General features: G+C 45.1%; 44 protein-coding genes (1 of these 44 running past the window's edge). 3 read left to right on the top strand and 41 right to left on the bottom strand.

Annotated features, from left to right (window positions below):
- Both GRP75_RS02055 and GRP75_RS02050 read right to left on the bottom strand, forming a co-directional pair.
- A protein-coding gene (locus GRP75_RS02055; RefSeq protein ID WP_013312293.1) for a sensor histidine kinase crosses the window boundary here: on the bottom strand, positions 1 to 1,151 show its 5' portion. It extends 10 nt beyond the left edge of the window; the window shows 1,151 of its 1,161 coding nt (coding positions 1-1,151); its start codon is at positions 1,149 to 1,151; its stop codon lies beyond the left edge, outside the window.
- A gap of 47 nt (positions 1,152 to 1,198) precedes the next feature.
- Entirely contained in the window at positions 1,199 to 3,916 is a 2,718-nt protein-coding gene (locus tag GRP75_RS02050) for a stalk domain-containing protein (RefSeq protein ID WP_160788484.1), read from the bottom strand.
- Positions 3,917 to 4,182: 266 nt separating this feature from the next.
- On the opposite strand from GRP75_RS02050, the gene GRP75_RS02045 reads away from it, so the two are divergent.
- From GRP75_RS02045 to GRP75_RS02035, 3 genes are read left to right on the top strand one after another with little or no spacing between them, the layout of a single operon-like run.
- Entirely contained in the window at positions 4,183 to 5,592 is a 1,410-nt protein-coding gene (locus GRP75_RS02045; protein ID WP_160788483.1) for an efflux RND transporter periplasmic adaptor subunit, read from the top strand.
- Positions 5,589 to 8,705: an efflux RND transporter permease subunit gene (locus GRP75_RS02040; RefSeq protein ID WP_160788482.1), complete on the top strand. Its 3,117-nt coding sequence runs from the start codon at positions 5,589 to 5,591 to the stop codon at positions 8,703 to 8,705. Before GRP75_RS02045 ends, GRP75_RS02040 begins: the two co-directional genes overlap by 4 nt.
- Positions 8,706 to 8,761: 56 nt before the next feature.
- On the top strand, positions 8,762 to 9,664 hold the full coding sequence (locus GRP75_RS02035) for a TetR/AcrR family transcriptional regulator (RefSeq protein ID WP_160788481.1): 903 nt from the start codon (positions 8,762 to 8,764) through the stop codon (positions 9,662 to 9,664).
- 129 nt (positions 9,665 to 9,793) lie between these two features.
- Here GRP75_RS02035 and metK read toward each other — a convergent pair whose 3' ends face one another.
- The 39 genes from metK to GRP75_RS01840 form a co-directional block, all read right to left on the bottom strand.
- Positions 9,794 to 10,996 carry a methionine adenosyltransferase gene (metK, locus tag GRP75_RS02030; protein ID WP_023990685.1) on the bottom strand — a complete coding sequence of 401 codons (1,203 nt, stop codon included), beginning with the start codon at positions 10,994 to 10,996 and terminating at the stop codon, positions 9,794 to 9,796.
- Between the two features lie 333 nt (positions 10,997 to 11,329).
- On the bottom strand, positions 11,330 to 11,620 hold the full coding sequence (locus GRP75_RS02025; protein WP_013312299.1) for an alpha/beta-type small acid-soluble spore protein: 291 nt from the start codon (positions 11,618 to 11,620) through the stop codon (positions 11,330 to 11,332).
- A 141-nt stretch (positions 11,621 to 11,761) separates the two neighbouring features.
- The gene (locus tag GRP75_RS02020; protein ID WP_160788480.1) at positions 11,762 to 12,340 is read right to left on the bottom strand and encodes a hypothetical protein; all 579 of its coding nucleotides are present in this window, start codon (positions 12,338 to 12,340) and stop codon (positions 11,762 to 11,764) included.
- Between the two features lie 45 nt (positions 12,341 to 12,385).
- Positions 12,386 to 13,921: a stalk domain-containing protein gene (locus GRP75_RS02015; RefSeq protein ID WP_160788479.1), complete on the bottom strand. Its 1,536-nt coding sequence runs from the start codon at positions 13,919 to 13,921 to the stop codon at positions 12,386 to 12,388.
- A 99-nt stretch (positions 13,922 to 14,020) separates the two neighbouring features.
- A complete protein-coding gene (locus GRP75_RS02010; protein WP_160788478.1) occupies positions 14,021 to 16,390 on the bottom strand; it encodes a copper amine oxidase N-terminal domain-containing protein in 2,370 nt (789 codons plus the stop codon).
- A 542-nt stretch (positions 16,391 to 16,932) separates the two neighbouring features.
- The gene (locus GRP75_RS02005; RefSeq protein WP_160788477.1) at positions 16,933 to 18,279 is read right to left on the bottom strand and encodes an efflux RND transporter periplasmic adaptor subunit; all 1,347 of its coding nucleotides are present in this window, start codon (positions 18,277 to 18,279) and stop codon (positions 16,933 to 16,935) included.
- 19 nt (positions 18,280 to 18,298) lie between these two features.
- Positions 18,299 to 21,436: an efflux RND transporter permease subunit gene (locus GRP75_RS02000; protein ID WP_160788476.1), complete on the bottom strand. Its 3,138-nt coding sequence runs from the start codon at positions 21,434 to 21,436 to the stop codon at positions 18,299 to 18,301.
- 352 nt (positions 21,437 to 21,788) lie between these two features.
- Positions 21,789 to 25,808 (bottom strand): S-layer homology domain-containing protein, encoded by a 4,020-nt coding sequence (locus GRP75_RS01995; protein ID WP_160788475.1) that lies wholly within the window; start codon positions 25,806 to 25,808, stop codon positions 21,789 to 21,791.
- Positions 25,809 to 25,998: 190 nt separating this feature from the next.
- On the bottom strand, positions 25,999 to 27,129 hold the full coding sequence (locus GRP75_RS01990; protein ID WP_028542169.1) for a glycosyltransferase family 4 protein: 1,131 nt from the start codon (positions 27,127 to 27,129) through the stop codon (positions 25,999 to 26,001).
- Positions 27,130 to 27,266: 137 nt separating this feature from the next.
- Complete coding sequence (locus GRP75_RS01985) at positions 27,267 to 28,028, bottom strand: WecB/TagA/CpsF family glycosyltransferase (protein ID WP_160788474.1); 762 nt, start codon at positions 28,026 to 28,028, stop codon at positions 27,267 to 27,269.
- 8 nt (positions 28,029 to 28,036) lie between these two features.
- Positions 28,037 to 29,173, bottom strand: coding sequence for a polysaccharide pyruvyl transferase CsaB (csaB, locus tag GRP75_RS01980; protein WP_160788473.1), 1,137 nt, complete (start codon positions 29,171 to 29,173; stop codon positions 28,037 to 28,039).
- Positions 29,149 to 31,164, bottom strand: a complete 2,016-nt coding sequence (locus tag GRP75_RS01975; RefSeq protein WP_160788472.1) for a DUF5693 family protein — start codon at positions 31,162 to 31,164, stop codon at positions 29,149 to 29,151. The genes csaB and GRP75_RS01975 overlap by 25 nt, the downstream gene beginning before the upstream one ends.
- 259 nt (positions 31,165 to 31,423) lie before the next feature.
- The gene (locus GRP75_RS01970; protein ID WP_160788471.1) at positions 31,424 to 33,142 is read right to left on the bottom strand and encodes a phospho-sugar mutase; all 1,719 of its coding nucleotides are present in this window, start codon (positions 33,140 to 33,142) and stop codon (positions 31,424 to 31,426) included.
- Between the two features lie 98 nt (positions 33,143 to 33,240).
- Positions 33,241 to 33,687 (bottom strand): 3-hydroxyacyl-ACP dehydratase FabZ, encoded by a 447-nt coding sequence (gene fabZ, locus GRP75_RS01965; RefSeq protein WP_013312312.1) that lies wholly within the window; start codon positions 33,685 to 33,687, stop codon positions 33,241 to 33,243.
- Between the two features lie 898 nt (positions 33,688 to 34,585).
- A complete protein-coding gene (locus GRP75_RS01960; protein WP_061831651.1) occupies positions 34,586 to 34,798 on the bottom strand; it encodes a DNA-directed RNA polymerase subunit beta in 213 nt (70 codons plus the stop codon).
- A 10-nt stretch (positions 34,799 to 34,808) separates the two neighbouring features.
- A complete protein-coding gene (locus tag GRP75_RS01955; protein WP_028542172.1) occupies positions 34,809 to 35,636 on the bottom strand; it encodes a flagellar hook-basal body protein in 828 nt (275 codons plus the stop codon).
- A gap of 13 nt (positions 35,637 to 35,649) precedes the next feature.
- Positions 35,650 to 36,534 (bottom strand): flagellar hook-basal body protein, encoded by an 885-nt coding sequence (locus tag GRP75_RS01950; RefSeq protein ID WP_160788470.1) that lies wholly within the window; start codon positions 36,532 to 36,534, stop codon positions 35,650 to 35,652.
- 121 nt (positions 36,535 to 36,655) lie between these two features.
- Positions 36,656 to 37,654 (bottom strand): rod shape-determining protein, encoded by a 999-nt coding sequence (gene mreB, locus GRP75_RS01945; protein WP_013312317.1) that lies wholly within the window; start codon positions 37,652 to 37,654, stop codon positions 36,656 to 36,658.
- A 171-nt stretch (positions 37,655 to 37,825) separates the two neighbouring features.
- Complete coding sequence (gene spoIIID, locus GRP75_RS01940; protein ID WP_007432737.1) at positions 37,826 to 38,113, bottom strand: sporulation transcriptional regulator SpoIIID; 288 nt, start codon at positions 38,111 to 38,113, stop codon at positions 37,826 to 37,828.
- A 201-nt stretch (positions 38,114 to 38,314) separates the two neighbouring features.
- Positions 38,315 to 39,055: a M23 family metallopeptidase gene (locus GRP75_RS01935; protein WP_075154856.1), complete on the bottom strand. Its 741-nt coding sequence runs from the start codon at positions 39,053 to 39,055 to the stop codon at positions 38,315 to 38,317.
- Positions 39,056 to 39,125: 70 nt separating this feature from the next.
- A complete protein-coding gene (gene spoIID / locus GRP75_RS01930) occupies positions 39,126 to 40,565 on the bottom strand; it encodes a stage II sporulation protein D (RefSeq protein WP_160788469.1) in 1,440 nt (479 codons plus the stop codon).
- A gap of 227 nt (positions 40,566 to 40,792) precedes the next feature.
- Positions 40,793 to 42,148: a UDP-N-acetylglucosamine 1-carboxyvinyltransferase gene (gene murA / locus GRP75_RS01925; RefSeq protein ID WP_028542175.1), complete on the bottom strand. Its 1,356-nt coding sequence runs from the start codon at positions 42,146 to 42,148 to the stop codon at positions 40,793 to 40,795.
- Positions 42,149 to 42,471: 323 nt separating this feature from the next.
- Positions 42,472 to 42,723 (bottom strand): DUF1146 family protein, encoded by a 252-nt coding sequence (locus GRP75_RS01920; protein ID WP_013312321.1) that lies wholly within the window; start codon positions 42,721 to 42,723, stop codon positions 42,472 to 42,474.
- 346 nt (positions 42,724 to 43,069) lie between these two features.
- Positions 43,070 to 43,483 carry a F0F1 ATP synthase subunit epsilon gene (locus tag GRP75_RS01915; protein WP_013312322.1) on the bottom strand — a complete coding sequence of 138 codons (414 nt, stop codon included), beginning with the start codon at positions 43,481 to 43,483 and terminating at the stop codon, positions 43,070 to 43,072.
- Positions 43,484 to 43,552: 69 nt separating this feature from the next.
- The gene (gene atpD, locus GRP75_RS01910) at positions 43,553 to 44,953 is read right to left on the bottom strand and encodes a F0F1 ATP synthase subunit beta (protein ID WP_013312323.1); all 1,401 of its coding nucleotides are present in this window, start codon (positions 44,951 to 44,953) and stop codon (positions 43,553 to 43,555) included.
- A 120-nt stretch (positions 44,954 to 45,073) separates the two neighbouring features.
- Positions 45,074 to 45,940 (bottom strand): ATP synthase F1 subunit gamma, encoded by an 867-nt coding sequence (gene atpG / locus GRP75_RS01905; protein WP_023990707.1) that lies wholly within the window; start codon positions 45,938 to 45,940, stop codon positions 45,074 to 45,076.
- A 214-nt stretch (positions 45,941 to 46,154) separates the two neighbouring features.
- Positions 46,155 to 47,669 (bottom strand): F0F1 ATP synthase subunit alpha, encoded by a 1,515-nt coding sequence (gene atpA, locus GRP75_RS01900; RefSeq protein WP_013312325.1) that lies wholly within the window; start codon positions 47,667 to 47,669, stop codon positions 46,155 to 46,157.
- Positions 47,670 to 47,688: 19 nt separating this feature from the next.
- Positions 47,689 to 48,234 carry a F0F1 ATP synthase subunit delta gene (locus tag GRP75_RS01895; protein ID WP_013312326.1) on the bottom strand — a complete coding sequence of 182 codons (546 nt, stop codon included), beginning with the start codon at positions 48,232 to 48,234 and terminating at the stop codon, positions 47,689 to 47,691.
- On the bottom strand, positions 48,231 to 48,719 hold the full coding sequence (gene atpF / locus GRP75_RS01890; RefSeq protein WP_023990709.1) for a F0F1 ATP synthase subunit B: 489 nt from the start codon (positions 48,717 to 48,719) through the stop codon (positions 48,231 to 48,233). Before atpF ends, GRP75_RS01895 begins: the two co-directional genes overlap by 4 nt.
- A 109-nt stretch (positions 48,720 to 48,828) precedes the next feature.
- Positions 48,829 to 49,053 (bottom strand): F0F1 ATP synthase subunit C, encoded by a 225-nt coding sequence (gene atpE, locus GRP75_RS01885; protein WP_007432750.1) that lies wholly within the window; start codon positions 49,051 to 49,053, stop codon positions 48,829 to 48,831.
- A gap of 104 nt (positions 49,054 to 49,157) precedes the next feature.
- Positions 49,158 to 49,982, bottom strand: a complete 825-nt coding sequence (atpB, locus tag GRP75_RS01880; protein WP_013312328.1) for a F0F1 ATP synthase subunit A — start codon at positions 49,980 to 49,982, stop codon at positions 49,158 to 49,160.
- Positions 49,983 to 50,011: 29 nt separating this feature from the next.
- Positions 50,012 to 50,392, bottom strand: coding sequence for an ATP synthase subunit I (locus GRP75_RS01875; protein WP_013312329.1), 381 nt, complete (start codon positions 50,390 to 50,392; stop codon positions 50,012 to 50,014).
- On the bottom strand, positions 50,385 to 50,639 hold the full coding sequence (locus GRP75_RS01870) for an AtpZ/AtpI family protein (protein ID WP_023990711.1): 255 nt from the start codon (positions 50,637 to 50,639) through the stop codon (positions 50,385 to 50,387). Before GRP75_RS01870 ends, GRP75_RS01875 begins: the two co-directional genes overlap by 8 nt.
- Before the next feature lie 171 nt (positions 50,640 to 50,810).
- Positions 50,811 to 51,980 (bottom strand): non-hydrolyzing UDP-N-acetylglucosamine 2-epimerase, encoded by a 1,170-nt coding sequence (gene wecB / locus GRP75_RS01865; protein ID WP_160788468.1) that lies wholly within the window; start codon positions 51,978 to 51,980, stop codon positions 50,811 to 50,813.
- A 110-nt stretch (positions 51,981 to 52,090) separates the two neighbouring features.
- On the bottom strand, positions 52,091 to 52,720 hold the full coding sequence (upp, locus tag GRP75_RS01860) for a uracil phosphoribosyltransferase (protein ID WP_013312332.1): 630 nt from the start codon (positions 52,718 to 52,720) through the stop codon (positions 52,091 to 52,093).
- Positions 52,721 to 53,076: 356 nt separating this feature from the next.
- Positions 53,077 to 54,342: an ABC transporter substrate-binding protein gene (locus GRP75_RS01855; protein ID WP_160788467.1), complete on the bottom strand. Its 1,266-nt coding sequence runs from the start codon at positions 54,340 to 54,342 to the stop codon at positions 53,077 to 53,079.
- Positions 54,343 to 54,357: 15 nt separating this feature from the next.
- Positions 54,358 to 55,194: a carbohydrate ABC transporter permease gene (locus GRP75_RS01850; RefSeq protein WP_160788466.1), complete on the bottom strand. Its 837-nt coding sequence runs from the start codon at positions 55,192 to 55,194 to the stop codon at positions 54,358 to 54,360.
- Positions 55,194 to 56,102, bottom strand: a complete 909-nt coding sequence (locus GRP75_RS01845) for a carbohydrate ABC transporter permease (RefSeq protein ID WP_371915917.1) — start codon at positions 56,100 to 56,102, stop codon at positions 55,194 to 55,196. The genes GRP75_RS01850 and GRP75_RS01845 overlap by 1 nt, the downstream gene beginning before the upstream one ends.
- A 147-nt stretch (positions 56,103 to 56,249) precedes the next feature.
- Positions 56,250 to 57,500, bottom strand: coding sequence for a serine hydroxymethyltransferase (locus GRP75_RS01840; RefSeq protein WP_076264498.1), 1,251 nt, complete (start codon positions 57,498 to 57,500; stop codon positions 56,250 to 56,252).
- Between the last annotated feature and the right edge of the window lie 171 nt (positions 57,501 to 57,671).

The raw sequence follows: 57,671 nt of genomic DNA, 5'->3' as shown, positions 1-57,671 counted from the left end.
CCCTTTTCCACGTTGGTTGGGATATGAATCACTATCTTGGTGCCTTGATTCTCAGCTGATTCGATCTCCATTCTCCCCTCGAGCAGTTCAACCCTTTCCCGCATACCAATCAGACCAAAATGCCCATGATCTTTGCTTTTTTGCTGGAAAAGCTCTGGCTTAAAGCCCAAACCATTATCCTGCACCACGATTTTTACAAGCTGCGCCTGATAGGTAATCTCAACAAGCACATAGGTAGGATAAGCATGCTTGGCAGCGTTGGTCAAAGCTTCCTGGATTAGACGGTAAATGGCTGCTTCCATCGCGGAAGAGAGACGGTGTTCCTTGCCCCTTGTTTCAAAAAGCGATCTAATTTTCGTTTTTTCTTCAAAATCCTGCACATATTTCCGGAGCGTCGGAATAAGTCCCAGGTCATCCAGGGCCATAGGACGCAAATTGAAAATGACCTTTCGCATTTCCTCAAGACTGGAGCGAACCTGTTTCTTCAAGTCTACTATTTCGTCCTGAACCATCTTAAATTCCTGCTTGGCGATCATTCTTTCCACAATTTCCGTCCTAAGCACTAGATGTGCAAGGAGCTGCGCAGGTCCATCGTGAATTTCACGGGATATACGTTTGCGCTCCTCTTCCTGAGCCAAAATAATTTTCAGACCAATAAACTGCCGATTTTTGGCCGATTCGATGATCCGCGTCACTTGTCCCAATTCGCCCGACAAATATTCCAGCACGACCCCCATCTGCGAACCGATAGTTTCAGCGCGCTCGACAGAAGCCTCGACACTTTTGGCCCGCTTTTGAAGATCATCTCTTCTGGCTTTGAGATACATTTCCTTCTCGCGGAAAATCATCACATCGAGTTGAAGCTGTGTCGCCTTCTCATAAGCCTGCTTGATATCCTCTTCCGAATAGCGAACGAAGTCACGGCTGACCTCAGTCAACCGAATGCGGGACCGCCGATAGTTCATTTCCAGCTGGTCCACCTTTTCGATCGTTTCTGCTGTTTCCTTCAAGACGCTCTGGAGCTCCTGATTTAACGTGACCAGCTCGGTCCGGGCCGTGTCCAATATTTCGAACATCTGATATTTGCTGTTCTCCATCACCTGGATGGCATTTTTAATGACTCGGTCTATGATATCGGCTTGAAAGTCCACAAATGTTCTACTCCAATCCTAGCATTTCAAGTATATATCATACCATATCATGACTGGAGGGTGATGGTCTTCGTTTCTTGTTCCCATTTTACAGTCATTCCTAACTGCTCAGACACGAGTCTTAATGGGACTAAAGTCCTGCCTCCTAGCACTATGGGTGCAACATCAGTGCTTTGACGTTTCCCGTTCAGAACAACTTCTTTTTTCCCTACGGTCAAATCCATCAGCACACCGCCACGCATAATGGTGATCCGCTGATCGCCCGCATTCCATTTGGCTTGTCCGCCAAATGCGTCCAGTACATACTTGATCGGAACATACGTTGAACCATCGCGAGTCATCGGAGCGGCATCAATCGTGGTCGGCGTTCCGTTCACCGTCATTGATTTTTGCCCGATCGTCATTTGAGCTGTTCCTTTTTTGAGTCCTTCTGTACCGACCGTTCCCGGTGTATTAAAAGAAATATTATCAAAAGCAACATTGCCTGTTTTAGCGCGCTCGTCCTGACCCTCTGCCACATTGACCACATAAAGACGCTTCAGCTTCGCCGGATACGAAATATTCAAACCGCTCATATCTGCGTTAATGGTTTTCCAGCCGTTCCAGTCGATCACTTTAGCGAGATCAATATATGCTGTTTTGCCTTGAGCATCCTCTAGCTCTGCGCGCAGCCAGTTCAGACTCTTATCCCCTCTGACATCAATCGAGATGGAAGTAGCCGCCTGTTCAAGCGTTTTCCCGGATGTGCCGTTCAATTGAGCGTAAGCATACATTTTACCACTGCCGTTCGTCATATCGTAGTTCAGCTCTAGCACTTTGGAATTGGCATGGTCGCCATCTCCTTGTACAACAGCCGCTGTGCCAGTAACACCTTCCACATTCGAAGTAAAATCAACCGGATACGAAACATTTTCGAAGTTCTCCCAGTTGTTTGTACTTGCTCCGCCAGCAGACAGGAAGACGACAGCGCTGAAACCATCATAGCGACCGATGGCATAGCCCGTTTTCACGCCTGCATCCACCGTATTTACTGTAAGCTGATTGTCCTTGACACTGCCCTTAAAGCCGATGAACTCCCATTTGAGCGCATCTGACGTAATGCTGACACTCTGTCCATCTTTTGTCTTTGCCGTTACCGGTACAGCGATTTTAGCTCCAGCGGTAAGCGAGCCAGTTCCAGTGCCTGCGGTAAGTGATGAAATTTCATCTGCTCCAAGCACCGTGACCTTTGTTGTAGCGCTGGCTGAGCCACTAGATGCCGTTAAAGTAGCAGTTCCCGGTTTGGCTCCCTTTACAACGCCGCCGCTCACTGACACAACAGCCGGATTGCTGGATTTCCACGTCACTTGTACTTTCGAGGTATCGAATGGATTGTAGTAGTTGTCATAACCTTTGAAGGAATAGCTTCCGGTCTGACCAATCAGCAACGTTTTATTGCCCTTGATGGTGAAGCCTTTGAGCGTTCCTTTAGGAGCATTGGTATATACCCCCACTCCATTTACAATACTACGTTGCTCTGTACCATATTCTGTATTGAACGTAAGCCCCGCTGTCGTATCTCCCAAATCACGTGTCACCATGGTGGTAGAGCCGCCCCCGTCAAGGTTCATCCCCTTCCAGACGCCAATATCTTTCATCAGCGTTTGCAGCTCGCTCAGAGATACACCAACGCTGTTCCCATTCTTCTCAACAGCAATGACATAAGCGTAACGCTTGTCACGAGAATATCCCAGAGCTGTACGCGCACGCGTTCCGCCTATGCTTGTTGTGCTTCGGGAGAAAGAGGTTTTCTGACCGTCATTTACTAATATGGTATGTCCACCAATCATCATTTGAAGGTTAGAAGGATCTACTTCACTCCCTGTCGATTTAACACGAAGGTGATAGCTCGTTTCTACGGTTTGTCCCACGGTCAGATGCGCTTTGGCATAATCAGCGGCTTTACCATGAGTACGTAAAATATAGCCATCCTGCGGAACGGTCATATTCAACGTAGCATTGTCGGAGACTTGTGTAACCACACCATTTTGTACCAAGATCTCGGTGGGCGTTGTCGAACTGTTTTTGGGGCGCTCAATTGCTTTCCAAGCAGATGTATAAATATACATAGCATTAGAGTGGCTATAGCCGCCCCCACTCGTCTCAGGCGAATACGAAGCCTTGTTCATCCCTGCCAAAGAGAAGGACGACCCATCTCCAGCTTTTACTGTACCTTCAAAAGTAAACTGCTCCACCATGGGAGAACCATCCTTGGTTACAGCAAAGGCATACATACCCGTTAAATCAGACGGAGTAGACATCAACACACCCTTGGATACTTGTCCACCGATCGGCGCTCCCTCGCTGGAGGTATTAAAATAATCCCCGTTTACACCAGCAACCGCCCCGGTCTCTTTTGCCATGCCACCTGTGCTCTGACGGGTCGTAAACTGTCCATTCTTCCCCGTCATGACATCCAGCTTAACGTACGGATTTTGCAAGTCCACTCGAATGATATCAGCCAGCGCTGTTCCTTTGGAACCTTTAAAACGATATTTCAATAATGTTGCACCCGAAGTAATGATCTCTTCGCCCAATTTTACAGTTGAACCAGAGGCTGCACTTGCGATTGGAGCAGACATCCAACCATTCAAGGGGATTAGAGCCCCAGTTCCAGCAACCGGACCGACCCATAATACCCCTGCCAGTGTTAACACGGCCCATCTTTTAGCGATTCCTCTGCCATTAACTTTCACTTCACTCTGTTTCTTATTACTTAAAAACATTTGGATAATAGCTCCCATCTTCAATGTATTCAAACGGTTTTGTTCCGCGCGTGTACTCTATCAATAAACAAAAAAATCCTCTTATGTTAATAGACTTATTATATAGGCAAAAGTTACGAAAATCCCGTCAACTAATTCATAAAATCTAAAACGATGAATTGACGAATGCAATATCGGCGCACTATAATACATTTGAACTTATTAGTTCAAATAATACTGATTAGTTCACAACTCCAATTATGACCCTATCGGAAGGATTGATAATCATGAATAAACAACGGGCCATCATCATATTCACTTTATCCCTGAGCATCGCACTCACCGGATGTTCTACAGAAAAAAAAGATGCCGCTCTAGGTTCATCAGCACAGCCAACCGTTGTGCGCACTGCAATCGTCAAATCCACACCCCTTCATACCGTCTATAACTTGTCAGGCACTCTTCAGGCTTATGAGGAGAACACACTGGCTTTCCAAAATGGAGGCACTGTAGCCAGTGCATATCTCACTGTCGGTACTGCTGTACAGAAGGGCGCCGTTATTGCTAGTCTGGATGACGCTGACTACAAACTTCAGGTGGCACAGGCGACAGCCTCCATCTTGGAAGCACAGGCTGGTATTGATAACGCACAGGCTAATTTACAGGCTGCTACCTCCGCGATTCAATCCGCCGATGCAGGCATTACAGGAGCTCGCGCGAATGTTAACAAGGTCAATAAAGGCGCACGTGCTCAAGAGAAACAACAAGCGCAAGCTACTGTAGATAAGGCGCAAAGCGCCTATATCAAGGCCAAGACAGATAGCGAGCGTACACAAAAGCTGTTTGAGGCGGGCGCAGCCACCGCGTCAGATAACGAGAATGCTCGCCTGAATGCTACCGCAGCCCTGAAAGACCTGGAACAAGCCAAGGAATCCCTGTCCCTTTTGCTGGAAGGGGCCACAGCCGAAGATCATCAATCCGCCCAAGCTTCCTTTCAAGATGCGCTTGCAGGTAAAAGCAAAGCCCTTGCGGCCAGTGAACAGGCTGCGGCTTCCCAAAAACAAGCCCATGCCAACTACGAAAAAGCCCTTATCGCCAAGGGTCAGGCAGAGCTAGCACTATCACGCACCCGTTTAACCTCTCCCGTGAACGGCGTAATCTTAGACAAAATCGTGAATACAGGTGATTTGGTCGCGTCAGGGCAAGCCGTCTATCGCATAGGCTCCATCGACCGTCTCAAAGTACTGCTTCCTGTACCAGACAGTGAAATTAAGGATTGGAAAAAGGGTCAACAAGTAGAATTGGCGCTCTATGAAGAAACTCGTCAAGGTACGGTGTCTAACGTCTATCCTTCAACCAGCACCGATACAGGAAGGGTTAACGTAGAAATTGTTATAAACAATCCACAGCGAGACTGGTTACCCGGTCAGGTCATTAAAGCTGCTCAACAGGTGACCGACAAGAATGGGATTCTCGTTCCTGCCGAAGCAGTCATTAACACGGGAAGCAAGTCTTTTATTTTCAAAGACATTCAAGGAAAAGCTGTTAAAACCCCTGTGGAGCTTGGTAATCAGGTTGTAGATAATCAGTTGCAAATCGTATCGGGACTTCGTGAAGGCGAACGTATTATCGTTAAAGGGGCAGAAAACCTGTTTGATGGAAATGCGATTCAGTCGGAGGAAGGCGGACGCCCATGATTGAGTACATCGTAAAAAAACGAAAAATTACATTGCTGTTTTTTGTCATGCTGATTTTGGTCGGAATCTTCGGCTTTTTCCAGTTACCACAGCAGGAAATGCCGGATGTCACCATACAGAATGCTATGGTAACAACAGTCTACCCCGGTGCTTCACCACAAAAAGTAGAACAAACCGTAACTAAAGAGCTGGAGAAACGCATTAAGGAAGTGGAAGGTGTTAAAACGATTAGTTCGACTTCTGGTAACGGATTCTCCTCAATTTTAATCGAATCCAAAAACGGAGTTGATCCTCAAACGGTTTGGGATGATATGCGTAAAAAAGTGCAAGATGCACAAGCTGATCTTCCTCAAGGCGCTGAAGTGCCTGTTGTAAATGACAAACTAACCAGCTCTTTTATTGGCTCCTATGCCCTAACAGCTGACTCTTCCGCACCACTGTATAAACTAAATGATTTAACAACAACTTGGAAAGATCAGCTTAATACCATTTCTGGCGTATCTAGCGTCAAATTCAATGGTCTCCCTGATCAAGAAGTACGTGTCCATATTGACAATCAGAAGCTTCAGCAATATCAGCTGTCATGGGGACAAGTAGCTCAAGCGATCCAGTCTCAAATTGATCGAGTTCCTACCGGTAATATTGAATACAACGGACGTACCTATCAACTCATTGTTCGCGAGTCCGAAAAAGCTGATGAATTGAATCAGGTCCTTTTGACACGCACCAAAGAAGGTAATCCTGTATATTTGAGAGATGTCGGCACAACGGAGCTGGCACATCCTAATACAGAATACTTTGCCTATGTAGAGGGTAAACCGGCCATTACGCTAAGTATTGGAGCAGAAACAGGCACAGACATCCCTTCTATGAGTGAAAAGGTCAATACCAAGCTCAAAGAGCTGGAGAAAACACTCCCCGCAGATGTTCACTTTCAAACTCTTTTTGCACAAAAGGATCAGGTAAGCCATATCTTTGACGACTTAAAGCGTGAAACGATTCTTGCGATTGCGGCCGTTATTCTCGTTTGTATGTTGGGGCTGAATTTGCTCACCTCTGCATTTGTTGCACTGGCCATTCCTATTTCGGTTTCGATTGCCATTATCTTTTTGCCTATGTTCGGCATCACTCTAAATCAGATTTCCGTTGTCGGTCTGATCATCGTACTCGGCATACTCGTGGATGATGCCGTAGTTGTAAATGATAATATTGAGCGTAGACTTACGGAATTAGGAGAATCACCCTCAGTCGCAGCTGTAAAAGGTACCAAAGAGGTCATGCTTTCTATTTTGGTTGCAACTCTGGCCACCATCTCAGCTTTCGCGCCATTGTTGTTTCTTCCTGGAAATGTAGGTGCCTTTATTAAACCCATTCCTGCTATTGTCTCCCTGACCATGCTTGCCTCTATGATTATGTCGCTCACCATCATCCCTATTTTTCGAGAATGGTATGAGAAGCGCAGACAGGCTCGTCACCCTCAGGGTAAGTCTAAACCAGCAGGCTTGCTCGGCCAGCAGATTCATTCTTTAAATAAGCTCTATTCACAAAAACTGATGCCTAAGGTCATTCAGCGTCCCTTGCTGACAGCCATGGTCGGACTCATGCTTGGAACAGCCGCCTATGGATTAGTTCCCTTTACCTCAGTTGAACTTTTTCCTGAGTCGGAAGATCCTCATGTTGCACTAAATGTAAAAATGCCTGTAGGCACTTCAATTGCGGAAACCGACCAGGTCGTTAAAGACCTTGCAGGCTGGGTGAAAAAGCAACCTGAAACTTCCAAGGTCGTCTACAGCGCTGGAGGAACTGCCCCACAACTGTTCAGTGACATTAATAGTATGGGTGGAAATATTAGTTATAACGAAACGGTGGGGCAGATTGCTGTCGTCGGCAAAGAAAACGTATTCGATCTCAATACGACAGTTGATGCTTGGGAACAACATGTTAAGAAATCCTACCCTGGAGTTACAGTTACGATGTTTGTTCCTCGTCTCGGGATTCCAGTGGGTAAGCCCGTTTCTATTCGTATCTCAGGTCAGGATCTGAATGAACTGCAAACCCTTGCCCAGAAGGCAAAGGAGCAGATCGCGACAGTAGAAGGCACAACAGGTATCGTGGATGATATAGGAATTGAACGATATGCATTGGAGCTTGAGGTCAACAAACAAGCGATGGATCAGTACCTGGTAAGCTACACAGATTTGACTCGCACCCTGCTTCTATTAAAAGAAGGAGCTCAAGTCAGCCAATTTGATACTGGAAACAGTCTGGTTGATATTAAAATGTATTTGAATCACAGTGACGAGGAGCCAAGTAAGCTTTTCCAACAATTAAGTGTAGTTAATACAGCTGGTAAGCAAATACCATTAAACCAGCTCGTCCAGATTAAGCCTTCATTTGCTATTCAGCAAATCAAGCATTACAATATGGAGCGGACGATTACGGTGGAAGCCGACTTGAACGGACGAACTGCAAGCGAAGCGATGGTTGACGTTGAAAGTAAGCTGGCGCAAATGAAGTTCCCAGAAGGCTACAAATGGGAGGTTGGTGGAGAAACCTCTGACCAATCGACCATATTCAAGGACTTAGGACAGCTAGCGATCGTTGTAGTCTTGCTCATTTTACTCTTGATTACCATGCAATTTTATTCCCTCTCCATTCCTATTATTATTATGACGACCGTGTATCTGGCAGCAGCCGGCGGGATTATTGGTATCTTCTTGACCGGTATGCCTATCGGTTTTATGAGCATCATGGGAATTATTGCTCTCGCGGGCATTGTTGTGCGGAATGGGATTGTGTTAATTGAATTTATCGAGGATGCACGCCATGAAGGAATGGAATTAAAGGAAGCCGTAATACAGGCAGCCGCCGCTCGCTTCAGACCGATTTTATTGACATCTTTGGCAGCTATTGTAGGTATGATTCCGTTAGCACTATTGGGAAGCCTGCTCTTTAAGCCACTGGCTTTTACCGTCATTTTCGGTTTGTTATTCTCGACCTTGTTAACCTTGTTTGTCGTGCCGTCCTTGTATATGATCATGGCCAAGTACAAGATGCGCCGTCAACTCAAAAGACAGCAGCACACAGTTATCACACGTGACCAACCTTTGTGAGGTATGAAGTGAATTCTTATGCTGCCGAGTTGGTCGGTCCCTAGGGGGAAGTATGTATGGAAAGTAAAAAAAATGATATTTTACAGGCGGCCATTCGGCTGTTCTCCAGAAAAGGCTATTATTCAACATCTGTTGAAGAAATCGCCAAAGAAAGTGGGATGGCGAAGGCATCCTTCTATAAATATTTTCAAGGAAAAGAAGAACTCCCTCTAGAAATGTGTATCATTCTGGAAAATAACATTGAACAAGACATCCGGGCTCTCTACAGTAAACCTGATCTTTCTAAGCACGATAAACTACATGGTTTTATTGTACTTTACTTGAAAAATCTCGTTGAAAACAAAGTGTATCTCATGATGGATCTTCCTGAGCCTTCCATGCTTATTTTTCAGAATGAACATCTCAATTACGCGTTCGAGAATCATGAATACAAATTGTACAAATGGGTTCGCGACTGTCTGATTGATATTTTTGGACCGAGCATTGAAGATCATGCATGGGATATGACCTTTGTACTTAAAAGCATTGTGTTTGAATATATTCGCTTCTTTGCCGATCGGATGAATGATGAAACGATTGAACATCTAACGCAGTTTATCATCTTCTTATCCAGTTCCTTGGCAACCAGCCTGAACAATGCTGATTCAGCTCCACATTTGTTCTGGAGCAAGCAAGGCTGGTTGCCTGAAAGTGCTCTAAGTAATCCCTTTGACCAAGGCCGTCAAATTAACAGCCTTCTCCACTCCTTGGAAGACAGTATACTGCTGTCTTCGTGGAGTTCAGAGGAGAAACAGGAGTGTCAGCAAATCTACGCTCATTTAAAGGAAGAGGCTCTGAAATCGAACCCTCAGAAAGGTCTCCTGAAAGCCCTTTTTGCGTATTTGGAGCAGTACAAGGAACTGCAAAAGGTTTGTCGTTTACTTAAAAATTTATTGGACCATGCACCGGTATCCGAGTAGTCACTCAGCATTCGGTACATCCGAGCAAATTCATACTTAACAGTGAAACACATCAAAAAAAGACTGTTCATGCAAAGCATGAAACAGTCTTTTTGGGTTATTACTTTTATTTTGATAACATACGAGGAGTTACAGCCCCGCTTGTTCTTTTAGAATTTCAGCTTTATCTACGCTCTCCCATGGTACATCCAAATCTGTACGGCCAAAGTGACCGTAGGCAGCAGTTTGCTTATAAATTGGACGACGCAGATCCAACATGCGAATAATGCCTGTTGGGCGCAGATCAAAGTTATTTCGGATCAATTCAACCAGCTTCTCATCACTCACTTTACCCGTACCGTATGTATCGACGTTAATCGAAACAGGCGTAGCTACACCGATGGCATAAGCAAGCTGAATTTCCACTTTGTCTGCCAATCCTGCTGCTACGAGGTTTTTCGCTACATAACGAGCAGCGTAAGCAGCGGAACGGTCCACTTTGGTCGGATCTTTACCGGAGAATGCTCCCCCGCCATGACGTGCATAACCACCATACGTATCCACAATAATTTTACGGCCTGTCAGACCTGCATCTCCTTGAGGGCCACCGATAACAAAGCGTCCTGTCGGATTAATGTAATACTTGGTTTGCTCATCCAATAATTCGGCAGGGACAATTGGCAAAATAACCTTTTCTTTGATGTCTGCTTGAATTTGCTCCAAAGTAGTATCCTCTGCATGCTGCGTAGAAACCACAATAGCATCAATACGAACAGGTTTACCATTTTCATACTCTACCGTTACCTGGGTTTTACCGTCTGGACGAAGGTAATTCAGTGTTCCATCCTTACGTACTTCAGACAAGCGTCGTGCAATACGGTGAGACATAGCGATAGGCAAAGGCATCAACTCAGGTGTCTCGTTCGTAGCAAAACCAAACATCAAGCCTTGATCCCCAGCCCCAATGTTTTCCGTTTCTTTATCTACTTCAGCAGGATCACGGCTTTCCAAGGCAGCATTAACCCCTTGAGCAATGTCCGGCGACTGTTCATTCAAAGAAGTCAATACAGCGCAAGTATTATAGTCGAAACCGTATTTCGCACGTGTATAGCCAATTTCCTTAATCGTATTACGTACAATGGATGGAATATCCACGTATTCCGATTTGGAGCTGATTTCACCAATGACAAGAACGAGACCAGTAGCTACCGATACTTCACATGCTACCCGTGCATTAGGGTCATTAGCCAGAAAGGCGTCCAATACAGCATCGGATATCTGATCACAGATTTTATCCGGATGGCCTTCTGTTACAGACTCGGACGTGAACAAATGACGGCCTTTTACAGACATGAATTTCAACCTCCCACAATTAAAATACATGAGGATTTATAAAAAAATCCTGACATGGCAATGGTATTATTCAGATACCTTCAAGCCAACAAATGGCGGGAGATATCTTGTTACACCTGATTAATAAAAAATGAACCTTTTCCGGTAGGAAAAGGTTGCGTACAAGCCTCAAATGCCATGATATCCTATTTAAAACAAGGTGTCAATTCATACAGCCCAATTACAACTTTCGAAATTGAGGTAAGTTTACATGCAAACCATTTTCGATTCACATGTAAATAACCCCAGTTTATACGCTACTATATAATCAAAAACTGTAAAAATTATTGCAATTTACAATGTACCATATTCAGATAAGCTACGTTCAGCAGATTGTATCAATCGCTTAGTAATTTCACCACCAACTGAACCGTTCTGTCTTGAAGTTAAATCACGCCATGCTACATTTTCGCTCCCCGCAAACTCCCCCAATTCTGCAGCAAATTCACTGTCAGCCTTAGGTTGTATATGTGTATATTGGGGATTATAAACAGGCAGCCCAAATTCAGCCGCGATCTCATACTTCAAATCATCTAACCTGGCACGGCTTTCAGGAATTAATCGTCTTTGACCTCTTGATGCCATCGTATACACCCTCCACTAAAAGTATTGTCTTTCATGGGGGTAGTGTGCAGCGATTAGGTTCAACTTAGCCAAGAACAATTTGCTATCCCAAGCAGTATTTAAGAAAAAGAGCCACCGAAAGCAACTTATATACAAAACAGTTTACTGAACAGTATAACCGCCTCGTACCATAACGACCAGACCAAACTTCTGACCTTCTTTTACTTGAATACCTCTTCCTTCTCTAGGAAACGATAATAAATGATTTTTCTCGACAGCCTGATTATGAACAATTTCCGTTCCAGAAGTAATATCAATAGCACCACTGGCATCCATACTATACACAACGGCATAACCATTACGTAAAATAAACTCTGACCCTGCTTTGGCAATCAGTTTTTTACCAGGATTTACATCAACTACCTTTAAAGCCTCTGTCTGCTCAGGTGTGGAAGTTTTTCCTGCACCAGAAGCTCCTGACGCTGTTGTGTTAGAAGTAGCGTTTGTTGTTGGAGTAGTCGAACTAGTCGTTTTACTACTCGTATTACTTGCTGGTGTTCCACCTTTAATTGCCTGAGCAATTTTTTGGTCAACATAGCTTTTGGTTACGACTGGATCATCAGCTGTACCAGGTTGTCCAGAACTGGAGGCACCATTAACTGAATTGTTCATTAAGGAACCAGCAACAATTCCCCCTCCAAGTAAAACAGCAGCCAACGATACTTTATAGCGTGATTTCATGAAGTCCTCCTACAGCAGGTTATAGCAAGTATAGTTAAGTTTTAATTATTGTGCGCTAGCTCCAGAAGAACCCTGCATAGCCCAAGGCTTATCAAAAGCCAACTTCAAAGTATCAATATTTGTAACTATATCTTCGGCCTGTTGCTCAGCAGTAGTGACTTTCAAATTAGCTTCATAAACCTGAAGCTCTGTAGCCAGCCCAACATCAAATTGCTTCTTAGCCATATCAGCCGCACTTCTAGCACTCACCAAGCCAGCTTGAATCTGTGAATATTGGCTTTCCAATGCTTTGATGTTGTTGTAGATTGTTCTTACTGCTTCTTCGAGTTGTCTCTTTGTACCCTCTGTTGCATACTGAGCTTTCTCAACATTAAGCTGTTCGGCTTCGTAAGGTGTGTTACCTGGCGTACTAAAATTGTAGAGCTTCAAGCTCAATTCAGCCAAATCCACTTTTTGCTCACTCAGCCAAATAGCCGTGCTGCTGGTAAGTACTTGGCTTACTTTAGTTTCCACATTATCTTTAAACTCAGAATATACAGGTTTATCCTTTAATTCATAACGTTGCTCTGGTTTGTAACCAATCACTTGGTTCAAAGATACATATGCACTATCTAGATCTTTTTTTGCCTTCTCTAAAGCAGCTTGATTTTGAGTCAACTGATTAGTTGCCTGCGTAACCTCATAATCACTCGACATTTGGTTATCTCTTTTAATTTGTGCAACTTTCAGCTTTCGCTCAGCATCTTCAATATTCAATGCAGCCAGTTTAACGGCATTCTGCTTTTGAAGAAGCTTATTGTAAAGATCCTTCACATTGTACTCAATGCCTTCTTTGGTCATATCCAAGTTCTTTTTAGCAGCCTCATAATTAAGGTTCGTTTGGGCATAACCTTTGAAAGCCTTATCTTGACCTTCATCACCTGCTTCTGCTGGAACAAAGTCAATATTCTTGCCTGCTTCTTTCATGATTTTGCCTGCTTGATCGATATTCGTTGCTGCTGTTTTAACTGTAGTGCTATCAGCTATAGCCAGTTTAACGGCATCATCATAGGCCAACGAATCATTATAGTAGGTATCATAGGTAACATTTGTCACAGGAGCTGTGAGAGGCTTACTGGACAAGCTATTGGCTTCGCCAGTTGTACTTCCATCTGCTTGGTTTGAAATAGTAATTGTACGTGTACTTTGATCCCAATTTACTTTGGCGCCTAATGATTGGCTCACAAAACGTAATGGAACGAGTACTTGACCCTTTTGAATTTGAGTTGCTGCATCGAGCTGTACAGGATTACTATTTTTATAAGCAAGTTTAGAACCAACATTTAAAGTTAACGTATCGTTATTTTTAGATGCTGTCACTTTTTTAGCTTTGCTGTCCCAATCGACTTTCGCACCCAAGCTTTCAAAAACACCACGCAGAGGCACCAAGGTTGTATTTTGACTAACAACTGGGGACTGGGTATATTGCTGAGTTACACCGTTAATAATAACCTTTATATCATCTGGTTGAGCTCCTGCAAGACTGGCGAACGCAGAAGAAAGAACCAATGTGGACAGTACTGCCACTCCAAAACGTTTCATAATTTCTCTCCTTTGTCAATAAGACTAATAAAAGAAAAGGGCTCCAAAAGGAACCCTCTTCTAATCTAATTCAGTTAACTCAAAAGAGTTGCTCTTAAATTAGTTGTTGTTTTCAACAGTTACTGTTTTAGCAGTTGCATCATAGTTGATGGATGCATCCAGCGCTCTGCTCACCCAGAAGATAGGCAGTACAGTACGGTTTTTGTTAGTTACAGCTTTAACGTCCATACGAATCACAGAACCGTTAACAGTCAACAGGTTAGTGTTCAGTTTGATTTGAGCAACGCGGTCACCTTTAATCAGGGTAACTGTGGAAGTTGCTTTGTCAAACAGGATGTTTTGTGGGGATACACCCAAAGCTTCAGCTGCATAACGTACTGGCAAGTAAGTGCGTCCGTTTTCAGCATAAGCAGCTACATCAGAAGTTTTACTTTCGCCGTTCACAGTGTAGGAAGTGCTTCCCAGTGTGAAGACAGCTTTAGTTTTAGTAGCACCTGGAGCTGGAGTTCCAACAGTTGCGATTGCTACTTCAGCAGCTGCAGTGTTGTTGTCTTTCCAGTTTTGAGTGTTGTCAGTTGCGCCTTTGTAAGCAGTGTAAGAAACTGCGCTACCTTTCAGCTTAGCAACGATGTCGCCTTGAGCTACAGTACGGTCAACAGTCAGCTTTGGAGCCGAGATTGTGATTGTACTTGGAGTAGCACTTTCGCTATCGATGTAGAAGCTCAGACGGCCTTTGTTGCTTTCGCCGTAAGTATCAGTAGATACGCTCTTCACTTTAACGTCACCAGCTGTAACTTTTACTTCTGGAGTAGAAGCAAAACGTACGCCTGTTGGCAATTCCAAGATTACTTCACGGCTACCGTCTTTCTTAACGAAAGCTTCTTTAGCAGCTTCAGTGATTGTGATATCGCCAACTTGTTGGTCGCCCAGACCGATTGTCAGGGTTGGTTTGGAAGCAGCAGCCAGAGTAACTGCTTGTTTCACAGTTGCAACCTTAACAGTACCGCTCAGACCTTGGCTACCAGCAACTTCAACGTTCAGATCACCAGTGAAACCTGGTTGCGTTGCAACTTCAACGTTTTTCAGTTTCAAAGTACCAGCGTCAGTTGTGCTGTTAGGATTGTTGAAAGTCAGTTTCAAAGTACGTTTGTCAGAGTCAGTGTAAGATACCTCTGCTCCACCCAATCCATTACTGTTCTCCATAGAACCGGAGAAACTGCTTCCTGGGTTGTTGCTGTCAAAAGTAGACTGCCAACGAGCACCTTCAGGCAGGCGCAATGTTACAGTACGTCCTTTTACAAAAGATTTAGCGACAGTTTCTTTAATTGTAACATCACCAATTTTTTGCTCATCATGACCAGCAAGAATTGTTGTTGGAGTAGCTACGGAAACGCCACCACCGATTTGACCATAGCTACCAACTACGAGGGAGCTAACGTCAGTTGTTGCATTACCAGAGATGCTAACTGTAACGTCGCCTTCTTTAGCACTAGTTTCATCATCAACATAGAACCCTACAGGCAATTGGAAAGATGTTTGCTCAGAACTAACTTTATCCAAAGACAAAGTCAAAGTATCGCCATCAGTAGAATATTTTACATTTTCCGGTTTGATAGCAGTTCCAATCAGGATAGTAGCTTTATCTTTAGGAGCAGAATCCCATTTGAAGCCGCTAGGCAATTTCAACTTAATGTTGTTATTACCCAAAGAACCAGCTGTTTCTTCTTTAACTTTCAAAGTTGCAGTAAAGTTATCTTCACTGGAAACAGTATCATTTGCGGACAAGGACACTTGACCGGAAGATACTACGTTTGCAATTGTTACTTCACCGCTTGTCACACCACTTGCGGAAGCAGCATCAATAGAAACTTTTACAGGCCCATTGCTAGGTCCAGTAACATTGATACTCGCAAAGTTCATGAAGACTTCTGCACTGTCTAAAGAGTTATCAAAATTAAAAGTTACTTTAGCAGAGTTGGAAGTCAATTGTTCAACCTTCAAAGGTTGGTCAGGGAAACCAGCAGCGTCTTTGTTGTCACCAGCGTCAACATAAATACCCAAACCATAAGTAGCTTCACTAGCGGAAGTTGTAGCACCAACTGCGCCTTTCAGAGCTGCGCCATTAGCATCCGTAGAAGAGAAGGAAAAACCTTTAGGCAATGTAATAGTGAAAGTAGCGCCTTTAGCAACAGAAGCTTGGCTAACACTCATTTTAGCCTTACCCAAAGTAGCATTATCTTGTTGGTTGGAGCTGATGCTAGGAGTATTCACAGCAGTATAGCTAGAAGCTGCATGGATTGCAGTTGGTGCAGTCAATGCTGCGATTGGAGCTGCAACACCAGCAACCAATGTTGCTGTTGCCAGCACGTTGATCATTTTTTTGTTAAACTTTGTCATAACCTTTTTTTCTCCTCCTTGAATATAACCAGAAATATTATTTTTGTCTTTTTGTCGGATCTTGTCACTCATCAGTCGTTACACCTCCTTTCCGAGCTTTATGAGAACCCTTATAAAATGATATCTGTGACAATATCACAGAAGCTTGGAATCTAGTTGAAAGAAAGCGTCCATTTATGACGTACTCCAGTATTATACAATGTGATAACAATGCAGTAAAGATTTTTTTTAGCGAATTTTGTCTTTACGCTTTTGTACCCCTTTGTTTCATACTCACCCAATTAGACGTAGCATGGGTTCAAAAAGTTGCGCCTGTTTCAAAAAAATTTTTTTATTTTTTTGATTATGTATTCCGCTTTCCACAGTCATAATTATACTATTGAACCTGTTCCTCCGTCATCCTACAACTTTTACCTTATCAACCTTAAATGTACAAGGATTATTTCCGTACATCTGAGTCGGTCTTTAATGGAGTATATTCGTTAAGAATTATCCATAGAATATATAAAGCACATAAAGTCTATAGATTCCCTTGAAATCTAATACTCTAATACACTTTAAGTAGTAGGAATGACGGAGTAACAGTGATTTACAGTATATATAACCGAGACAAATTACTTCACTACATTAATCTTCGCGCCATCCGTAAGCAGACTAACGCCCTTAACGACAACATTTTGCCCTTCAGCAAGCCCCTTGGTTACCTCAACCTGTTTGGCACTTTCCTGGCCTGTCTGCACTTCTACCCGCTTAGCAACAGTTCCCTCCACTACATAAGCATACTTCTTCCCTGCCTGCTCCGTAATGGCATCCTGCGATACCAAAATGTTTTTAGGAGCTTCTGATTTCATGTATACAGTTACAACCATCCCTGATTTTAATTCGCCAGAACCATTAGGGACTGAAATCTCGACAGGATATGCCTTGAGATCATTATCCATTACCGGATTGACGGCCGATACTCTGGCCTCAATTCGCTTGTCTAAGGAGTCCACACCTACAGTCACAGATGAACCCACCCGCAACTTAAGAAGCTCAGATTCAGAAACGTTAACTTTGGCAATAATAGGATTGGTATTCGCTATTGTAGCAACCGCAGATTGTGCACTAACCATTTGCCCTTGGGTTCCTGTTACTACCGATATCGTGCCGGAAATCGGAGCTTTGACTACAGTATCCACTAATTGACTACGAGCTGTGTCTAAACTGGACTTAGCCTGATTGACAGAAGCACGAGCTACGTCAATGCCCGTTTTCTGTTGTGCAAGACGTAATGATTTTTGAGCATTATTATATGTTGTTTGCGCACTTTCCTTAGACGTTTGCGCATTATGAAGTGTGATCTGTGCATTCTCCACCGCAGTTACAGCCCTTCTATGCGCTATTTGAGACTGCTCTAACTCGGATTGAGAAAGAGCACCCGCACTAAACAGCTGTTGGTTGCGATTAAGCGTATTTTGAGCATCACGCACAGAACTCTGAGCATCTACCAGACTGGTCTGAGCTTGAGTGATCGTGTTGTCTTGCTGGACAAGCGCACTTTTGGCTTGATCCACGCTGGATTCTGCCTGCTGCACCGATTGCGCTGCACCTGACTCTGCCTGCTTTAAATTGGCCAGAGCAACCTGGTACGATTCCTGGGATTGCTTAATCGAGTCCCGCAAGTCCTTTTGGTCTATAGTAAACAATGTGTCGCCCTTATTTACTTTTTGCCCCACTGTAAGGTTAATGCTTTGAATTTTGCCACTAATTTTCGGAGACACCTGAGCCGTCTCTTTAGGAGCAAAGCTTCCAATAATACCTGTTGAATCGTTAATACTACCTTTGGTCACTTTTGCCACTTGGACCGGAATGGCTTGCTGCGCCGTAGTTGGTGCGGCAGGGGCCTCCCCCCCACCGCAACCCGCTAATGCAACTGATAAAAGCAAAGTTGTAGCAATCAGAGCACTTTTTTTATTCATTATGTTTCTCCACCTCACCTTATATATGAACACTTTTTTGTAGTTTCGCTTCTTTTTTTTGTTCTCTCTTTGCTTGTCTTTTTAATTTCCGATTCTTACGTTTTTCTATCATATTATCCATGATGACGTAGACTACCGGAATAAGAATCAATGTAATAACAGCTGCGAAGGATAACCCGAATACAACAACAACTGCCATCGGTGCTTGTGTCTCGTTACCACTGCCTGTAGCGAATGCCATTGGGAGCAAAGCTAGTACCGTAGCCAGCGTGGTCATCAAAATCGGACGCAACCGCTCAGACGCTCCATGAATAATAGCTTCATCCCGATCTTGGCCGTCTTTTCGGAGCTGAATTATAAAGTCAATCATAACAATGGCATTGTTGACGACCAAACCGACGAGCATGATGTAACCTGTCAAAGCTGAAACGCTGAGACTCGCCCCGGTTACAGCTAAACCGATAAGCACACCAATTACCGTAGGTGGAACGGAAAACATAATAACAAACGGTGTGAGCAACGATTCGAACTGTCCTGCCATAACCATATAAATGAGCACGACAGATAGCAAAATAGCTATCGCTAAGTTCATGAAAGACTCCATCATTTGTTCATTTTGGCCGCCACCCGTATCTGCACTGTAGCCCTCTGGGAAGTGAGTAGTCTTCAATAGAGCATCTATTTTTTGATTAATAGTAAGAATATCCCCTGTTCCATCAATATCAGCTGTAATCTGCACTTGACGCGTTTGGTCTTCACGAGTAACAGTATCGGGTACAGTCCGTTTATCAATACTTACTACGGAAGACAAAGGTACATCAATACCTTGCGAAGTGGTGATCCGTAAGGCTTTTAGATTTGACAAATCATGGCGGTTTTTCTCTGGCAACGATATCTTCACATCAATCTGATCTTCACCTGTACGATAGCTTGTGGCGACTGATCCATTAAAAGAAGTATTCACTGCAGATAAGATTTGGGTCGCTGATAAGCCATATCGACTTGCAAGTTCACGATTAACGGTAATCTCATATTCTTCGCGAACAGCACTCAAGGTACTTTTCACATTGACCGTACCCGGTATGTTTTTTACGTCCGCAACGAGATTGTCCGAGAGTTCTCTCAGGACGTCAATATCGTCACCTTTTAAGTTAATATTAACAGCCGCTCCGCTTGAAAGGCCTGTAGTAGACGCCATTGTAATCTCTGCATCCGGAATGCTATCAAATTTTTTACGAAGGCCATCAACTACACCATCTGTTGCCTGATGTCCATCCTTCAGTGTTACACTTAGATCTGCTGAGTTGGTTGGAGCTGCCCCTGAATAACCAGAATTGCCACCAGAACCAACAGTCACTGTCATTTTATCTAGATCCGGAACTTTCAAAATTTCTTTTTCTATATCTTGAACAACCTTTTCCGTTTCTTCCAAGACCGTTCCATTAGGAAGTTTCACATTAATTGTGAATTCCCCAGTATCGGATGCTGGGATAAATTCAGCCTTAACGAAAGGAACTAGAGCCCCAGCTGCCACAAACATTAATAAAGTAATAATTAACACAGATTTTCTATGGTTAATTCCCCACTTCAGTATACGGCGATACCCACTCTTAAATTTCTCGAAACCAATATTAAACCACACAATAGGGTTAACACCCTTATAAGTACCTGAAGAATAAATGGATTCATCTGGCACGGTAGGTAGCCAACGTGATCCCAGCATCGGCACAATCATAAGGGATACAAGCAAGGCTGCAATGTGAGAGAAAATAACTGTTAACGCCAACGGTTTAAATAGAACTCCCGCAATTCCGTCAACAAAAACAACTGGTAAAAATACTACGATCTGCGCAAGTGCAGATGCCATAACGGCATTACCCACCTGCTTGGAGCCATCAATAGCCCCTTGTAGCATGCTTTTCCCTTCATGTCGCTGTCTAAAAATATTCTCAATAATAACAACCGCAAAATCGACAAAGGATCCTAACCCCAGAAGCAAACCGCTCAGTGAAATAATATTAATGGTTTGTCCGGTGAAATACATCATCATAAACGTAGCTACGAAGGAAATTGGAATAACGATAGTAGCAATAATGGTAGAACGTATACTATTCAAAAATAACAGCAACACAATAGCTGCGATAATAAGTCCCAATATAGCATGCTCTACTAGTGAGTGTACGGAGTCGCTAATCGGTTTGGATGCATCTGTTACCATCTCCAATTGAGTTCCCGGAGGCAATTCCTTCCGTATCGAATCTAAACTATCCTTTACAGAATCGGCGATTGAAAGGGTATTCCCCCCTGTGGCTTTAGTAACAGAAATATTGATACTTGGCTTTCCGTTATAGGTAGAAATGGTTGTAACATCATCCAAGGAATCTTCAACTGTCGCGATGTCCTTTAGCTTAATGCTTCCCTTCCCTACTGGAATTGGCGTTTCACCCATTTCTGAAACAGCTTTGTATTCACCTTGAACCCGAAGTTGGATTTCTGTATTACCTCGGTACACCGAACCAGCAGAACCCGCTACGTTATTAGACGATAGCGCTTGGCTGATTTGATCTAGCGTAATGCCATAGCTTTGAAGTTTGGCTTGGTCTACAGTAATCTTCACAAGCCGAGCTTGCCCACCTGACATGTTGGCTGCAGCTACTCCCGCAATTCTTTCAAGCCGCGGCTCAATAATATCTTCAGCAATAGGCTTCAACTTGTTAATATCCTGGTCTCCTGTAAGAGAGAGCGTAATAACCGGCGTTGCGTTGAGATCCACCTTAAGGACACGCGGCGAATTAGCCGCCTTGGGAAGAGACCCTTTAACCCCATCAACTTTATCTCGCATGTCGAGGGTTGCTTGATTGATATCTACTCCCCAGTTAAATTGAATCATGACCATAGATGTTCCTTCTGAAGACTCGGACATGATTGTGTCCACGTTCTCAATAGAAGCCAGGCTTTTCTCAATAGGTTTAGTAACCAATTCCTCAACTTCTGTAGGCGTTGCATTTGGAATACTAGTCACCACTGCAGCGAATGGCAGCTTCATATCCGGCATTTGCTCTACAGGAAGTCTTAACGCAAAAATACCGCCCCCGATTAATAAAGCAATAATTAACATAAATACTGTTACAGGACGGCGTATTGAAAACTGAGACATCTCATCACTCCCCACTCACTTCTCTATGTAATATTTAAGCACACACATCCTCTACTACGATGAAATAGGCGTAAAGTTTCAGATAAATGTGCAAAAAAAACATATGGAAAAATAATAAACACATTTTGAGATAAATACTTAAAAAAAAGCAATTAATTACAGACGTTTAAGCCAAATCCAAAACCAAAACCATTGTAAGGCTAATCCACAGTTTTTACCTCATTGATATTATGGCATAGGCCCTTAATCCCAGTCAAATAGCTGATTTATAAAAAACATCCCTCTCATGTATATGAAAGGGAATTACCATTTCGCATGGAGGGATGTTTAATAATTTCAGGTGTTTTGTTGATTAGATTTTAGGAAGCAGCTTTTTATCAGCCATAACTTTAGCTACAATAATCGCTGCATCTCCGCGCAAGGTCAAGGAAGTAGGATTAAACATATATCCCTTTTTCAGATCGCTTGCATCCACAGGTGACCCTGTGATAAAGCCTTTTTTGGCAATAGCCAATATAGATGCTTGCGCATAGTAATCAATCTTGTCCGCATCTTTAAAGGTCTTAGACAGGTTCTTCATGATCTTGTCATGATCTGTTTCCAGCTTCAAATTCAATGCCTTGGCAATAATGACTGCTGCATCTTGGCGTGTGATTACATCTTCCGGCATAAAGATTCTTGGTTGCGAACCTTTGACAATACCGGCGCGTGCAGCTGTTTCAATATAACGATAATCATAGAGCGCATCTGCTGATATCGTATTTGGAATAGACACGTCGTCGAAATGCTTCGCTCCGCTGAAATTAAGCGGAATTTGCAGACCTTTGACGATCATAGACGTAAATTCGCCTCTTTTAATGTAGCTGTCTGGTCCAAAGCTATTAATCGGATCCATTGGGTTCATAACACCTTTAGCCAAGATGGCTTCGATGTAATCTCTGGCGTATTTATGCTTAATGACATCACTATACGTTTCTCCAACTTTAGCAACTACATAGTAACCGAAACGATCAAACGGTACCTTAATGGTATGTTTTTTCGGATCCACCACACCACCAATGTTCTGCCAATCTTTAAGATCAGAATCAAAATAGAACACCGTCATTTGTTTCCCTGCATCCTGAGCGATACTGTTATCATACGTCAAAGTTAATGTTGCACGCTTGGATGGTACTAATTCATTAGAAGGATCACGCCAGTAGAAGTTTTTAATCTTGCTACTGTCATTTTGCGACTTGTTAGCCAATTGATAAGGATCGGCACCATAAGTTACCGGATCGTAATCATCTGTTTTAATGTCATCTGCTGTACCTGGGTCAATCCAGAATACTGGACTTGACTTGGTAAAACGATTTGGGAATTCTCTGTTAAAGTATCTACTTCCATCTGCAATCAAGCTCTGCATATCCGACAATGCTTTTTCGGTTTCAAATTCATGACGATCGACCACACCATCTTCGCTATTTGCTATCGCAAAGTACAAAGTGTGACCAGAGAAAACCTGGTTTTTGAACTGTTGCGGTTGATCGTAATCCCGACGAATCAGACTCGTTCCCTTTGCAAAAGCAAGTGTAAGATTGCCATCGAACACTTTGTGTGATGTTTTCATCGCTTCCATGTACTGCTCACCAGGAATATTAGTAGGCACATATTTAACAGTAATGGTCTGTTTCAATTTTTCTTTACCTACAGTAACCACTACGTCAATTTTATTATCTTTGTTGGCTTTTAGACCTGTAACGATGGCTTTGTAAGTAGATGGATAATCAATGGTACCATCATAATCAGAGTCGAATCCCTCTTGAACTGCTGTTTCTTTACCTACCGTAACACTATCTGCATTACCTGCGTTTACAACAACTTGCACAAAGTTTTGATTCACGATTCTCTTTTCAGGGAGCGGACGCAAAATATCAAAAGATGTGGATTGACCGGATACTTGCAGTCGGAAAGTAGCAAATGGTCCGCTCTTGCCGCTATTGTACAAGGTAATGTTATAAGCTACTGGTGTTCCATCTTGCGAAATAGTTTGGTTTTTCAACACAAAGCTGAAATACTTTTTGTCCGGATGGTAGTACACAAGCAGGTCTTTTAAATCTTTATTTGTAAATTTATCTGTAGTAGAACCGGAATTGTATGTTGTCTTAGCATCTTCTGCTGAGAAAAACTCGTTACTCAGCGTCCAGTTGACTTCACTGTCATCCGATCCCTTAATCTCCAAAATATATTGATCTTTATTAGCAATATCACTTAACGAACCACTTACCTGATCTGCTTTACCCAAATCAGCAATACTGAAAGTACCAAATACATTGATATTTTTCAGAGATGTGTTGTAGTTAGTGTCATCCACTTTGGTGAAATTAGCATCTTTTGATTTCGGAGCAATTTCGCTGTATTTCGGCGTATTGCTCAAGCCGCTAACTGGTGTAAAAGGGATGATTCCTTGTGTGTTTGGAACAGGAATTACTGGAATATTCGTCTGTGTAAAGTTTACTTTTACCGTATTGCTATACTCAATACCTGGCTTGTATACAAACTTGATTTCATTATTCCCGTTCGCCAAGGCATTGGCTGCGGCTGTCTCTGAGGAAGCAGCAAGCTTGAAGTCCGCTCCTGAACCATCCAGATCAACCAATACATTATTAACATACAGGAATACATTTCGGTTACTTCCAGTGTAATGAATATCTGCTGCGTTGCTCACATCAAGCAATTTACCTTTAAAGTAGCCCAGCTGAGTCAATTTATAGGTATTCAAGTTTGAGCTGGATGTATTCAACGGAATTTGTTGCCCATCATAAATCGTGTCGTATTTCATGAACGGACCCTGCAACAGATTCACCGTTGCTTTAATTAACTTGGTCGAGTCACCATTCAGATAAAAATTCAGTACATTTTGTCCTTCTTTAGGTAAAGTGTCTACATAAGCAACAATTTTCTTCACTTGCGTTGACTTACCATTGATTGTACGAATTACATCTTGAGGAGACCCTACAGTATGAACCGATACTCCGGAAAGCTCATTAATTGAAGAAGGTGCGCCATTAACAACGATAAACTCCATACCTACAGGTACAGATGCAGCATCTGTAGTCTTGTTCTTCATAGAGCTACCTGTTAATTTCATAGCTTCATCTAGAGCAGCTGCCTGATCAGACCCGCTTCCATTAATTCTGTTCAACAATTGAGTATTAAAATCAGGAAGATAGTTAACATCATCAATATACGGCTGAGTGCTACTGCGCAATGTAAATTGGACAGCCGATGGAGCTGGAGGTGTACTGCTATCCGTATAAGTTAGGCCCAGGGATGCCCTGGTCAAATGATCAAGTACAGCTTCCGAAGGTACAGTCACCTGAAATGGATATACTTTATAGCCATTTGATGTAACTATATTTGCAGTATCAATTGTGGCATCAACCCCAGTCGCACTACCCACAGCACTACCATTGTTACTCACATCGGTAAAACGTGCATTGATTGTGGCTACTCCTGGATCGGTCGCACCAGCTGGTACCAAAACGTTACCTTTTAAAACCACACCACTTGTAGACGATACAGTAAAGTCAGGCGAAGTGGTCAGATCGGCAGAAACATTCCCATCCTTGTTCAAGGTCAAATCAGAGAATTCCGGTTTACCCGTATAAATCGTAATTTCACGTGTAACTGTAAGAGCCTGAGTTCCGTTATTCACTTTAATAGTCACTATATTTTTACCCGGACTCAGTACAACACTACCTGTTAGTTTATAGCCAGTGTAAGAGGATACATTATACGTATTACTACTTTTTGCAGACGTGAGCGTTACACTGTCAGCATTAGGAGCCGTACCTTGAATGACTACTTTTACATCATCCGTACCGCTATTGCGTGCGTCTGTCAGCACCGCTGTCTGATTCTCTAGCAACTGCTCGGTTGCACCATTCAGCGTAGCAGATAGATCATAAAGCTTGGGCCCATCCTGATACTCAATGTAAATGGAGTCCTTCATATCAGCCGAATTTTGGCTGCTTTGAAATGTAATCCGGTTCAAACCAGGAAACAGTTTAATGTCTGTAACTTTAAGCGTAGAGCCACTGACCGTAATTCCGCCTTTTTGACTCTCGTTCTTATTAACCACGTTAAGGTTTGTTCCATTTTTAGAGAGTTGGAATACACTATAAGATATAGTACTTCCGTTCACTCCGTTAATCGTACCGTTAACTGTAACTCGGTCAGTGTTTACCATTCTAGCCGAATCCACATCATATTTTTCACTTGGAAAAATAAAATAAGTTCCCGTCGCAGCATGAGCCGTACCTACCAGGGCCGCCGGCACCAAGCCAATGATGAGACCAACCGTCAGCAACATGGATAGCAATCGTTTCAAATCATTGTCCTCCTTTGATTCTGTCGCACCTTGGGGTACGTAATCATTCAATACTTTTTTTATCGGTAGTAAACATACAAAAAATTAGTAAATTCTCAAAAAAGGAGGGAGTTTTTTTACAGCAAACATCAAAAAAGCCTTCAAACCCGCGGTATACCGCCGAGCTTGAAGACTTACTTTTAAATTAAAATTATAATTTCGAACGTGTTTGGGAATCTGGCTTAGCCAGCAACCGAATCAGTGTATTAATAACTGGGCGTTTGGTTTTGCCAACAAGACCAATAACCTCTGCACCGATCTGTAGGAAGAACATCATAATACAAATCACGACAAAGGTGACCCAGTTCGCTTCATTAAGCGCAGCAGACGATTGAATCACCGCCAATACACCGAAAAATGCAGCAATCCCGTAGATAATCAACACCGTCTGTCTGTGACTGAAACCTAGTTCGCGTAAGCAGTGATGCAAATGACCTTTATCCGGAGAGAAAATCGGTTTTTTCTGCAACTTGCGACGAATGATAGCAAAGAATGTATCTGACAAAGGTACACCGATAATAATCAATGGCGTAATAAAAGATACGATAGCAATTTGCTTGAAACCAAGCATGGATAGCATGGCCAGAGAGAAACCTAAAAATAATGACCCTGTATCACCCATGAATATCTTCGCAGGATGAAAGTTAAAAAATAAGAATCCGATAATACTGCCCAGCAGCACAAGACAAAGCATAGCTACCATGTAATTGCCCATCAGTACCGACATCACAAAGATAGTTCCAATCGCAATTCCTGAGACACCTGCAGCCAGTCCATCCAGACCGTCAATCAAATTGATGGCATTCGTTACACCTACGATCCAAAAAATCGTAAGCGGAATGGAAATCCAGCTTTCCAAAGATGAGTATGCATCCTGAAAAGGTACATTTACAAAATCTACACGAATATCAAAAGCAAACACGACCATACACGCAACGGCAATTTGAGCCAAAAATTTCAATTTTGCATTGAGATCAAAACGATCATCGAGAGCACCAATCAGTGTAATCAGCGTACCACCAATCAGAAAGGCTGCGATAAAGTTAATATCCCGAGAGGACAGCATTCCGTCAGGCACAAAAGGTAACACCGCCAATAAGGACAACAGAAATGCCAAGAAAATCCCCAGTCCGCCAAGACGCGGCATAATTCGGGTATGTACTTTTCGGGCATTCGGTACATCGACGGCTCCAACCTTCACAGCGAATTTCTTGACGAGCGGTGTCAGTAACAGCGCAAGTCCCAGTGCCATGATGAACCCAATAATATAGATCAATAACATTTGATCATTCGACCCCCAATTTTAAAGCAATCCCTTTTCAGATGTAACCGCATTGAATTATACTCTGATCAAAAATAAATACCAAGCTTCATATTCTGGCAAATTAGCGGGTTTTGTAGGCAGATTCAAGCTATTTATCACACTTTTGTGACGTTTTCTTTTTCGCGCATCACTTTCGCGGCGAATTTCGGCAGCGCAAGCATTCTTTTGTAACGGCTTGGCTCTTTGAGGAGTCTATATAACCATTCAGCCCGTAGCTTTTGAAACAATTTAGGTGCGCGTTTGGTTCTGCCTGATATAACATCGAAGCTACCGCCAACCCCCATCATCACCGGTACACCCAGCTGTTCCTTATATTTACCAATCCAGGGTTCCTGCGTGTCCGCTCCACGTGCTACAAACAACAAATCAGGATTTGCTTCACGAATGGCTGCAATCACGGCTTCATCCTCTTTAGGTCCAAAAAAACCATCACGCTTGCCACAAATCGTAATTGCGGGATAAAGCTCATGTACCCGCTTTGCGGTCGCTTGAATCACCTCAGATGTTGATCCCAGTAAATAAACCTTCCAATGATAGTTTTCTCCAGCTGCAAGTAATTCATGTAACAAGTCAAAGCCCGCTACCCGCTCAGGTACAGGATGTCCTACATAGTTTGCAGCCCAGACCACGCCAGTCCCATCCGGAACAATCAACTCTGCCTGTTTCATCACGTTCATGTACACTGGATCTTCCAATGCAGCCATTACCATAATCGGATTGGCAGTGATCACTTGATGGGGCTGGCGAGACTCCACTGCTTGAATTAATATATTTAATGTATCTTTCATATTAAGCCTTGATACCGGAACACCGAAAATCGGGACGGTAGGCACATTCGTAACCTTATCAACTGTCACTGTATCCATCATCCTTTGCGACACAAGTAATTAACGATATGCTGTGCCGGTAAGCGAGCCTCACTTTTTAACAAAGCAATGGCCGCTTCCTGGCTCTCGATCCATTGACTTCGCTGATCTAGCAACCGCATAGACTCATTAGCCAGTTTTTGTCCATCCAGTGCCTCTGTAGTGCCTACAGGCTGGCTACCGACACGGCTGAGGAAATGGTCAATTTTAGGATCGTAGGATATCCCCAACGGAGGTACCTGGTGGGATGCTGCATAGATCAAGCTGTGTAATCGCATCCCGATCATCAAACTGCAACGGCTGACTTCCAAAAGCATCTGTTGAGGATCGGTGACTTGATCACACATGCTGACAAGGCTCCCCGTCCCCCTAATATCCCCCAACAAATCCATTACCATCCTTGAAGCCTGCTCGTCATCAGGCAGATGGAAAGGTAAAAAGCGTAAGTGTACACGGCGCTCAGCAGCTAATCTTTTTAAGCCGTCCGCAATAGCCGTTAAATCGCGACGTTCCTTATCCCAGTAACGTACAGATACGCCAACGATCGGAAGTTTATCCATATCAGTCTCAAATGCTGCTTTATGCAGCTCGGAACCCGGGGGCAATGGAAGCCCCATTACCGGATCAGGAACAACTTTGACAACCGGGCGCTTCAGTTTCATAGTACCCAGCAGTGCGGCAGACTGCTCATCTCTTACAGAAACATATTCACAGCGCTGAAACACAGAACGGATCATAGGATAAAATATCTTCCGTTGTACCGGACCAATGCCCTGAGCATATACAAACGTCGGCTTTCCAGCCCATTGGGCCAGTTTCAGAATTGCCAGATAATACGGAATGCTTTTAGGGCTTGTTGCATCCTGGAGCAAACTCCCGCCGCCACTTATTAGCCCATCGCTGTTTTTAATCGCTCTACGAACTTCCCCCAGACTCATCCGCGCTACAGCTTCTACTCCGTACATTTTCTGTGTCCAAGCGGGGTCAGAAGACAGAACAACAGGCTTGATTGTAATCCCCGCCTGACGACTCTCCTCCTCTAAAGCTGTCAAAATCGACTTAAGCACGGCCTCATCTCCACTATTGCGAAAGCCGTAATAACCCGAGATGATTATCGTTTGAGCTGTGGTGACCATTTCTTCCAACACCCTTCCAGCACTTGCCACACGACAATTGCGATGATTCCCAGCACCAGACCGAAGCCCAATCCTAACAGCCCGCGACTAAGCGACAGTGCCGCTGGAGAGTGAATGTGAGCAAAGGTATCAACCATAGAGGCTTGACCAATAGCAGCTATAATCAGTAAATAGATTGCTTTGCGATATTTCAAAGCCAGGAACGCCCCTGCAATAAACAGTGGGTGAGCCATCAAAAATTCCTTATTGCGCGGACGTACACCAAACGCATTTTCAAGGAAGTTCCGGAAAACCAGCTCCGTGTTCGACACCGTACCCGCATTTCCGGTACGAGTCAAATAGTAATAGCCTGCGGCTGCGATAACAGCCAGTGCGATCACCCACAATACAGTAATCGGCGTACGTAGCAGCTTGGAAATTTCCTCCCGTATAGAAACACCACGATAAAAGAAAATATATATCGCTGCTAAGAAGATCGGCAGAATGTGAAGCAAGCTTACACCTCTAAATTGGTTCAGCACAAGGCTGTAAGCAATACTATTCAACAGAGCAATAACAAAAGGCACTGCAGCCAGCGACAAAATCGCTGTCTGTACGTACAGTATAAGCGTTTGAATCAAACGCTGACCTACAGAAAGTTCGGACCCCTGTTCACGTTTAATTCTAATCGTACGCACGGCGATAATCATTGCAACCGTAGGTCCGCTAATCGCCGCGAGTAGGGCTAGACCTTGCTCCATCAAGCTGGAGTTCAAAACATAAAGTCCTGCTGAACCTACCAAACCGAGTGAAAATGCCAGCAAATTCAATGCCGGGACGAAATAGGACACCATAATGGAGAAGAATGCCAGTGCACCCAGTACGACAATCATTTTCAGATAGCGCTGAATGGACGAATCGACGACTTGGAACGGTTCAGCCTGTCCAAGTTCAAACCCCTTTTTCTCCATCCGTTGTACAGCGTTACCCGGCTTGTCCAAGCTGTGGATTAGGTTATCTACCGAATCCTTCACCTTGGCTTCAGCAATACTACGGCTAGGCGCGGTATTCAGATACAACATGCGAATATTACGATCCTTGGTAGCCAATGCAAAACGATCGGCCAACGTTTCCACATCGAGCGTTGAATCTTTATCGCTCAATGAGTATAAACGCACAACGTTATAGTGGATATCGTAAGCGAGCTTATTGAAGCCTGCTTGCGGTTTTTTTAAGTTTTCGATAGCAGCTAGGCCAATATCGTATTTGTTCAGCAATTTAGCAAATGCCGCTAAGCTATGCTCTTTCTCGTTATCAGTGAAGCCTTTGACTGAATCACCTTCAAACAAAATGCGTTTTACACCATTCTGCTGAAAGGAAGCAAGCATCTCTTCCGTCAACTCCTGGTTGTAAGGAAGACTGTCGCTCATCCGTGGAACAATAAAAAATCCTTTGCTCCGAAGCTGCTTCATCGCAATCGGGTCAGGCTGCATGGGCTTGAGATACGCATCCTCTGGAGATGTTTCCACAACTAACCCTTCCTGTCCCTGATAAGTCCAAGGTTTTACATTGATGTCCAGGCTTGTAAACGTACGTAAAATTAACGGCTTTAATGCCTCGGCATTTTCTTTATCAGCGAAAACAATATACGTAAAATTCTCATTTGCAGGTGAAAGCCGTTTTTCCATATCGGCAACGTTCTGAGTCGTATAGGTTACGACGCGACCCGCTTTACGGAAATCATCCAACGTACTTTCATACATAGCCATGCTGTTCACACCCGCTTGCTGTAAGCGGTCAAGTTGCTCATTCAGATAGTCCTGCGGGTGAGCCTGATACGAGGCTGCCTCCGTCAAATCCCGATAATCGAATACAATCTCTACTTTTTTACTCGAGGATTCTGTCTTCACACGATCGGCGATGACCGGAATGGAAGCCAGCAAGCCGACAGCCACCAAAATCCATAACCATTTTCGAGAAGCCGTATTCCAATACTGCCATTTCTGATACACCAAAGAACCTCCTTAATATTCGGGATTTTGCAAAATTCAATGCTGCCCACCTTGCCGTACTCAGCCTTTTGGTAGGTCACTCATTGAATTTTGCAAAATCCTCCGTTGCCGGAATAAGCCTATTTTCCCAAAGCCTCTTCCAGGTTATTCTGCAATACAGAAATGACCTCCACGGCGTACTGCCCTTTGCCGTGAGAGGTCACCGATTACTATATCTTATCCAATTACCTTAACCTATTCTATTATAAAGGGATTTTTCTCAAGCGTCTACGCGAGCCATAACAGCATCGACCAGGTGGCTGATTCTTTGCTCCGCGTCTGACAGCGAGGAACCGCGTACCGCGAAGTATACTTTGATTTTTGGCTCCGTTCCCGAAGGGCGCAGGCAAAACCACGAACCGTCCTCCAGTAAAAATTTGAGTACATTTTCCTGTGGAAGTCCGTCCAGACCTTGTGAGTAGTCCAGTACCTTGTCTACCTTCACGCCTGCAATCTCTTGAGGCGCGTTGCTACGCCAATCGGTCATTTTGCCCTGAATTTGTGCCACTCCATCCTTACCCTTAAGGGTACGAGACTCCAGCTTCTCAAGGAAGTAGCCAAACTGCTCATACAGCTCTTGTAAAACATCATAGAGCGTCTTACCTTGTGTGCTGTAATAAGCAGCAGCTTCAGCGATCAGCATAGCCGCCAAGACAGCATCCTTATCGCGAGCATAATTCCCTGCCAAATAACCATAGCTCTCTTCATAGCCAAACAGGTAGGTGTACTCGCCAGTTTCGTCAAACTGGTTCATTTTCTCGCCAATATACTTGAAGCCAGTTAGCGTGTTAAACACAGTTGCTCCAAAATGTTCGGCAATGACTGCGCCCATTTCGCTGGTTACGATGGTTTTGATAACCGCCCCATTATTCGGAAGCTTGCCTGTTTCTTTCAGCTGATTCAACAAGTAGTAAACCATGATCGCGCCAGACTGATTACCGGACAATACCACATATTCGCCATCACGGTTTTTCACAACTGCACCCATACGGTCAGCATCAGGGTCTGTTCCGATCAACAGATCCGCACCAATTTTCTCACCCAACGCGATTGCCAGTTTAAACGCATCACGTTCTTCCGGGTTTGGCGACTTGACAGTCGAAAATTCAGCATCTGGCAGCTCTTGCTCAGGCACTATATGCACCTGTTCAAAACCGATCTTCTTCAGCACACGACGAACCGGTTCATTTCCAGTACCATGGAGAGGTGTAAACACAACTTTGAAGTTTTTGCCTGGTCCGGCTGCAATCAGCTCACGGTTCACACTCACACTGGCTACCGTATCTACAAACGCTTCATCTTCCTCTTCTCCAAGCCAAACCAACAATCCCTGTGCCTCTGCTTCCTCACGTGTCAGACTGCGAATGTCGGCAAAAGAAGGAACCTCACGGATATAACTAATTACCTGTTCAGCCTGATCTGGAACAAGCTGACCCCCTTCATCGTTGTATACCTTGTATCCATTATACTCAGGAGGATTGTGACTCGCTGTCACAACGATCCCTCCACTGGCTCCCAAATGACGTACACTAAACGAAAGCTGTGGCGTTGGACGCAAGGAAGGGAACAACTTAGCCACGATACCATTGCCTGCCAGCACCAAAGCTGCATCCAGAGCAAATTCTGGTGAAAAATGACGCGAATCATGTGCAATGACAACCGAAGGTTTGCCTTCTTTACCAGCATGCTGTTCTAAAATATAGCGAGCCAGCCCTTGAGTCGCACGTCCAATGACGTAACGGTTCATCCGGTTACTTCCTGCCCCGATCACTCCACGCAGACCGCCTGTACCAAATTCCAGCTCTTTGTAAAAGCGATCCTCCAGTTCCTGCTCGTTGCCTTCCAATGCGCGCAACTCCTGTTTGGTCTCTTCATCAATATAAGGGTCTTGCAGCCAGCTCTCAATGCCTTCTAATGCTTTTTTACTCAACTGCGTCATACGGAATTTCCCCTCTCCATTTTTGGGTTGTCAAAACAGGATTTCTATGTACACATGCACTCAGTTCAGACGTCGTGCTTATGTCGGCAGAGCTTTATTTATTGGGGAGGGTCAGATAAAGCAAACATAATTTCGCCCTCAGCTACTACCGTATCGCCTACTTTAGCCGTAGCTTTCCCTTTGCCAAATGCGCCTTTGGAACGAGTGATTTCCACTTCAAGCGTAAGCGTATCCCCAGGAACCACCTGTCCACGGAAACGGAAACCATCCAACCCTGCCAAGAACCCGATTTTGCCACGATTGCTCTCTAGATGCAGTAATGCGACAGCCCCAACTTGAGCCAGTGCTTCGGTGATTAACACACCAGGCATAACGGGATACCCCGGAAAATGTCCAATGAAATGAGGCTCATTCATCGTTACATTTTTAATGCCCACTGCTCTTTTCCCTTCCTCCAGCTCAATAATACGATCCACCAATAAAAATGGCGCTCGATGTGGGATAATCTCCTGAATTTGATTAACATCCAATTGCAATTTGTCCATTTACCTTAATAACTCCTCCCGCTTGCAGGTTTGACTCTGTATCAGTCATGAGTTACTGCAAGCATAATATTACCCCGCCTGCGCTGCATAAAAACAGCTCTTGGCGGCAACAATGTTAGATATCCTTCACCTACTGCAGAAGTGGAGGTTGAGATAAGGGGCTTTTTCCGCCGGTTATGCAACCTGAGGCGCGAAGAAGCCCTTTTGCCCGTGCTTGGTTTTACCCCGCAGTGTTATAAACTTCCCCATCATTATACAGTTATCAGATGCAAAAAGAAAATTACGCGGAAGTACCATATTGGGTGCTCCTATTATGGGGGTGAAGCGAAGTTTCATTTGAGTCAAGGGGGGGAAAGGGCTACGGGGATGGATCATTCTTCCGATCGCTGTTAACCTCGGATTTTTTCATTGTATAAGAATTCAAGGGTAAAATCCGAGGTTAAAGGCGAACGCTATCGCTTCTTCAGAACGATTTCATCCCCTCCGCCGAGTTACTTTTGGCTCAAAAGGAAAGCCTCGCTTCAATAATACTCGCTTGCCGTGAAGGGGAGAGAAACAACCGAAGGCCTCTATGATAGCCTACATTGGCGTTCCAAAAGACGTGCTGCATTGAAGCACGATTTAGGCATAACAAAACCCTGCGCCACTGGCACAGGGTTTTGTTATTCTATACTCCCCACACAAATTGCGGGGGGTTTATTTTAATAAAAGTGGCCCTGATGGCGGGTAGCAGCGGAGCGAAGGATTTGAATTTGGAGAAGCGCGAGCGTTCGCCTTTGCAACGGGATTTTTACATCTGGATAATTTATCAAATAAGAAAATCCCGCTGCAACAGCGATCGTAAGATCAAATCATTCGCGGAGCGACCTTTTCCCGCCCCCACTCTTTTAAAGTAAACTTAAGGCGCAAAAATAAGATCAATGACATGCTGCCAGGTTTTCCATTCGAATACGCCTGACAACCCTTGCTTACCTACAATTACATATCCTGCAATTAAGCCGCCTAATAGCGATAACAGGAGCAGCAACGGAACTATGAAATAACGAGCAGTACGCCAGCGGGACTTCGTCTTTTCAGGCACCGGACGGGAATCAGATTGTTCTTCTTTCATCACCAAATCCTTAAGCCCTCAGATTGTTGGCCAGGTTCATCATCGTATCACTAGAAGTTAATGCCCGTGCCGCCATTTGATACATCCGCTGAACTTGCATCATATCCGTCATTTCGCCCGCTAAATCCACATTAGATTCCTCAAGATAACCGGAACGCAAAGATACGTCCGCTGGAACAGCACCTGCCACACCTGCAGCTCCGAATACATTTGCCTCTGTTACACCATTCAACAACACGAATAGGTTATCATCCCGCTGTTCCAGTCCTTCTGGACGCTGTACATCCATTAGCTTGATTCTCTGACCAACTGTCGGAGCCCCAGTTCCATTAGCACGAATCAGCAATTCGCCATCCGAGTTAATAGCCACCTTGGAACCCGCTGGAGCAGTCACAGGAACATCATTGTTATCCAGCACGGAATAACCTTCAGCAGTGGTCAACATCATCGTCGCACTATCATTCGGATCAGGAACAAAATGAAAGCTACCGTCACGGGTCCAAGCTTTTTGCCCATTTCCCTGAACTTCAAACATGGCATTACCTTGAATCGCCAGATCGGTAGGAAGTCCCGTCTCCTTGAGCGGACCTTGCTCCATATTTTTCATGATTGCGGCCGTTTTAACTCCGTAGCCCAAATTATAGCCGAGCGGCATGGCCCGTCCATTTTGGAGATACGTTGAAGGCTGTTGCTGCACGTTGGCCAATACATCTTCAAAGGAACCCTGTTTACTCTTATAACCAACTGTATTGATATTAGCAATATTATCGGCAATTAAATCCAAACGCTGCTGCACACTGGCCATAGATACCATTGCGCCAATCATGGAGTTGTTCATCACTTACCCCCTGTTATACACGGCCTACTTCATTAACGGCCTTGTCCAAGCTTTTATCATAAAATTGAATTACCTTCTGATTCGCCTCATACGCTCTTAACGCAGCCATCATATCCACCATCGACTGTGAAGCATCTACATTAGATACCTCCAGATAACCTTGACGAACGGATACAGCATCGTTAGCAGTCATCATTCTAGCTGTAGCACCGTCAGTATCATTCAGGCGAAAATTTCCATTACCCTCACGAACGAGCTGGTACGGACGATCAATGACACTAATACCGAGCGTCGTCCCCAATGTCTGGTTGGACTGGCTATCTACCAATTCGCCCCGCTCATTTACTTTAAGCTCTGAGACAGCCCCCGTCAATTGAATCGGGTTTCCATTCGTATCCAGCACCGCTGAGCCAGTCGATGAAAGCAATGCTCCCGCTCCATTTACTTGAAAATGTCCATCACGTGTATAACGAACGTTACCATTACTGTCCCGCACCGTAAAAAATGCTTCTGGACGGTAGGTGACTTCACCGTTAGCATTGATGAATTTCCCTGCCTGATCAAAAGCCATAGGTTGACCAGTAGCTGGGTCGTTCACATTAATATTGGACTGTATCGCAAAATCCGTTTCTTGTCCACTGTCCTTTAATGCTCCCTGAATGTAAGGGGAGAGGCTTTCCTCAGCAAAAACGCCAGTATTGAGCTTGCCGACCGTACGGTCCGGGTTATCAGGGTTACCACCCGTCATGGAAATAAGCATTTCGGGGAAAGAACGCTGAACACTATTTTCCTGTTTGTATCCCGTCGTATTCATATTAGCAATATTTTGCGTCACGGTGTCATGGCGTCGTTGTTGTGTCATCAATCCGGCGGCCGCAGTATATAAACCTCTCAACATGTATCGTGCACCCCAATCCTATACTCTGCTAAAATCATATGCTCGCGCGGAGGCACGAAAGCCAAAATGCTAGGCAACCTGTCTGACCGCACACGAGTCTCTTATAGTCATTATCGGCAGATTAGAACTTTTTCTTAACCACATGATCCAAATTATCCAGCATAATTCCTGTACCTTTAACAACACAATGCATCGGATCTTCGGCAACCAGTACTGGAACACGCAGTTCTTCAGCAAGCAGCTCGTCCAATCCGCTAAGCAAGGCACCGCCACCAGTCAAAATAACACCACGGTCAATAATATCAGCTGACAGTTCCGGTGGGGTCTGCTCCAATACAAACTTGGCCGCAGCAACAATCGCCGATACAGGATCTCTAAGCGCATCCTGCACTTCATCCGCAGAAATACTTAACGTTTTAGGCAATCCGGATACCATATCCCGTCCACGGATGTCCATCTCTGCACGACGTCCGCTCGGATGCACGGTTCCGATAGCAATCTTGATATCCTCAGCCGTACGTTCGCCGATCAGAAGCTTGTACTTCGTTTTTACATATTTCATGATGGCTGTATCAAATTTGTCCCCTGCCATTTTAATGGAAGAAGCTGTTACGACATCCCCCATAGAGAGGACTGCAACGTCAGTCGTTCCGCCACCAATATCCACTACCATGTTGCCGCTAGGCTCAAAAATATCCATTCCTGCCCCGATGGCAGCCGCTTTTGGCTCTTCCTCCAAAAATACTTCCTTGGCCCCGCTACGCTCCGCCGCTTCACGAATCGCTTTTTGCTCCACTGAGGTAATGTTCGTCGGCGCACAAATTAGAATACGAGGGTGGCTGTACCAGCTTTTTCCCCCTACCCGATTGATAAAATATTTTAACATCGCTTCTGTTACTTCAAAATCGGCGATGACACCATCACGTAATGGACGGATGGCTATGATATTACCAGGAGTACGTCCCACCATACGGCGCGCTTCCTCTCCGACAGCCAGAACTCTTTTTGAATCGCTTTCTATCGCGACAACGGAAGGTTCGTCAAGAACAACCCCCTTCCCTTTGACGTGGATAAGCACGTTGGCCGTACCGAGGTCGATACCGATATCATTACTGAACATATTAAAAAGGCCCCCAAAGTGATATTTTAAAAAGCTAAGATTCGACAAGAAGCGGCAAATATATGTATAAACCTACGGTTACATGTCATTTTTCGTCTTGTACCATCTTTTAACATATCATACTTCAGGGGGTTGATTCAATGGCTTTGCCAGCCAATTCACTATATATTTTTAGGACTTGCCAGAAACGAGAATCTCCCTTCGTTTGCCACTCGTTTTTTTGTACTTAATTTTCGTCGCTTCTCCTCCCCGCAGATGGCGGATGGATTTATGGTATTCGAGAATGTGCTTCACCTGATCGGCAAGATCCGGGTTGATTTCAGGCAGCCGTTCGGTCAGATCTTTATGCACCGTGCTCTTGGAGACACCAAATTCCTTGGCAATCGTACGGACCGTATTCCTTGTTTCCACGATACAGCGACCGATTTTGATGGTCCGTTCCTTGATGTAATCGTGCACGCTCCCGCCTCCCTACTGTGGATAGTTTGGTACATTATATGAGGAGCGTGCCTATATATTCGCGGTTTGGCGGGAAGACATGCTTCCGAAGGCCTATTTATTTGGCAAAAGCAGCTTATGTTTACCTTATGCACAAAAACTACACAAGAAAAAAGCAGGGAATGTGGATTCCCCGCTTTGCATGCAAAGCCATGACCAAATTTATTTTTTAGGAAGCAGACCTGCTGGATTCACCGGCTTGTCATCCTGATACACTTCAAAATGCAGATGTGTTTTCAAATCCTTTTCAAGCTCGTTACGACCCGCTGAAGCAATCACATCGTTTTGTTTCACTTGATCGCCTTCTTTTACTTTCAGATCACTCAAGCTTTGATACACCGTTTTGAGATTATTATCATGCGTGATTTCTACGACACTACCTACCAGCGGATGTTGTTCCACACGAGATACTTTGCCACTCAGGGCGGCTCTCACTTCAAACGCCTGATCGTCGGCCCGGGAAAGATCAATCCCAGTGTTAGCGGTAAATGTTTTATCGTACTCTACCATAGCTGCCGCCTGCTCATCAGCGGTCGCGTTCTCATCAAAGAACGGCTTTACGACCTGTACTGCGCCAGCATCTGCTACTGGCCATGCGATATTTTCCGACTGGGCAACTACTTCCACGCTTTCTGGCTGTTGTCCGTTAACATCGGCATTCACTGCACTTGTGCTTTGTACCGATGGACTAGCTGGGTCAGGTTTGAAAGACTTCTGGCTGGCATCCTGATAGACCCACACTAAGGTTAGTATAATGGCTGCTGCGGCAATGTAGGCTGCCGGGTATGCCCACCTTTTGGACAACAGCTTTTTCCACGAAGACGGCCGTGAAGCTCTTCCACCCTGAAAGGTTTTGGGTGTTTCTTCATGGTTTTGGTTCTGGTTTTTATTTTGTTCATTCATTTGCTCATCACCTCAGTAACCAGTGTTACCGGGTGCAACTCTTTTATACTTCAAAGTTTCGAAATATTTACTAACTTAGAATACGAGAGGCTTGCGCAAAAGAAATGCCAGTATAATAGTGAAGGAGAATTTGAGTGGCAGTATGACCTTCCTTGGCCATTCCATTGGCTCCCCACTGACTCATACCAACACCATGACCATAACCATAGGTTGTTATAGCAATCCGGTCCCCTTCAGCTTTCCACGTAAACTCAGCCGAACGCAGCCCCAGTTTGTTACGGATTTCCGGCCCTGTAAAGATTGAACCACCAACCTCAATCTTCTTGATGCGATGTCCTTCTGTCTTAGAGAGTATACGAATCTCCGGCATTCTCCCTCCTCCAGTAGAAGCAGCTATCGCAGTACGACTCAACCCCAATCTATCGAACACACTCTGACGACTCAGTGTGACGGTTTCTGTATAACGTGGGGCCAACTGCTTGTCCCATGGACTTGACACGCTTCGTAAATAGGGCACTGCCTTCGCCCATACATCCTCTGAATTTTCGGTATAGCCATTGCTAGTAGAAAAAAAAGATGCCGTAATGGGCTTCCCCTCATATACCATGATCGTATCCTTGGTGTCTCGTACGGCCTGCTGAATTTTAGCCAGCTCTGTGGATTTACCAGAGTGCCCCCATTCTCTAGTAAGTTTAGCTTTAGAGATATAAGCCTGATGTTTAACAGTATCCGTCACATCTGCTCCCGCCGGGGCACCGCTGGTGTCATCAGCCAGCAAACGCCGGGCAATGAAGGTACGCGCGGCAATGGCCTGCGCTTTCAGTGCCTCACCCTCGAAGCTGGGCGGCATTTCGGCGGCTACTACGCCGACAATGTATTGCTCCAGCGGTAACGTCTCCGTGCGACCGGTAGACGTGACGTACACACGCACGTCCGGCTCTGCCACCACCGGCACGCTGCGCGTTGGAGCAGCGGGCACCGCCGGTATCGGCGGGACACCCGGCAGGCGCGTGACGGGCGTCCCGCCCTTTGCCGTTACGCTAGGTGCAGCCGGTGCTGCCGTGCGACTGCTCGGTGGCACCGGCTGCGCCGTCTGGCGAGGCCACGCCATTAGCGCGGGCACAGCCATGGCAAGCACCAGCACCCCTGCCATGGCGGCGAATGGCAGCCATGGGCGGCGGCTGCCCCAGCGCGGGGCACGCCCGGCGGAAGGACGCAGGTGCGGTAGCGGCACCTGCAGCGGGCTTGCAGCGCGTGTGTCATGGACCGCTGCTCCAGCAATAGGCAAAGCCGTATCAACAGAGTTCACAGCGGAAGGCACGACTGTTGTACGCCGATTGGGCTTGACGCCAATCGGCAATGTACCTCTTGTGTCCGGCTGCTGTTGTATAAGCTTATTTTTTTGTAACGAAGTAGCTATAGAGCCAGAACCTTCCTCCGCAAGTGAAGCCTGGCGATGTTCCTTAGGATGATGAATGGGTATACGGATGCGAACCTGTGAATCTTTCATAGGCTGAAACCTCCATCAAAGGGCTAAGTGTCCGGCTGGAAGTACAGATATACTCCAGCAGATATTTTCAATCATATGAAGTCGTCCACTTTCATAGAACCGTTTTAAGAGAACTGAAAGAATGAAAAAAACTGGTTGCAAACAACAAAAAAACCAAGCCCTTTCGGACTTGGTTCCTTATTGTTCAAGAATATACTTATGCAACATGAAGCGACATACGTTAAAGCTTAGGCGAGGGAAGGCTGGATCTTCTTAAACAGATTTCCCGACGTCTCTTCTGGCATTACGCGCTCTGTACTGGGCGAATGATTCAGTTTGGACTCTTCCACGGTCACTCTGTAAATGTCCGCTCCCAATCCAGTCAGCTTCTCAGCCAAATGAACGTAACCGCGATCGATGTGATGTACGCCGGATACCTCCGTTGTACCTTCCGCAATGAGTCCGGTCAGAATTAACGCAGCACCTGCACGCAAGTCTGTAGAGGTTACTTTCGCACCTGTCAGCTTAGCATTACCAGTTACAATGGCGGAACGACCTTCAACCTTAATTTCCGCATTCATGAGATGAAATTCATCCACATGCATGAAACGATTTTCAAACACGGTTTCCGTAATAATGCTCGTTCCTTCAGCGGCAAGTTGAAGTGCCATCATCTGAGACTGCATATCGGTAGGAAAACCAGGATAAGGCAAAGTTTTAACATCAACGGCCTTTAACGGCTTATCTGCAATGACACGAATTCCGTTCTCATCAGGTTGAATGGTTACACCCATTTCTTCCATCTTGGAAATAACCGGTCCTAAATGATCGGATATTGCGCCTTCTACATATACGTTCCCGCCTGTGATCGCAGCAGCAACCATATAAGTACCTGCTTCTACCCGGTCGGGAATGACCGTATGTTTTACACCATGCAGCTTCTCAACGCCTTCAATACGAATAACGCCCGTGCCCGCACCGCGTACTTTGGCACCCATTCCATTCAGGAAATTTGCGAGATCAACAATCTCAGGTTCCTTAGCAGCATTCTCGATGGTAGTTACGCCCTCAGCAAGAGTAGCGGCCATCATAATATTCTCGGTTGCTCCTACGCTGGCTACATCCAAATAAACTTTAGCTCCACGCAGACGCCCGTTACTTTTAGCTTCAATAAAACCTTGGCCCAGGCTAATCTCCGCGCCCAATGCCTCAAAACCCTTCAAATGCTGATCAATTGGTCGCGTTCCGATTGCGCATCCGCCTGGAAGCGAGATCCTTGTACGTCCCAAACGTGTAAGCAGCGGCCCCATAACCAAGAATGATGCGCGCATTTTCCTAACCCACTCGTAAGGGGCTTCACAGGAAATTATCTTCCGCGCGTCAACACGAATGACCTCATCTTGGTATGTAACGCCTGCTCCTAAGGACTCCAGCACTTTGTTAATGGTCATCACATCGTCTAGAGGAGGTGCATCAATAATAACACTTTCTCCTTCTTCTCCTAGCAGAGAAGCGGCGATGATCGGCAGAACTGAGTTTTTGGCTCCGCTGACTTTGACACTCCCGGTCAATCTGTTGCCACCGCGGACGATAAATTTGCTCATCTATGGTTCCCTCCGCGCGTCATTTCCCTTTTCCATTCTGGAAAAAAAGAACATATTCCGCTATTTTCATGCCTTGCTTTTTCATTACATAAAAAAACAAGATTTTACTAATACCCTAACTGCCATCATACCACTGATTAAAACAAGTATACAAGCGTTTTTTGTACTTGACGACCATTGTACTCTAACTGATTCAGCCAGCTATACATGTATGGTTCTTTTGTTTACCATTGTTAACAATATGACGCGATGTTATTCGACAATTCCCGCAGAGACACAGTCATAAGGTCATATAACCCGCCCACTTCATGTTAAAACAAATTCTAGAGCATCTGACTCCAAGAAATGTAGCTCAACAGGAACCCAGAAACCAACTGTCCCAAAATTATAGCAAGAAACAAGTGTAGCAATCTGCCTTGCGGTCCTTTGGGTTGCCGGATTAACAAATCCAGCTTAAAACTCTGTAAAGCCCACCAAGCTAACGCTATACAGATGAGCGACACGATCATGGAGATCAGCGCGGTCATACTCGCCGATTGACTTAGCTGTTCAGCCAATTGCTGTTTCCCGTTCAACCATAATTCCTCCCATCTGCGTCACAGACTTCTTTATAATACTCGGCGAACGCCTAATATGCCAGTGCTATTTCTGTTTTTAGGACATTTATTTCGACAAAATGTGATTAATCACTTCTGTTTCGTGAATTTAAAAGGTACTAAATACCTAGCAGCCGGGCAAGAAATAGGACTGTACATTTGGTAATAACAGCTAAAAAAGGGCCCGATCACAGTGATCGAAGGAAGCAAGGTTCTCCCTCACCTTCTACCGGACATTCTTTGGCAGAAATTATGAAGTGGTCTCCTTGTCGTTCCATCCGTATACTATGCCGAACCCTTTTAAAATTCCACTTAAAATCCATTATTAATTCTTATTGGTTCTGATGCTTGTAGCATTTAAACGGTTAAGCGCCCGTTGCAGAGCTACTTCCGCCCGATGATGATCTATCTGTTCCTGCTTGCTCTGGAGCCGCAGTTCTGCCCGCTCCCTTGCCGCACGGGCACGCTCCACATCAATTTCTTCGGAACGTTCCGCACTCTCAGCCAAAATGACCACTTTATCCTTGCGGACTTCAAGAAAGCCCCCATTGACCGCGATCACTTCGGTTTGACCACCGATTTTAATGCGTATCGGTGCAATCTTCAAGGGAGTGACCAAGGGAAGGTGTCCAGGTAAAATCCCAAGATCGCCTTCCGAGCCGCGAACACTGATGCTGTTTACCTGTTCTGTATAAACCAGGCGCTCCGGCGTCACAATCTCTAGTAAATACGTGCTCACTTGAATCCCTCCTGGAAGCTGTCCGCAGACAGCTCACTTCGTAAGGCTCGGCTATTCTTTGCCTGTTGTTTACAACGTTTTAGCTTTTTCAACTGCTTCTTCGATGGCTCCTACAAAAAGGAAAGCCGCTTCTGGAAGATGGTCATACTTGCCTTCCAAAATTTCTTTGAAGCTTCGTACAGTTTCTTTAACCGGCACATATTTACCTGGGAAGCCGTTAAATGCTTCGGCAACGTGGAAAGGTTGAGAAAGGAAACGCTGGATTTTACGTGCACGTGCCACCAACATTTTATCTTCTTCACTCAGCTCGTCCATACCCAGGATGGCAATGATATCCTGAAGCTCATTGTAGCGGGCCAAAATTTGTTTTACCCCTTGTGCTACATTGTAATGCTCTTCACCCACAACGTCTGGAGCCAAAATACGGGAGCTTGATGCGAGTGGATCAACCGCCGGGTAAATACCCATTTCGGAAATTTTACGTTCCAGATTCGTTGTAGCATCCAAATGGGCAAACGTTGTAGCAGGAGCCGGGTCAGTGTAGTCATCCGCAGGCACATAGATCGCCTGAATGGAAGTAACAGAACCTTTTTTAGTAGAAGTAATCCGTTCTTGCAATTGACCCATCTCAGTAGCCAGCGTAGGCTGGTAACCTACTGCTGAAGGCATACGTCCCAACAGGGCAGAAACTTCAGAACCTGCTTGAGTAAAGCGGAAAATGTTATCAATAAAGAGCAACACGTCACGGCCTTCTTGGTCACGGAAGTATTCCGCCATCGTCAGACCTGTGAGAGCTACACGCAAACGTGCACCCGGAGGCTCGTTCATTTGTCCGAACACCATCGCTGTTTTGTTGATAACGCCGGAATCTCTCATTTCATGGTACAAGTCATTTCCTTCACGTGTGCGTTCACCTACACCCGCAAATACAGAAATACCACCATGCTCCTGAGCGATATTGTTAATCAATTCTTGAATGGTTACGGTTTTACCTACACCAGCACCACCAAACAATCCGACTTTACCACCCTTAGCATAAGGAGCCAGCAAGTCGATAACTTTAATACCGGTTTCGAGCATCTCTGCTTGAGTTGTCAGCTCATCGAAAGAAGGAGCTTGACGGTGAATCGGATTTCTAGCCGTTTCACTCATATCAGCACCATTATCAATTGGCGTTCCAAGCACGTTAAATACGCGTCCAAGAGTAGCTTCGCCGACAGGTACTGAAATAGGTGCTCCCAGATCTATGGCTTCAGCCCCACGAACCAAACCATCTGTGGAAGACATGGCAATACAACGCACACGGTTGTCACCTAGATGTTTTGAAGCTTCGAGCGTCAGATCAATTTTGACTCCGCTCTCCAGCACAGTCCCAATATGAATGGCATTCAGGATTTCTGGAAGTTGTCCACGTTCGAACTCAACGTCGACAACCGGACCCATGATGCTCACTACGCGTCCTTTGTTCATCTTTTGGTTTCCCTCCTACAAGCTTGCACAGCCGCAAATCCGAACCACTCTGATTTGTTTTGCGCCCGCAATTTATCATAATAGTGTAGACCCTGCTATAAACAGTCGCAACAAGCCTAATTAAGACTGAGCGCTTGCCCCTGCAACGATTTCCGTAATTTCCTGGGTAATAGCCGCTTGACGAGCACGGTTATAGGTCAAGGAAAGCTCACCAATTAACTTGGAAGCATTCTTCGTAGCAGATCCCATCGCCGTCATCTTCGCTCCCAGTTCACTAGCTTTACCATCCAGCAAAGCGCCGTAAATGAGCGTTTCCGCGTAACGCGGCAGCAATACTTCCAGCACTCCTTCTGGTGAAGGCTCATACTCATAGTTAATTGAGGATGAAGCTGTAGCTGAATCCGGTGTTGCCATTGGTAACAGACGGTCAACTGTTGGAATTTGAGTCAATGCGTTGACAAAGCGGTTATAGCATAGATAAAGCTCATCAAATTCTTTAAGTTCAAAGCCTTGTACAGCCTTGCTTGCAATTGTTTTGATATCTGCAAAAGCAGGTGTATCCGACAGATCTGTTACCGATTCAGCGATAGGAAATTCACGACGTCTGAAATAATCCCGTCCTTTTCGTCCAATGATGAAAATCACAAATTCATCCTGTGAACGGTGACGTTCAGAAATCGTCTGCGTAACCTGTCGTAAAATATTGGCGTTATAACCACCAGCCAGACCACGATCAGATGTAATGATGAGATAAGCAGTCTTTTTAACCGGACGCGTTTCCAGCATTGGATGCTTGATGTTATTCGCTCCAGAAGCAATGCTACTCACAACTTCCTTAAGCTTTTCCGAGTAAGGACGAGCCGACTCCGCTTTCTCCTGAGCTTTTCTCAGCTTGGATGCAGCGACCATTTCCATCGCTTTCGTGATCTGCTTCGTACTCTGCACACTTTTAATCTGACGTTTAATCTCGCGCATACCTTTTGCCATGATTTCACCACCTTTAAGCTCTAGCAAAGCCAAAGCTAACTTCGTAAGCAATCCCTTAGCTTGGGCCAAGTCCAAGCACTTCGTAAGATTCAAATCCAGCCGGACATATGTTAAAGGGCCTGTTATTGAGGGTAAAACATGCCAAGGAAGCCAAAACCCGGAGGGCACGCTTCCTTAGTACATCTTTCATCATAAACAGGCAAATTCCAATGTATTAAACCGACGTGGCGAATGATTTTTTGAATTTCTCGATAGCCGCCTTCAAAGCCGCTTCGTTATCAGCAACCAGGTCTTTCGTGTCGCGGATAGATTGAAGCACGTCTTGATGGTCAGACACCATGAAAGACAGGAAGTCTTTTTCAAAACGTTTTACATCCGCTACAGGGATATCATCAAGGAAGCCTTTTACAGCAGTATACAAGCTCACTACTTGTTGCTCTACAGCAAGCGGTTGGTTAACACCTTGTTTCAAAATTTCCATCATGCGTGCGCCGCGATCCAGACGGGCTTTTGTGGATTTATCCAAGTCGGACCCGAATTGGGAGAACGCTTGAAGCTCTCGATATTGAGCAAGATCCAGACGCAGGGAACCTGCTACCTTTTTCATCGCTTTAATCTGAGCTGAACCACCTACACGAGATACAGAAATACCTACGTTGATCGCCGGACGTTGCCCAGCATAGAACAAGTCAGCTTCCAAGAAGATCTGTCCATCCGTGATGGAAATAACGTTGGTTGGAATATATGCAGAAACGTCGGAAGCCTGTGTCTCGATGAACGGCAATGCGGTAAGTGATCCGCCGCCCAACTCATCATTTAGCTTCGCTGCACGTTCCAGCAAGCGAGAGTGAAGATAGAAAACGTCACCCGGATATGCTTCACGACCCGGTGGACGACGCAGCAACAGGGACAGTTCCCGGTAAGCTGATGCTTGTTTAGTCAAGTCATCATAAACTACAAGAACATGCTCGCCTTTGTACATGAAATACTCACCCATGGCGCAGCCAGAGTAAGGAGCAATGTACAGCAATGGTGATGGTTCGGAAGCAGATGCCGTAACGACAATCGTGTATTCCAGCGCACCGTGACGACGCAATGTTTCAACAACTTGAGCTACCGTGGATTGTTTTTGACCAATAGCGACATAAATACATTTCATGCCGTTACCTTTTTGGTTCAAAATTGCATCAATTGCGATAGAAGTTTTACCTGTTTGACGGTCACCGATGATCAACTCACGTTGACCACGACCAATCGGAACCATCGCATCAATAGCTTTAATCCCCGTCTGCATAGGCTCATGTACCGATTTACGGGCCATAACGCCTGGAGCCTGACTTTCAACCGGACGGAATTCTGTTGTAGCAATCGGTCCTTTACCGTCTACTGGTTGTCCCAGTGGGTTAACTACACGTCCGATCAATGCTTCCCCTACAGGGACCTGCATGATTTGACCTGTACGTTTTACTTGACCGCCTTCACGAATGTCGGAGAATTGACCCAAAATAACAACACCGACATTGCTTTCTTCCACGTTGAGCGCCAAGCCCAATACGCCAGTGTCGAATTCAACCAATTCACCGGCCATAACTTTTTCCAGTCCGTAGACGCGGGCAATACCGTCGCCGACTTCAACAACAGTGCCGACTTCAACGACCTCGATATCATTTTTATATTGTTCAATCTGACTTTTAATCAATGAACTGATTTCCTCAGGTTTGATACTCAAGTGTGTTCACCCCTATCTTCTATACTCGTCTGTTAAAGGATTTCTCGAGACGATCCAGCTTGCCGGCCAGACTGCCGTCGTACAGTGTATCGCCGATAACCACTTTCAATCCGCCCAGTAGACTCGGGTCCACTATATTTTCCACACGGATTGTTTTATGTTCACGGGCTCCGAATTCCTCGGCTACCGCTGTTTTTTCCTGATCACTTAAAGCATAAGTCGAATACACCTTTGCATGAGCAATTCCCAGCTTGTATTCCTGAATATCGAGGTATCCGGCAAGGAGAGATTCGAACAAATCTGCTCTACTACGCTGAATCAACAGCTTGATCGTGTTAATTAGCGAGGCAGAAAGCTTGCCTTCAAAACTGTTAGCCAGAACTTGAAGCTTGACCGCTTCCGTAATGTTAGGAGAATTAATGAATTTACGGATTTCAGCATCCCCCGATACAGCCTCTACAAAAGCACGTAGCTCCTGCTCGGTTTCCATAATGGTCTGTTCCTGCTCTGCCACTTCAAACAAAGCTTTCGCATACCGTTTGGCTACTACCGTATCCCGGCTCATGCTTTGCCTCCTACCTCTTTAAGGTATTGGTCGACAAGCTCTCCCTGGACTTGGTCTTCCTTGATTTCCTTTTGAATCAGTTTGGAAGCAATTTGTACCGAAGCTTTACCCACTTCGCTGCGCAGTTCGGCAACCGCCTTATTACGCTCGCTTGTGATTTCACGAACAGCTTCGTCTTTCAGGCGGACAGCTTCGTCTTTAGCCTGAACAATAATTTGCTCCGCTTGTTTGTTACCTGTTTGTTTTGACTGCTCGATAATGTCGTACGCTTCCTTACGTGCCTGCTGGAGAGCCTGCTTTTGCTCCTCAACATAAGCAGCAGCCTGTTCACGCGTCTGTGCCGCTTCATTCATTTGCTGTAATACAAGCTGACGCCGCTTCTCCATAACGGAAAAGAGAGGGCCGAATGCATAACGCGTCAGTAACCAGTACAAGATCAAAAATGCAATGATTGTGAAAACGATACTTGTCCAATTTAAACTCAATTGAAGTCACTCCTTTCCGGTGAACGTCGGTTCTGGATCTTTCATGTTCAAACGAACAAAGAAGGCGCGGATGGCTGTGCCTTCCCCGCCAAACCTTGCTTCCATTCAATTAAGCACCTGCGTAGAAAATGAATGCCAGAACGACCCCGATGATTGGCAGGGCTTCGACCAGACCTACACCGATAAACATTACCGTTTGCAACGTTGCTTTTGCTTCAGGCTGACGAGCGATACCTTCAACTGTTTTACTTACGATCAGACCGTTACCAATACCTGCGCCCAAAGCGCCCAAACCTACTGCGATTGCAGCTGCGATATATGCCCAAACTCCCATTTTAAAAATCCTCCTTAGTGATGTGTATTTATATTGTACATGTATTTGCAGTTAAGAGCGAAGCGTACTCCTGAACTTAACTAAAAACCGGAAAACGAGCTTGTCTAATGCTCTTCTTCATGCGTGTCAATGGACTGCGAAATGTATACAAACGTCAGAATCGTGAAGACGAACGCTTGAATACTGCCGACAAAGATACTAAATCCTTGCCAAACAACGAGTCCCAATACGGAAGCAATCCAGCCTCCTACACCAAGTGCTGTCAATTTCAGCAGAACACTGATCAAAACTTCGCCGGCAAAAATATTACCGAATAGACGCATACCATGTGTCAATAGTTTTGAGAACTGCTCAATCAAGTTAATTGGCAAAAAGAATGGAAATGGCTGAACGTAATGCTTGAAGTAAGCTTTGGTATTGCGGAAGATTCCCAGGAAATGAACCAGGACAAAGATCATTAAAGCGAGTCCAATAGATACCCCTGCATCTGCAGTAGGTGATTTCCACCAGCTGATGCCTACATGGGCAGCTTCGCCCGGGTGAGACGCCTGTGCTTGTTCTAATGCTTCTTTGACTGGAATGATTTCATGTCCAAATACTTGGGCACTTTGCACATTATCGAATTCGGTCACAATCCCGAACGGTAAGCCCAGCATATTCCCCACGAAAATGAACATGATCAGCGTCATCCCCAAGGAGAGGAATGGCTTCCCTTTTTTCAAATCCATCGTGCTGGTAATCAGTCCTTGAACGAATTCTACGACCCACTCCATAAAATTTTGCAACTTGCTTGGATTGTCCACAGACAAATTGCGCGTTGCAGCAAATGCCAGTCCAAATACAATCGCACAAGTCACAATAAGCATAATAATGACGGACAAGTCAATGTTAAACCCGCCCAATTGGATAATCGGTGATTCATGCAACATGTTTTCTCACCCCTTTCTCAGTTGAGCCATCATTTTTCCTGAAGCGCGAATATGATGCCTATAATTAACAGAAGAAATTGCCCAGTCACCAGGCTTGCCATTACAGCGATCTCATGGAAATAGGCCGGAAATTCTATCGCCAGCACCACTGCCAAAATTGAGGTCCCTAATCGAACGCCAAAGCCAATACCAAACACTCTCTTCTTTCTTTCACCGGCGGCCGCACTCGCAACCTGTCGAATTTTGTAGGCCATATACAGCACATTTAGACAGCTTACTCCCGTTCCCAGAATGATTCCGTGAGCAATGTCACGATGTTGGGGCATGAAGGCGGAGACCAGGAAACACAGAGCCATAATACCAAGCGCTACGATCCATAACATTTTTTGCATACGGGTCATCTCATTCATGGTTATCCCTCAGTACCTTTCCGATCACAAGGGCAATACTTAATGCGCCTACAACCAAGCCTGCGAGAACGCTTACGCCAATCCAAATTCCGGAGCCACCAAGTTTGGCATCAAGCCATTTTCCTGCATAGAAACCACCCAGTGTGCATATCGCCAAATCAATGCCGATCGCGCTCACCAGTCCTATAGCCTTAAAGGCATTTCCGGTGTTATTTCGGTTGTTGTTTTGCTTGGAAGGTTTGACCACTTTTCCATGTCACCCCTGCAATTCCAGTCCATTTTACTTAAATATAAGATACTTTGTCAATTGAGATATTTTAGTGCCCTAAAGTATAAAATCAAACGACAAAGCATCTTAAATTGCTGTATCCCTTGGTAACCGTACAGTTTAACTGTATGCTTGCCTTGTAAAGAATAATTATATCGGACGAACACCTTTTGTGAACATTGTGTGAAATTCTTCAGGGCGTTCGGATTGAACACCATAATGGTGCAAAATCGCATTGACAATTCTTACTGATGCTTGTCCATCGCCGTAAGGATTCGCTGCTTGGCTCATAGATTCGTACAACGCGGAATCTGTCAAAAGTGCCTTGGTCCGATTGTACACGTTCTCTTCACTCGTACCCACCAGTTCCAAGGTGCCCGCTTCAATTCCTTCCGGTCTTTCAGTCGTATCACGCAGCACCAGAACAGGTACTCCGAACGAAGGCGCTTCTTCCTGAAGCCCACCGGAATCCGTAAGGATCAGATGTGTATGTGGGTAAAAATTATGCAGATCCACGACATCCAGCGGATCAATCAGCTTAATACGCGGATGGTTGCCTAAAATCTCAAATGCAGGTTCCTTCACAGCCGGACTCGGATGAACCGGATAAACAATAGCGACATCCTCAAACTCATCCGCAATTCGCTTAACCGCATTAAAAATCTGACGATGCGGTTCCCCTTGGGATTCCCGGCGATGTGCTGTCATAAGAATCAGGCGTTTGCCCTGAGCCCAGTCCAGTACAGGGTGCTCGTAATCCTGGCGAACCGTATACTGAAATACGTCAGTCACTGTATTGCCTGTAACATATATTCGCGATTCAGGCTTATTTTCCTTCCGCAAATTTCCAGCCGATAAAGAAGTAGGCGAGAAATGCAGATCAGACAGTACGCCTGTAAGCTGACGGTTCATTTCTTCAGGATATGGAGAAAGCTTGTTCCACGTCCGCAAACCCGCTTCCACATGCCCTACTTCAATCTGCTGCATAAAGGCTGCATAGCTGGCGAGGAAAGTGGTCAGCGTATCGCCATGAACCAACACGATATCGGGCTTGGCCTCACGCAATACAGGTTCCAGACCTTGAAGTACCCGCATGGATATTTCATTTAGTGTCTGGCGATCCTTCATTACGTCCAGATCATAGTCAGGGTGAATATTGAAAACTTCCAGAACCTGATCAAGCATCTGGCGATGTTGAGCCGTAACGCATACCACGGACTCGATATGCTCCGGGTGACGCTGAAGCTCCAAAATAAGAGGAGCCATCTTAATCGCTTCCGGACGCACACCAAAAATTGTCATCACTTTGATTTTGGACATTTTCTGTTGAACCCCTTTTCATAATAAATGTCCGCTTCACAGATCTTCCATTATTCAAAATAAAGACCTGTCAAAACGTCCATAGCTTTTGCCGAACCGCCAAAGGCAGTCTACTTGGTTCCGTACAAGCGGTCTCCCGCGTCACCAAGACCCGGAATGATATATCCATGATCATCCAGACGCTCGTCCAGTGCAGCGACATAGATGTCTACATCAGGATGCGCATCCTGCACAGCTTTGACTCCTTCAGGAGCAGCAATCAGATTCATCATTTTAATTTGAGTGCAGCCTCTCTTTTTCAACACATCAATCGCCGCAATTGCAGAGCCACCCGTTGCAAGCATCGGATCAATCACGATCAATTCGCGCTCAGTTACATCTGTAGGCAACTTCGTATAGTATTCTACGGGTTGCAGCGTCTCAGGATCGCGGAACAGTCCCACATGGCCTACCTTTGCTGCAGGCAGTAGCTTTACTACGCCATCCAGCATACCCAAGCCTGCACGCAGAATCGGAATAAGACCCAGCATACGTCCGGAAATCACTTTACCTTCTGTCTCAGCAACCGGTGTCTGCACCGTAATGCTTTCCAGCGGGATATCCCGTGTAATTTCATAAGCCATCAATGTTGCTACTTCATCCACCAGCTCGCGGAAATCCTTGGTGTTTGTCCGCACATCGCGGATAAATGTAAGTTTGTGTTGGATCAAAGGGTGATCGCAAACCACCAGTTTCGCCATAATATATTCCCTCCGGTATTATCGTCACGTTCTTTCGCGCCAGCATATCGAACTATCCTGAGTCGAAAGGATCTATGTAACCTATTTGTACAAACCAAATAAGCACAGATGCAATGCGTGCCTGTAAATCCTGTTTATTATAACATTCCCTTGATTGATTTAACACCTGCCACCGCAACCTTTTGTCAAGGGAAAGATATGACATGTAAAATACTTATTAAGACCACTTCACGTGTGACTTTCGTCACATAAAAACACATCAAAAAGGCTCTGACGGCACTTGACCGTCAAAGCCTGTGGACTTTAAGCTTCCTGCCCGACCTATCCCCTTTGCATCCTCATGCAGCGCTATTCTTTTATCTATACTTCAAATTGTCCCATGCTCCCTGAAATTGCTGAAGCATTTCATCCTTCGTGATAACCCCTGCAATATAGGCTTGCATACTACTGCTTAAATCCTGATTCAGCCCCTTCGGGAAGCGTTGGAAGTTCCAGCTCCATATCTTGCCTGCCCTCACATGCCGAGATATTTCTGCACCTAGATCGCCTGTTGTCTCGTCACTGGACGTGATACTTTTGAAGGCGGGAACAAACTTAAATTCCTTGGTGATATAATGCTTGCCTGTTTCTGATGTGACCAACCAATTGAGGAATTCTTTTGCCTCCTGCTTCACAGGCGAATTTTTGTTGACCACCCAGTTCGAGGCTACTCCGACAGCGAGTCTACCTCCTGTGGAGGGATCATTGTCTATAGGCGCAGGCAGAATACCCAAATTCAAGTTAGGATTAATTCCATCCATTTGTGGTTGCGTCCAGTTCCCCTGGTGCATCATAGCAGCCTTACCTGTCGAAAACAGTGTCACTTGTGTATTGTAATCCGTCGTGAGCGGATTGCGGTTTCCATATTTTATAGTCAGGTCAAGCAACTTCACCCACTGATCGAACACGGGGTTACCGGGGATGCGAGCCGTTCCTTTGTTTAAATCCGCAACATAACTTTCCGGGTTCGGCTGTCTGGCAAACGGGATATTGATAAAATGGTTCCCCAGAACCCACCATTCCGCATACCCGTTAGCAAAAGGTATAATCCCTGCCGCTTTCAGTCGCTTGGCTGCTTCTTCCAGTTCATCTATCGTCTGAGGCAGTTTGGTTATGCCCGCTTTTTTGAACAAATCCTTGTTATAAACAAAGCCAAATCCTTCTAGATTCATAGGCTGTCCATAAATCTTACCGTTAACCGTCATCGGCTTACGAGCAAAATCGTCCAGGTCCTTCACCCATGGCTGATCCGACAAATCCTCCAAGTACTCCAGCCACGTAACGCGGTCCTGGTAGCCCTCATTTGTAAAAATGTCCGGCTGATCGCCTGATGCGAATTTAGCCTTCAACGAAGCACCGTAGTCCGTACCACCACCGACAGATTGGATATCCAGCTTGATGCCAGGGTGCGTTTTTTCATATTCTGCCTTCAGCTTGTTTAACGGTTCCGATATCTCTACTTTGAATTGATAAATGTGTATCGTTTTCGTCTCACTCTGTTGAGCCTTCGTATTTCCACAACCTGCAAGTGTACACGCGAGCAGCACCATCAAGGAGATGACAAGTAACGCTGTTTTTTTCATCGGTTATCCCTCCCATCAGCCTTTGACCGCACCGGCTGCAATGCCAGAAACGATGTATTTTTGCATCACCAGAAAAAACACAACAACTGGCGCGATCCCCAATACCAGTGCTGGCAGCGCCAAGTCCCATTGCTTGGTGTACTGACCAAACAACATATAGGTTGCAATCGGAATGGTGCGCAACTCAGGATCATTCAAAATGAGTGAAGGCAACAGATAGTCATTCCAGATCCATAAGGTGTTCAAAATAAGTACGGTTACGAACATAGGCAGCAGCAGTGGACAAACAATGCGAAAGAACACCCCGTACCGGGATGAACCGTCCACCCTTGCCGCCTGCTCGATCTCAATAGGTACCGTTTTAATAAAGCCATGAAAAAGAAAAACGGACAAAGGCGCTCCAAAACCCAGATAACATAAGATCAGTCCCGGTATACTGTTGTCCAAGCTCAATACGTTGGACACTTCCATAAGCGGCAACATAATTGATTGAAAAGGGACTACCATCGCAGCCACAAGCAAACCGAATAGGAAACGATTAAAAAGAGTGTCATGCCGAACCATCTGGTAAGCGGCCATTGAGCTGATTAGCAGCAAAAGCGCATTACTGACGATCGTGACAATCAGTGAATTCCCCAGTGCTGTGGGAAAGTTTATTTTATTCCAGGCGTTAGCATAGTTTTCAAAACGGAAGGTTGTCGGCCACAAAGCGGAATGGGCCAAGATGTCGCCAAAGGATTTAACGGAGTTTACGAGCAAAAAATAGAACGGAACCAGAAAGATTAACCCGATCACAATAAGCAATATTTCAGCAGCCCATGTGCCCAAACGATAGTTTGACGTTTTTCCCATTACATTTCGACCTCCTTTTTCTTCGTGAGACGCACCTGAATGCTGGTAATGATGGCAACGACCACAAAGAAAATCATAGCTTTGGCAGTCCCTAATCCAAGTCGATTATTTGTAAACGCTTCATTATATATGTCCAACGCTACAGACTCTGTCGACTTGAAAGGTCCCCCCTTCGTGAGAGCCAAATTCAACTCAAATACTTTAAAGGACCAGGATATCGCCAGGAACAAGCAGACGGTCACCGCTGGCATAATAAGCGGCACTACAATATGACGCAAAATCTGTCTTCGGCTCGCACCGTCGATTTGGGCCGATTCAATAAGGGCATGCGGGACATTATTCAACGAGGATATGTAAATAACCATAAGATAACCCGCATATTGCCATACAAACACAATGACAGTTCCCCAAAAAGCAGTTGGCCCATCACCCAGCCACGGCAGTTTAAAAAAGGAAAGCCCTGTCGCCTCTCCTACCGCAGAAAAGCCGCGTACAAAAATAAATTGCCAGATAAAACCGAGCAGCAAGCCGCCAATCATATTGGGCATAAAAAATACAGTTCGCAGTGCATTACGGGTACGCAGCGGTTTGGTAAGTGCATAGGCTAGGAAAAAGCCAATCAGGTTTGTCAGAATGACACCACATACGGTAAACCGGACCGTAAACCAGAACGCATTACGGAAATCTGGATCATCCCTAAAAATATGAACGTAATTCCCTAGTCCGAGCCATCGGATATTTTCAGATACTCCATCCCAGTTCGTCATGGAATAATACAGCCCCAGCAGGAACGGAATGACCATAATCAAGACGAAAAACAACGCCATCGGTCCCACAAATACGAGTTGCTGCAATAATTGCGCGGATTTTCTTTGACTCAATGCAATCACTCCTTTGTCGTAGATCATGAAGGAAAGCGCGCATAAACCCTTACTGTAATCGCTTATTACCCAAAAATGTAAGTTTCGAGTCGTTCGGAAGCAAAAAAAGGCTGTTCTCCTCCGGCTTATGGAAGGAAAACAGCCTTTAACATAAAGATTATGAATATCGATGAATTAGTATTGAGTTCCTGGATAGATCGGGAACTTGTCTGTCAACTCGCCAACCGCTTGGCTTGCTTTGGACAATACAGTATCATCTTTCGGATTTTTAAGGGTATCGGCAATGATTTTACCGATTTTGACCATAGCCTCTTCATCCATACCACGAGATGTTGCAGCAGGTGTACCAATGCGAATCCCGCTTGTTACGAATGGACTGGTCGGGTCAAAAGGAATCGCATTTTTATTGACCGTGATGCCCACGGAATCCAATACATGCTCCGCTTCTTTACCTGTGATATTCAAATTGCGCGTATCCAACAGCATCAGATGGTTATCCGTACCACCGGATACAATGTTAATTCCTTCAGCCAACAATGTTTCAGCCAGAACCTGTGCGTTGCGGACTACGTTTTGCGCATAGGTTTTGAACGATGGCTGGAGCGCTTCACCCAAGGCAACCGCTTTGGACGCGATCACATGCATCAGTGGCCCCCCTTGAGTACCAGGGAAAATAGCTTTATCAATCGCTTGCGCCCATGCTTTGCGAGTCAGAATCAGACCCCCACGCGGACCACGCAGCGTTTTGTGTGTCGTTGTTGTTACAAATTGGGCATGCGGAACTGGACTTGGGTGAATTCCCGCTGCCACAAGACCTGCGATATGTGCCATATCCACCATGAACAAAGCACCTACATCATTGGCAATGGAAGCAAAAGCTTCAAAATCAATAGTACGCGGATATGCACTCGCACCAGCTACAATCAGACGAGGACGGTGCTTGAAGGCTGCCTTACGCACTTCATCGTAGTCGATGCGGAAGTTGTCTTCGCGTACACCATAGGCAGCAAAGTTATACAACAAGCCGGAAGCGTTAACCGGACTTCCGTGTGTTAAGTGGCCACCATGCGCCAGATTCATACCCAGTACAGTATCTCCAGGTTTGAGAGCTGCCAGATACACCGCCATGTTGGCTTGTGCTCCAGAGTGAGGCTGCACGTTAGCATGCTCGGCGCCGAACAGTTCTTTCGCGCGGTCACGTGCGATGTCTTCAACGATATCTACATGCTCACAGCCACCATAGTAGCGTTTGTTCGGATAACCTTCAGCATATTTATTCGTCAGCACGGAGCCCATGGCTTCCATTACTGCTTCACTGACAATGTTCTCGGATGCGATTAGCTCGATATTGTGGCGTTGTCGTTTCAGTTCAAGTCCCATTGCTTCCATCACTGCCGGGTCACTTTTACGCAGGTGTTCCATCATGATTGATTACTCCCTCTCCATAGTCAATTGTTGGGTATACAAGCAAACGCCTGCTCCTCTGTTGGGTACCTCATCATCAATGCAAAAAAGATTAGTACAAACATGCCGCCATGCCAAATGCTAATCGCAGTTTCCGCCGACTTCTTGCTCCAGACTGTACACCGCCCGTTG

This window comes from Paenibacillus sp. OT2-17 (assembly GCF_009827695.1).
GTDB classification, from domain to species: Bacteria; Bacillota; Bacilli; order Paenibacillales; family Paenibacillaceae; genus Paenibacillus; species Paenibacillus polymyxa_B.
This window is presented reverse-complemented; position numbering and strand designations above follow the sequence as displayed.

What these genes read in the sequence shown, in the direction of transcription:
- GRP75_RS02050 (WP_160788484.1), bottom strand. Translation starts at nt 3,916, where the DNA reads ATGTTTTTAAGTAATAAGAAACAGAGTGAAGTGAAAGTTAATGGCAGA.
- GRP75_RS02045 (WP_160788483.1), top strand. Translation starts at nt 4,183, where the DNA reads ATGAATAAACAACGGGCCATCATCATATTCACTTTATCCCTGAGCATC.
- GRP75_RS02040 (WP_160788482.1), top strand. Translation starts at nt 5,589, where the DNA reads ATGATTGAGTACATCGTAAAAAAACGAAAAATTACATTGCTGTTTTTT.
- GRP75_RS02035 (WP_160788481.1), top strand. Translation starts at nt 8,762, where the DNA reads ATGGAAAGTAAAAAAAATGATATTTTACAGGCGGCCATTCGGCTGTTC.
- metK (WP_023990685.1), bottom strand. Translation starts at nt 10,996, where the DNA reads ATGTCTGTAAAAGGCCGTCATTTGTTCACGTCCGAGTCTGTAACAGAA.
- GRP75_RS02025 (WP_013312299.1), bottom strand. Translation starts at nt 11,620, where the DNA reads ATGGCATCAAGAGGTCAAAGACGATTAATTCCTGAAAGCCGTGCCAGG.
- GRP75_RS02020 (WP_160788480.1), bottom strand. Translation starts at nt 12,340, where the DNA reads ATGAAATCACGCTATAAAGTATCGTTGGCTGCTGTTTTACTTGGAGGG.
- GRP75_RS02015 (WP_160788479.1), bottom strand. Translation starts at nt 13,921, where the DNA reads ATGAAACGTTTTGGAGTGGCAGTACTGTCCACATTGGTTCTTTCTTCT.
- GRP75_RS02010 (WP_160788478.1), bottom strand. Translation starts at nt 16,390, where the DNA reads ATGAGTGACAAGATCCGACAAAAAGACAAAAATAATATTTCTGGTTAT.
- GRP75_RS02005 (WP_160788477.1), bottom strand. Translation starts at nt 18,279, where the DNA reads ATGAATAAAAAAAGTGCTCTGATTGCTACAACTTTGCTTTTATCAGTT.
- GRP75_RS02000 (WP_160788476.1), bottom strand. Translation starts at nt 21,436, where the DNA reads ATGTCTCAGTTTTCAATACGCCGTCCTGTAACAGTATTTATGTTAATT.
- GRP75_RS01990 (WP_028542169.1), bottom strand. Translation starts at nt 27,129, where the DNA reads ATGTTATTGATCTATATTATTGGGTTCATCATGGCACTGGGACTTGCG.
- csaB (WP_160788473.1), bottom strand. Translation starts at nt 29,173, where the DNA reads ATGGTCACCACAGCTCAAACGATAATCATCTCGGGTTATTACGGCTTT.
- GRP75_RS01970 (WP_160788471.1), bottom strand. Translation starts at nt 33,142, where the DNA reads ATGACGCAGTTGAGTAAAAAAGCATTAGAAGGCATTGAGAGCTGGCTG.
- fabZ (WP_013312312.1), bottom strand. Translation starts at nt 33,687, where the DNA reads ATGGACAAATTGCAATTGGATGTTAATCAAATTCAGGAGATTATCCCA.
- GRP75_RS01960 (WP_061831651.1), bottom strand. Translation starts at nt 34,798, where the DNA reads ATGAAAGAAGAACAATCTGATTCCCGTCCGGTGCCTGAAAAGACGAAG.
- GRP75_RS01955 (WP_028542172.1), bottom strand. Translation starts at nt 35,636, where the DNA reads ATGAACAACTCCATGATTGGCGCAATGGTATCTATGGCCAGTGTGCAG.
- GRP75_RS01950 (WP_160788470.1), bottom strand. Translation starts at nt 36,534, where the DNA reads ATGTTGAGAGGTTTATATACTGCGGCCGCCGGATTGATGACACAACAA.
- mreB (WP_013312317.1), bottom strand. Translation starts at nt 37,654, where the DNA reads ATGTTCAGTAATGATATCGGTATCGACCTCGGTACGGCCAACGTGCTT.
- GRP75_RS01935 (WP_075154856.1), bottom strand. Translation starts at nt 39,055, where the DNA reads ATGAATGAACAAAATAAAAACCAGAACCAAAACCATGAAGAAACACCC.
- spoIID (WP_160788469.1), bottom strand. Translation starts at nt 40,565, where the DNA reads ATGAAAGATTCACAGGTTCGCATCCGTATACCCATTCATCATCCTAAG.
- murA (WP_028542175.1), bottom strand. Translation starts at nt 42,148, where the DNA reads ATGAGCAAATTTATCGTCCGCGGTGGCAACAGATTGACCGGGAGTGTC.
- atpD (WP_013312323.1), bottom strand. Translation starts at nt 44,953, where the DNA reads ATGAACAAAGGACGCGTAGTGAGCATCATGGGTCCGGTTGTCGACGTT.
- atpG (WP_023990707.1), bottom strand. Translation starts at nt 45,940, where the DNA reads ATGGCAAAAGGTATGCGCGAGATTAAACGTCAGATTAAAAGTGTGCAG.
- GRP75_RS01895 (WP_013312326.1), bottom strand. Translation starts at nt 48,234, where the DNA reads ATGAGCCGGGATACGGTAGTAGCCAAACGGTATGCGAAAGCTTTGTTT.
- atpE (WP_007432750.1), bottom strand. Translation starts at nt 49,053, where the DNA reads ATGGGAGTTTGGGCATATATCGCAGCTGCAATCGCAGTAGGTTTGGGC.
- atpB (WP_013312328.1), bottom strand. Translation starts at nt 49,982, where the DNA reads ATGTTGCATGAATCACCGATTATCCAATTGGGCGGGTTTAACATTGAC.
- GRP75_RS01875 (WP_013312329.1), bottom strand. Translation starts at nt 50,392, where the DNA reads ATGAATGAGATGACCCGTATGCAAAAAATGTTATGGATCGTAGCGCTT.
- wecB (WP_160788468.1), bottom strand. Translation starts at nt 51,980, where the DNA reads ATGTCCAAAATCAAAGTGATGACAATTTTTGGTGTGCGTCCGGAAGCG.
- upp (WP_013312332.1), bottom strand. Translation starts at nt 52,720, where the DNA reads ATGGCGAAACTGGTGGTTTGCGATCACCCTTTGATCCAACACAAACTT.
- GRP75_RS01855 (WP_160788467.1), bottom strand. Translation starts at nt 54,342, where the DNA reads ATGAAAAAAACAGCGTTACTTGTCATCTCCTTGATGGTGCTGCTCGCG.
- GRP75_RS01850 (WP_160788466.1), bottom strand. Translation starts at nt 55,194, where the DNA reads ATGGGAAAAACGTCAAACTATCGTTTGGGCACATGGGCTGCTGAAATA.
- GRP75_RS01845 (WP_371915917.1), bottom strand. Translation starts at nt 56,102, where the DNA reads ATGATCTACGACAAAGGAGTGATTGCATTGAGTCAAAGAAAATCCGCG.
- GRP75_RS01840 (WP_076264498.1), bottom strand. Translation starts at nt 57,500, where the DNA reads ATGATGGAACACCTGCGTAAAAGTGACCCGGCAGTGATGGAAGCAATG.